Annotated in this window: 46 protein-coding genes and 2 pseudogenes; 20 read left to right on the top strand and 28 right to left on the bottom strand. The window is 37.8% G+C overall.

Going from position 1 to position 50,310, the window contains the following annotated elements; all coding sequences use genetic code 11:
* Positions 1-135 precede the first annotated feature (135 nt).
* From C9J37_RS22260 to C9J37_RS22240, 5 genes are all read right to left on the bottom strand, one after another.
* The gene (locus C9J37_RS22260) at positions 136-945 is read right to left on the bottom strand and encodes a hypothetical protein (RefSeq protein ID WP_107897129.1); all 810 of its coding nucleotides are present in this window, start codon (positions 943-945) and stop codon (positions 136-138) included.
* Positions 942-2,033, bottom strand: coding sequence for an MBL fold metallo-hydrolase (locus tag C9J37_RS22255; RefSeq protein ID WP_107897128.1), 1,092 nt, complete (start codon positions 2,031-2,033; stop codon positions 942-944). The genes C9J37_RS22260 and C9J37_RS22255 overlap by 4 nt, the downstream gene beginning before the upstream one ends.
* Positions 2,026-3,687 carry an ABC transporter permease gene (locus C9J37_RS22250; protein ID WP_107897127.1) on the bottom strand — a complete coding sequence of 554 codons (1,662 nt, stop codon included), beginning with the start codon at positions 3,685-3,687 and terminating at the stop codon, positions 2,026-2,028. The genes C9J37_RS22255 and C9J37_RS22250 overlap by 8 nt, the downstream gene beginning before the upstream one ends.
* Before the next feature lie 131 nt (positions 3,688-3,818).
* Positions 3,819-4,850 (bottom strand): ABC transporter substrate-binding protein, encoded by a 1,032-nt coding sequence (locus C9J37_RS22245; RefSeq protein ID WP_107897126.1) that lies wholly within the window; start codon positions 4,848-4,850, stop codon positions 3,819-3,821.
* On the bottom strand, positions 4,847-5,812 hold the full coding sequence (locus C9J37_RS22240) for an ABC transporter ATP-binding protein (RefSeq protein ID WP_107897125.1): 966 nt from the start codon (positions 5,810-5,812) through the stop codon (positions 4,847-4,849). The genes C9J37_RS22245 and C9J37_RS22240 overlap by 4 nt, the downstream gene beginning before the upstream one ends.
* A gap of 137 nt (positions 5,813-5,949) precedes the next feature.
* Between C9J37_RS22240 and C9J37_RS22235 the strand changes: the two genes are divergently transcribed.
* From C9J37_RS22235 to modB, 6 genes are all read left to right on the top strand, one after another.
* Positions 5,950-6,846, top strand: a complete 897-nt coding sequence (locus C9J37_RS22235) for a LysR family transcriptional regulator (protein ID WP_107897124.1) — start codon at positions 5,950-5,952, stop codon at positions 6,844-6,846.
* A gap of 214 nt (positions 6,847-7,060) precedes the next feature.
* Positions 7,061-7,516, top strand: coding sequence for a PTS sugar transporter subunit IIA (locus tag C9J37_RS22230; RefSeq protein ID WP_107897123.1), 456 nt, complete (start codon positions 7,061-7,063; stop codon positions 7,514-7,516).
* A complete protein-coding gene (locus C9J37_RS22225; RefSeq protein ID WP_107897122.1) occupies positions 7,517-7,780 on the top strand; it encodes a PTS sugar transporter subunit IIB in 264 nt (87 codons plus the stop codon).
* Between the two features lie 67 nt (positions 7,781-7,847).
* A complete protein-coding gene (locus C9J37_RS22220) occupies positions 7,848-9,116 on the top strand; it encodes a PTS ascorbate transporter subunit IIC (protein WP_107897121.1) in 1,269 nt (422 codons plus the stop codon).
* A 157-nt stretch (positions 9,117-9,273) separates the two neighbouring features.
* On the top strand, positions 9,274-10,059 hold the full coding sequence (gene modA, locus C9J37_RS22215) for a molybdate ABC transporter substrate-binding protein (RefSeq protein WP_107897120.1): 786 nt from the start codon (positions 9,274-9,276) through the stop codon (positions 10,057-10,059).
* On the top strand, positions 10,060-10,716 hold the full coding sequence (modB, locus tag C9J37_RS22210; RefSeq protein WP_107897119.1) for a molybdate ABC transporter permease subunit: 657 nt from the start codon (positions 10,060-10,062) through the stop codon (positions 10,714-10,716).
* 258 nt (positions 10,717-10,974) lie between these two features.
* Here modB and moaD read toward each other — a convergent pair whose 3' ends face one another.
* Genes moaD through C9J37_RS22185 form a run of 5 tightly spaced genes read right to left on the bottom strand, consistent with a single transcriptional unit; the run spans position 10,975 to position 14,488 of the window.
* Entirely contained in the window at positions 10,975-11,208 is a 234-nt protein-coding gene (gene moaD / locus C9J37_RS22205; protein WP_107897118.1) for a molybdopterin converting factor subunit 1, read from the bottom strand.
* Positions 11,205-11,684: a molybdenum cofactor biosynthesis protein MoaE gene (locus C9J37_RS22200; protein WP_107897117.1), complete on the bottom strand. Its 480-nt coding sequence runs from the start codon at positions 11,682-11,684 to the stop codon at positions 11,205-11,207. Before C9J37_RS22200 ends, moaD begins: the two co-directional genes overlap by 4 nt.
* Positions 11,681-12,199 carry a molybdopterin-guanine dinucleotide biosynthesis protein B gene (gene mobB / locus C9J37_RS22195; protein ID WP_107897116.1) on the bottom strand — a complete coding sequence of 173 codons (519 nt, stop codon included), beginning with the start codon at positions 12,197-12,199 and terminating at the stop codon, positions 11,681-11,683. The genes C9J37_RS22200 and mobB overlap by 4 nt, the downstream gene beginning before the upstream one ends.
* Positions 12,169-13,458 (bottom strand): molybdopterin molybdotransferase MoeA, encoded by a 1,290-nt coding sequence (locus C9J37_RS22190; protein ID WP_107897115.1) that lies wholly within the window; start codon positions 13,456-13,458, stop codon positions 12,169-12,171. Before C9J37_RS22190 ends, mobB begins: the two co-directional genes overlap by 31 nt.
* A 13-nt stretch (positions 13,459-13,471) precedes the next feature.
* Entirely contained in the window at positions 13,472-14,488 is a 1,017-nt protein-coding gene (locus tag C9J37_RS22185; RefSeq protein WP_107897114.1) for a thiazole biosynthesis adenylyltransferase ThiF, read from the bottom strand.
* A 101-nt stretch (positions 14,489-14,589) separates the two neighbouring features.
* Between C9J37_RS22185 and C9J37_RS22180 the strand changes: the two genes are divergently transcribed.
* The 3 genes from C9J37_RS22180 to moaC are packed head-to-tail and all read left to right on the top strand — an operon-like array spanning position 14,590 to position 16,146.
* The gene (locus tag C9J37_RS22180; protein WP_024362395.1) at positions 14,590-15,084 is read left to right on the top strand and encodes a MogA/MoaB family molybdenum cofactor biosynthesis protein; all 495 of its coding nucleotides are present in this window, start codon (positions 14,590-14,592) and stop codon (positions 15,082-15,084) included.
* Entirely contained in the window at positions 15,081-15,671 is a 591-nt protein-coding gene (gene mobA / locus C9J37_RS22175; RefSeq protein WP_107897113.1) for a molybdenum cofactor guanylyltransferase, read from the top strand. The genes C9J37_RS22180 and mobA overlap by 4 nt, the downstream gene beginning before the upstream one ends.
* The gene (gene moaC, locus C9J37_RS22170; RefSeq protein WP_024362397.1) at positions 15,664-16,146 is read left to right on the top strand and encodes a cyclic pyranopterin monophosphate synthase MoaC; all 483 of its coding nucleotides are present in this window, start codon (positions 15,664-15,666) and stop codon (positions 16,144-16,146) included. The genes mobA and moaC overlap by 8 nt, the downstream gene beginning before the upstream one ends.
* Before the next feature lie 48 nt (positions 16,147-16,194).
* Here moaC and moaA read toward each other — a convergent pair whose 3' ends face one another.
* Genes moaA through C9J37_RS22155 form a run of 3 tightly spaced genes read right to left on the bottom strand, consistent with a single transcriptional unit; the run spans position 16,195 to position 18,390 of the window.
* Positions 16,195-17,211 carry a GTP 3',8-cyclase MoaA gene (gene moaA / locus C9J37_RS22165; protein WP_107897112.1) on the bottom strand — a complete coding sequence of 339 codons (1,017 nt, stop codon included), beginning with the start codon at positions 17,209-17,211 and terminating at the stop codon, positions 16,195-16,197.
* On the bottom strand, positions 17,212-18,030 hold the full coding sequence (gene fdhD / locus C9J37_RS22160; RefSeq protein ID WP_107897111.1) for a formate dehydrogenase accessory sulfurtransferase FdhD: 819 nt from the start codon (positions 18,028-18,030) through the stop codon (positions 17,212-17,214).
* 12 nt (positions 18,031-18,042) lie between these two features.
* Complete coding sequence (locus tag C9J37_RS22155) at positions 18,043-18,390, bottom strand: Na-translocating system protein MpsC family protein (protein ID WP_025219003.1); 348 nt, start codon at positions 18,388-18,390, stop codon at positions 18,043-18,045.
* A 572-nt stretch (positions 18,391-18,962) separates the two neighbouring features.
* On the opposite strand from C9J37_RS22155, the gene fdhF reads away from it, so the two are divergent.
* The 3 genes from fdhF to C9J37_RS22140 are packed head-to-tail and all read left to right on the top strand — an operon-like array spanning position 18,963 to position 23,442.
* Positions 18,963-21,899 carry a formate dehydrogenase subunit alpha gene (fdhF, locus tag C9J37_RS22150; RefSeq protein ID WP_107897110.1) on the top strand — a complete coding sequence of 979 codons (2,937 nt, stop codon included), beginning with the start codon at positions 18,963-18,965 and terminating at the stop codon, positions 21,897-21,899.
* Positions 21,900-21,903: 4 nt separating this feature from the next.
* Entirely contained in the window at positions 21,904-22,383 is a 480-nt protein-coding gene (locus C9J37_RS22145; RefSeq protein ID WP_024362402.1) for a helical membrane plugin domain-containing protein, read from the top strand.
* Between the two features lie 12 nt (positions 22,384-22,395).
* Positions 22,396-23,442, top strand: coding sequence for an Mrp/NBP35 family ATP-binding protein (locus C9J37_RS22140; protein ID WP_107897109.1), 1,047 nt, complete (start codon positions 22,396-22,398; stop codon positions 23,440-23,442).
* Between the two features lie 329 nt (positions 23,443-23,771).
* Here the strand turns inward: C9J37_RS22140 and C9J37_RS22135 are convergent, their stop codons facing one another.
* From C9J37_RS22135 to C9J37_RS22125, 3 genes are all read right to left on the bottom strand, one after another.
* Positions 23,772-24,062 (bottom strand): hypothetical protein, encoded by a 291-nt coding sequence (locus C9J37_RS22135; protein ID WP_107897108.1) that lies wholly within the window; start codon positions 24,060-24,062, stop codon positions 23,772-23,774.
* Positions 24,063-24,164: 102 nt separating this feature from the next.
* Entirely contained in the window at positions 24,165-25,295 is a 1,131-nt protein-coding gene (locus tag C9J37_RS22130; RefSeq protein WP_107897131.1) for a CamS family sex pheromone protein, read from the bottom strand.
* Positions 25,296-25,488: 193 nt separating this feature from the next.
* Positions 25,489-25,701 (bottom strand): DUF3955 domain-containing protein, encoded by a 213-nt coding sequence (locus C9J37_RS22125; RefSeq protein ID WP_107897107.1) that lies wholly within the window; start codon positions 25,699-25,701, stop codon positions 25,489-25,491.
* Positions 25,702-25,928: 227 nt separating this feature from the next.
* Between C9J37_RS22125 and C9J37_RS22120 the strand changes: the two genes are divergently transcribed.
* The 5 genes from C9J37_RS22120 to C9J37_RS22100 all read left to right on the top strand — a co-directional run bounded on the left by C9J37_RS22120 (position 25,929) and on the right by C9J37_RS22100 (position 30,685).
* Positions 25,929-26,378: a hypothetical protein gene (locus C9J37_RS22120; protein WP_107897106.1), complete on the top strand. Its 450-nt coding sequence runs from the start codon at positions 25,929-25,931 to the stop codon at positions 26,376-26,378.
* A 154-nt stretch (positions 26,379-26,532) separates the two neighbouring features.
* Entirely contained in the window at positions 26,533-28,056 is a 1,524-nt protein-coding gene (locus C9J37_RS22115) for a spore germination protein (RefSeq protein WP_107897105.1), read from the top strand.
* 28 nt (positions 28,057-28,084) lie between these two features.
* Positions 28,085-29,272 (top strand): Ger(x)C family spore germination protein, encoded by a 1,188-nt coding sequence (locus tag C9J37_RS22110; protein WP_107897104.1) that lies wholly within the window; start codon positions 28,085-28,087, stop codon positions 29,270-29,272.
* An 8-nt stretch (positions 29,273-29,280) separates the two neighbouring features.
* Entirely contained in the window at positions 29,281-29,520 is a 240-nt protein-coding gene (locus tag C9J37_RS22105) for a hypothetical protein (protein ID WP_107897103.1), read from the top strand.
* A gap of 16 nt (positions 29,521-29,536) precedes the next feature.
* Positions 29,537-30,685 carry a GerAB/ArcD/ProY family transporter gene (locus C9J37_RS22100; RefSeq protein WP_107897102.1) on the top strand — a complete coding sequence of 383 codons (1,149 nt, stop codon included), beginning with the start codon at positions 29,537-29,539 and terminating at the stop codon, positions 30,683-30,685.
* Between the two features lie 85 nt (positions 30,686-30,770).
* On the opposite strand, the pseudogene C9J37_RS22095 reads toward C9J37_RS22100, so the two are convergent.
* From C9J37_RS22095 to C9J37_RS22075, 5 genes and pseudogenes are all read right to left on the bottom strand, one after another.
* Positions 30,771-31,105: pseudogene (locus C9J37_RS22095) on the bottom strand (ABC transporter substrate-binding protein); the annotation flags it as partial.
* A 197-nt stretch (positions 31,106-31,302) separates the two neighbouring features.
* The gene (locus C9J37_RS22090) at positions 31,303-32,223 is read right to left on the bottom strand and encodes a ferrochelatase (protein ID WP_167397395.1); all 921 of its coding nucleotides are present in this window, start codon (positions 32,221-32,223) and stop codon (positions 31,303-31,305) included.
* A gap of 158 nt (positions 32,224-32,381) precedes the next feature.
* The gene (locus C9J37_RS22085; RefSeq protein ID WP_107897100.1) at positions 32,382-33,170 is read right to left on the bottom strand and encodes an ABC transporter ATP-binding protein; all 789 of its coding nucleotides are present in this window, start codon (positions 33,168-33,170) and stop codon (positions 32,382-32,384) included.
* A complete protein-coding gene (locus C9J37_RS22080; protein WP_107897099.1) occupies positions 33,157-34,185 on the bottom strand; it encodes a FecCD family ABC transporter permease in 1,029 nt (342 codons plus the stop codon). The genes C9J37_RS22085 and C9J37_RS22080 overlap by 14 nt, the downstream gene beginning before the upstream one ends.
* Positions 34,186-34,208: 23 nt before the next feature.
* Positions 34,209-35,180 carry an ABC transporter substrate-binding protein gene (locus C9J37_RS22075; RefSeq protein ID WP_107897098.1) on the bottom strand — a complete coding sequence of 324 codons (972 nt, stop codon included), beginning with the start codon at positions 35,178-35,180 and terminating at the stop codon, positions 34,209-34,211.
* A 207-nt stretch (positions 35,181-35,387) separates the two neighbouring features.
* Between C9J37_RS22075 and C9J37_RS22070 the strand changes: the two genes are divergently transcribed.
* Complete coding sequence (locus C9J37_RS22070; RefSeq protein ID WP_107897097.1) at positions 35,388-35,714, top strand: antibiotic biosynthesis monooxygenase; 327 nt, start codon at positions 35,388-35,390, stop codon at positions 35,712-35,714.
* A 194-nt stretch (positions 35,715-35,908) separates the two neighbouring features.
* Here the strand turns inward: C9J37_RS22070 and C9J37_RS22065 are convergent, their stop codons facing one another.
* The 4 genes from C9J37_RS22065 to isdC all read right to left on the bottom strand — a co-directional run bounded on the left by C9J37_RS22065 (position 35,909) and on the right by isdC (position 42,213).
* Entirely contained in the window at positions 35,909-39,283 is a 3,375-nt protein-coding gene (locus C9J37_RS22065) for an NEAT domain-containing protein (RefSeq protein ID WP_107897096.1), read from the bottom strand.
* A 307-nt stretch (positions 39,284-39,590) separates the two neighbouring features.
* Complete coding sequence (locus C9J37_RS22060; RefSeq protein WP_107897095.1) at positions 39,591-40,559, bottom strand: FecCD family ABC transporter permease; 969 nt, start codon at positions 40,557-40,559, stop codon at positions 39,591-39,593.
* Between the two features lie 21 nt (positions 40,560-40,580).
* Positions 40,581-41,480, bottom strand: a complete 900-nt coding sequence (gene isdE / locus C9J37_RS22055; protein ID WP_107897130.1) for a heme ABC transporter substrate-binding protein IsdE — start codon at positions 41,478-41,480, stop codon at positions 40,581-40,583.
* A gap of 106 nt (positions 41,481-41,586) precedes the next feature.
* Complete coding sequence (gene isdC / locus C9J37_RS22050) at positions 41,587-42,213, bottom strand: heme uptake protein IsdC (RefSeq protein ID WP_107897094.1); 627 nt, start codon at positions 42,211-42,213, stop codon at positions 41,587-41,589.
* Between the two features lie 372 nt (positions 42,214-42,585).
* Here isdC and C9J37_RS29760 point away from each other — a divergent pair, with 372 nt between their 5' ends.
* Both C9J37_RS29760 and C9J37_RS28485 read left to right on the top strand, forming a co-directional pair.
* Positions 42,586-42,720: a helix-turn-helix domain-containing protein gene (locus C9J37_RS29760; RefSeq protein ID WP_107897093.1), complete on the top strand. Its 135-nt coding sequence runs from the start codon at positions 42,586-42,588 to the stop codon at positions 42,718-42,720.
* A gap of 194 nt (positions 42,721-42,914) precedes the next feature.
* Positions 42,915-43,070, top strand: a pseudogene (locus C9J37_RS28485) (IS3 family transposase); the annotation flags it as partial.
* Positions 43,071-43,270: 200 nt separating this feature from the next.
* Here C9J37_RS28485 and C9J37_RS22040 read toward each other — a convergent pair.
* The 3 genes from C9J37_RS22040 to C9J37_RS22030 form a co-directional block, all read right to left on the bottom strand.
* Complete coding sequence (locus C9J37_RS22040; RefSeq protein WP_107897092.1) at positions 43,271-44,965, bottom strand: FAD-dependent oxidoreductase; 1,695 nt, start codon at positions 44,963-44,965, stop codon at positions 43,271-43,273.
* Between the two features lie 306 nt (positions 44,966-45,271).
* Positions 45,272-48,709 carry a cadherin-like beta sandwich domain-containing protein gene (locus C9J37_RS22035; RefSeq protein WP_167397393.1) on the bottom strand — a complete coding sequence of 1,146 codons (3,438 nt, stop codon included), beginning with the start codon at positions 48,707-48,709 and terminating at the stop codon, positions 45,272-45,274.
* 283 nt (positions 48,710-48,992) lie between these two features.
* On the bottom strand, positions 48,993-50,310 hold a 1,318-nt coding region (locus C9J37_RS22030), incomplete at its 5' end, for an InlB B-repeat-containing protein (RefSeq protein WP_107897090.1).

Raw genomic sequence — 50,310 nt, 5'->3', positions numbered from 1 at the left:
TCGCGGGTATTTCACCTTGTTCCGCGGGTAAAACCTCTTTCTTCGCGGGTATTTCACTTTGTTCCGCGGGTAAAACCTCTCATTTCGCGGGTATTTCGTTTTATTCCGCGGGTAAAACCTCTCGCTTCGCGGGTATTATTTTTGCTCCATTACAAAGGCTGTTTTTCCTCGCTGATCCGCACTAAGATATCCAGCTGCTACTAGCTGATTATGCCATACTTGCTCAATTACTGCAGCTTTTGTGGCGTCGTCTTCTTTAGTAGATAGTTCTATCATAACATCCCCTTGATAATGCCAAACCTCGATATCAGCCTCATAGCCTGCATAACTTCCTTTATAGGTTGTTGCATTGGCAGGCCCATACACGATGGCTTGCGATAACGTGTTGTTATACCATGTTGCCGAATCCCAATTTAAAATTTTCTTTGGAACATGATCTAAAATCATTTTTTTCGCAGCATTCACATCCACAGCATCGAAAGAAACTTTAGTCGTTGCCTTTAACGATTCTTTGCGACTAATTGTAAATGTACGATTTCCCCCTTTAATATCCATTTCAAACTTATAGTTAGATTCATCCCCTGTAAAGCCTTGGCTTTTGGTGATTGCTAGTGCTTCGTCAAGCGGTGTATTCAGAAATCTCTTTTTATACGTAATATCGATTTTCGTGCTATCTTTATAGACACGTAAACGGTTGTTATAGTCTGCATTTAAAAATTCTTGATTATTTGTATCGAAATAGTAAATCTTTACCTCATCTTTTTTCGTTGCTGCAAAAAGTCTTAAAATGACTGATTCATTAAAAAGATCCGTTCGCAAATTATATTTAATCTCATGACTAGGCACCATTGCCGCTTTCGCTTGTACTGTATTCAATAGGCCAAGCGTCCCCAGTACCATGGCCATTACGACCAATTTCAGTGCAACTCTTTTAAAATGATTCATCCTATATCCGCCTCTTTTCCGATTAAAGTTAAAAGTGTCGTTTCTTCATTTGTAAAATGGCTGTGAAAATAAATGGTTTTCTCAGCATTTATGTGCTTGGACAAGGCAATGATATCCTCATAATCCGGATGTGTTTTGTAAAAAAACTGTTTTACTTGATGGGGTGCTAATGGTTGAATATAACAAGCTTTATTAAAATATCCTGTAAAGATAACAATTGCTGATGGACAATTTTTGAGTAGTTGCGATATGGTTGCTTCATCTCGCTCTGGAACAAAATAAATAGCATTTTCCTCAACAGTCGTCTCTTGTAAGCATTCCCTTCTGAACAACGGCAAAATCGGAGTAGGTACCACATTTTCAGGTGCGTCATAGTAATCTTCAAACAAGGGAAAAAACTGATGATCAATACACACTTTTCTTGTACTATGCGCAAAAAGATAAATCGCAATATCAGCCGTTTTGCCTGAAAAGGAAGAAGGGAAAATAATCGGTCTACTATCGTTCGTACAAATAAACTTCACTATTTGTTGCAATACTTCTTCATTCTTAATGGTCTTTTCAACATGCCCACTATCGATAAACGCGACGTTATACTTCCCACAATCCTCATACGGAAGATTCGCCTTTAATAGATAGGAATCTAAAACATAGTCTCCCGAAAAAAATATCACCTCCCCCAAAAATCGAATGCTGTACCAAACACTTCCTATTAGATGCCCACTAAAGCCCCATTGAAAAGAAAGATGCTGGTTAATATGTAACCAATAACCAATCGATTCTGGTGAAAAGGTTTGAATGTTTGGATAAGCGTGTTTTAATTGTTTTGCTGTCATCTCACTCATAATTAGTTGACCATTGTAACCCCACTGTTCCAGTAAAGGAAGCGCGCCGACATGATCAATATGCGAATGAGAAATAAACACAGCATCAAGTTTTGCCACATGAGCGGGAGTTAAGGTTGGCATCGTTTTTTCCCGATTATTCATGACACCACAATCAAGTAATATCGCTCGTCCATCCTTTTTGAGATAAAAGCAATTACGTCCGTACTCTCCAACCCCTCCTAAAATCTCTACATTAAGCACGCACATGTCCTCCCCATCTTTGAAGCCAATTTAATAGGAACATAAAAACAACGGTCATCGCGACTGTAATAACTGCAACAGCCATTCCTATCCCAACATTGCCTTGTTCAAATTGGCTGTAAATAAACGTTGCGCCTGTCTCAACTGAAGGAGGCAAAATAAGCAGACCCGCGACTAGTTCGCGCATTGAAATAATAAATGTCATCATCATACCAGCAAGTATTCCTTGCATTAGCAGGGGGATGATGATAGCTCGATACACGTCCCAACTATTGCGTCCAAAAATCGCAGCTGATTGAAAAATAGATTGATCTAACTGTGATAGTGAGGATTTTGTATATTGCACAGCGTACGGTAAGAACAGCACACAATAAGTCACAACGACCATCGCCTTTGTATTGTAAATGGTTGCTGGTAACCAAGGGGCATTCCAAAACATAATTAAGCCGACAACAAAGACGATACCAGGAATAATATTCGGCATTAGACTAAAGAAATCTAATAGTTGTTGCTTTTTCGTTTCTCCCTTTTTAATGTAAAGGGCAATAAATAAACCAATTATCGCTGTAATAACTGCTGTAAATATTGAAAAAACAACGCTATTTATAAATGCCGTTAAGCCAGCGCTACCACTAGTAAAGACAGCCTGATAAGACGCTAATGTGAAATTGCCTGCACGTAAACCGTCTCCCCTTACTTTTTGTAGCGAGGTTACAATTATTGAAAAGTAAGGAATACCGATTGCAAACAATAATACAAAACCTACATAAAACCATGATCCCAATTGGATAAACCATTTATCTTTTATTTCACGTGCAGCGGGCGTTTTTCCTGAAAGTACGCTATATGTAAACTTTCGTCCGATAAGATTTTGAAAATACCAGATAATAAGACATACGGAAAGCAAGAAAACAGAAAGCGATGTAGCCATTCGAATATCTACTGGCCACCTTGAAAGATAAGCGTGAATTTCTGTCGTAAAAACTTGAAAACCGATACGGCTTCCAAACGTAGCAGGCGTCCCGAATTCCGCTAGCGTTTTAATGAAAATTAACAATATCCCAAGAACATAACTAGAAATAAGTAACGGCAGTATTACTTGTAGCCAGTTGCGCAAAGAACTACGTCCAAAAATAAGTGCAGCATCCAAAAAGGAACCATTTATTCTAAGCAACGTATTTTTCAGCATTAAATATAAAAAAGGAAAAAGATGTAGACTCATAACCATGACCATGCCAAATAAAGAAAAAAAGGCATCAGACAACCAAGCTGTGCCAGGCACTAGTTGCTGTAAAAATCCATTATTTTGCATAAATAATATCCATCCCATGGAACCAATATAAGGGGGTGTCATAAAAGGAATCGTTAGGACAATATCGAGCCAATCATATTTTTGTAAAGTTGTTTTCGTGCGAATGAATGCCATAGGCAATGCTAATATCGTCGTACCTAAAATAACCAATACACCTAATAATAAAGAGTTGCCCAATGTCTGCCATAATCTTTCATTAGCAAACATTCTACTAAATTGTGAAACATCAAATATTCCATCATGGACAAATGTATAATACACAATGGCTATTAATGGTGCGATCGCAAACGTTGCGACAATCGTCAATAACAAGCCAAAACTTCGTCTGCTTTCCATTATCATGTTGCATCATTCCTTTCACAAAACTACTTTTTTAAAAAATTCGCAATAGTCAGTATTAGATAGTTGTGACTGACCAATAGCGAATTTTTTCTCAGACAGGATGATGGCAAATAATACCCTCAGCTTACAACTTAACGAAAAATATCGTTGAACTTCGTTAAAATATCAAGTTGCTTTGCTTCTGAACCTTTCCAGCTCACATTTAACTGTGGGATTTCATCCAATGCTGCGCGATCTTTTACAGCTATATCATGATTGCCAGGTAGTAGATACGCCTCTGTCACTAGTTTTTGTCCTTCATCTGAAAGCAAGAAATTAACATATGCTTGCGCACCTTCCACATTTTTAGCATCTTTCATAATGCCTACTGCTCGTGGACTAACAACCGTTCCGCTCTTCGGATAAACAATTTCTACTGGCTCCCCACTCGCTTTCGCTTTATACGCCATATAGTCAACACCTGAAATCGTTGCATTTTTATCACCTGTAATAACAGCATCCAATGCTTCCTTATTGGCTCCATTCACTTGTAGTCCATTGTTTTTCCATGCTTGGATTGTATCCCATGCCGATTTTTCCGCTTCTGTATAACCGTAAATAAAATCAACAGCAGATCCAGACAAACTTGGATCAGGAATATTTATTTTACCTTGCCACTGTGCTTTAGCTAAATCTGTCCATTCACTTGGAATGTCTTTCGTATTTTTCGTATTGTAGGCAATGCCTAATGCCGATGCGCTATAGCCATAGTAATAGCCTTCTGCATCTGACCAATCGGGGTTCATTTTACTAGCATTTTCAGCTTCTTTGTAACTTTGTAATTGGTTGGCTTCCTTTAATCCATCCATTGATGCAATAGAAGCTAACACAACGACATCTGCGACAGGATTGTTTTTCTCTGCTTCTAAACGAGATAAAATTTTACCTGTTGTTCCTTGGAACATCTCTACTTTCATGCCCGTTTTTTCTTCAAAAGCTTGTTGAATATTTGCTGCCAAGCCATCAGGACCAGCAGAATAGACGGTTAGTGTTTGCACTTCATTTGGCTTTGCACTGGCTGCATCATTCTTCACACTGTCAGTCGACTTAGTAGCGTTGCACCCTGCTAATGTTAATGCCACAAGAAAGCTCGCTGTTGCTAATAATTTGAAACGTTTTTTCACTGTAAACCCTCCAATTGATAGATTTGTTTAGTATCCACAAAAACTTCCAGTTGCTGTCCGTGTTCAAGCGGTACAGCTTCATAAAAGCTCCATTGCTTCCCTTCAACTTGCGCATGAACTAAATAGCGATCACCAACAAAAGTACTTTTCACAATCATTGCCTGTTTCGCAATGCTTCCAGGATAGTGTTGTCTCGATACTCCCTCTGGACGTACAATTCGATTCCCTTTACCGAACCAATTGACCTTCCCTATAAAATCCGCTACATAAGGTGTCGCCGGCGTATGATAAATTTCCTCAGGTGATCCAACCTGCGCAATTTTACCTGATTCCATCACAATTATTTGATCCGACATCGTCATAGCTTCTGTTTGATCATGTGTTACAAAAATAGCTTGGCAATCCAGTTCATGAATAATATGCATAATTTCATCCTGCATTTTTTCTCTAAGTACGGCATCTAACGCTGATAATGGTTCATCAAATAAAATTAACTTTGGATTCGTTGCCAATGCCCTTGCCAATGCAACTCGTTGTTGCTGGCCTCCCGATAATTGTCCCGGCTTACGATTTTCATATCCTTCCATCTTCACTAACCGCATCACATATGCTACTCGCTCTGGTATTTCTTCTTTTGGCATCATTCCTTTTAAGCCAAATGCGATGTTTTGGAAAATGGTCATATGAGGCCATAATGCGAAATCTTGAAAGACCATGGCAATATTTCGTTTATTTGGTTTAACATTTTTGCGAAGCTTAGACGAATAAATGATTGTGTCATCGAATGCAATTTCACCATTTGTTGGCTTTTCAAGACCAGCTAGTATTTTCAATAATGTCGTTTTACCACAGCCCGATTGTCCTAAAATTGTAATGAACTTACTGTCTAATTCCACATTAATAGGCCATAACGCTTGTGCCTGTCCATATTTTTTCTCTAAGTTCGTTATTGAGATTTTCATGGTATCCTCCTCGTCTATCTCTACTATAGTTTCCAGATATTTAGAAAATATTAACCTACTATTAATATGTCGTTAAAAAAAATCTAATAAACTTAAGGAAATGCAATACTTTTTCGAATTTCCTTTAGGAGGCTAAAATGAATCATCTGAAATTACAGGCATTTTGTTTACTCGTCGATTTTAAAAAATTAGCTCCTGTCGCTAAAGAGCTAGGTATTACGCCGCCTACGGTATCCTTTCATATTCGCTCGATTGAAGAAGAGTACGGGGTACGTTTGTTTCGCACAAATGCGGGTGGCTATCGTTTAACAGAAGCTGGAGAGGGGCTCTATCACTACGCAAGACAAATCGTCCAACTACAAAACGATATGAATCGTTTCATTGAAAATCTATTAGCAGGCAATATTGGCTCCATTCGATTAGGTGCAAGTGCCCTACCTGCGCATATTTATATGCCTGAAATTATTAATCAAATTTCCACTGCATATCCTGACATCCGCATATCCTTAGAGGTAAAAACAGCACCTGAAATTGAAAAAATGGTAGCCCTGCAAGAACTAGATTTTGGTTTAATCATGGAAACAAAGCAAGAAAACAAAGCATTAATCTATGAAACAATTGGTGAAGATTCGCTCGTTTTAGCTCTAAGCCCTCGTCACGAGCTGGCAGCAAAAAAGGACATCTCGCAATCCGATGTCCTTAAAAACAAAGTATTATTACATACTTCCTCTAGTTCAACCAATCATTTTATCGAAAAATGGTTAGACCCTTTCCAACCAGCATTTAATACCATTGAACTCGATTCTGTAAGTACGATAAAAAAAATGCTGACGTTTGGTAAAACCATTGCTTTTCTTTCCGTTTCCCTTATTGAGGACGAACTGCAATCTGGCTTATTAATCAAAAAAGATTTAAATGATATTACGCTAAAGCGGAAAATCCAACTAGTTTACCCGCAATCTAGACTAGACAATCAAATTGATGTATTTGTCAAAAAAGCGATTTACGATTTAGCACAAAAAATCAAAACATAATCCGCTACAACCTATGAGTCTCACAGCTTCAACCAACTGTGAGCTCTGCCTCATCTATCTGCACAAAATGACTTCCAATCCATCCCAATAATCACTTACTCCCTTTTTCAACATATTTACTAAAAAAATTCAGTAATCTGACATCATTACATAGCAAGCATTCATAACATGGATAGAAGACATGTTGTGCTCTAACGAAAGGAGGAATGACAAGTTGCTTACCGAATTGCTTCATAGTGAGACTATCCAAATCACAAACGAAGTAGCCAACTGGCAGGATGCTATACGCATTGCTGCATCACCACTCTTACAGCAAAACAAAATAGAAAAGCGCTATATCCAAGCCATGATCGATTCCATCGAACAACACGGTCCCTATGTTGTACTTACACCTAAAGTAGCAATTCCACATGCGCGGCCATCCGATGGCGTAAACGAATTATCGATGAGTTTATTAGTTTTACAAAAACCTGTATATTTCGGACCCGATAAACCTGTGTATGTAATCATTATTTTAGCAGCGACAGATCATACAACACATTTACAGGCATTAGTAGATTTAACACAAGTCTTACAAGAACCTAGCCAAATCGATAACATTATCGGATGTAAGCGTGCAAAATGCGTCATGGATAAAATAAAACAATATGCAACAAAGGAGCAATTATAAATGAAAATTTTAGTCGTTTGTGGAAATGGCTTAGGCAGTAGCTTCATGATGGAACTGACTATCAAAAAAGCATTGCTAGAACTCAGCAAAGAAGCAGAGGTAACGCATACTGATTTAACATCTGTAACTTCTGAAAAGGCTGATATTTATATTGGTGCAGGAGATATCGTCGACCAACTAGATAATGGTGTGCGAAAAATTGTGCGAGTCGTCAATATGATGAGTATCCCAGAAATCAAAGGAAAGCTTGCCCCACTATTGTAATGGACAATATGATGTGCAGTTGTAACGCTTACGTTGCTTTTAAAATTGGATAAGATGAGGTGTTGGTATGTTAGATGTTATGATGAATGACATTTTAGGTACACCAGCAATACTAGTCGGCCTATTTGCTCTTGTCGGCTTATTAATCCAAAAAAAATCTGCTTCAACTGTTCTTTCAGGGACGTTAAAAACTATTATGGGCTTTGTCATTTTAGGTGCCGGTGCAGCTGTTTTAATTGGTTCTTTAACTCACTTTAGCAAAATGTTCGATCATGCCTTTCAGGTACAAGGGGTTATCCCAAATAATGAAGCCATTGTTGCTGCGGCACAAACGACATTTGGCACATCCACAGCCTTGATTATGGTATTCGGGATGGTAATGAATCTTTTGCTAGCGCGATTTACGCCTTTAAAATATATTTTTTTAACTGGTCATCATACATTATTTATGGCGTGTTTAATCGCAGCTTCCCTCTCTGTTGGGGGGATGAGTGGCGCTCCTCTCATTATTTTCGGTTCTATATTGTTAGGTTTATGTATGGTGATTTTCCCTGCCATTTTACAACCTACAGTGCGTCAAATAACAGGAAATAATGACTTTGCAGTTGGACATTTTGGCAGCATTGGCTACTATGTATCTGCTAAAATTGGTCAACTATTTGGCAACAAAGCCAAATCGACTGAAGCAATAGCAGTGCCTAAATCACTTGGATTTTTAAGAGATACATCCGTTGCCATTTCCTTAACAATGAGCCTATTTTTCATTGTTGTCGCTTTATTCGCAGGTCGTTCTTATATTGAAGCGCAATTATCCGGGGGATCGAACTTCATTGTTTTCGCGATTATCCAAGCGATTACCTTTGCGGCGGGGGTCTATATTATCCTTGCAGGTGTACGCATGCTGATTGCAGAAATTATTCCTGCATTTAAAGGGATTGCTGATAAACTCGTACCAAACGCTAAACCTGCTTTGGATTGCCCGACAATTTTCCCATTCGCACCTAATGCCGTTATTATCGGTTTCCTCTTTAGTTTTTTAGCTGGCTTATTGTCCATGTTTGCCCTGCCACTGATTGGGCTTAAAGTTATTGTTCCTGGCCTAGTGCCACATTTCTTTACAGGTGCTGCGGCAGGTGTTTTCGGTAATGCAACGGGTGGTCGTATTGGCTCCATGGCAGGTGCATTTGCTAACGGGATAATCATTAGCTTTATCCCAGCTATCCTGCTTATCTTTATGGGGGATATCGGCTACGAAGGAACAACATTTGGTGATTCTGACTTTGGCATCGTAGGCATTATTATTATTAATATTTTAAAATTATTTGGTGCGGTGTAAGCATATCACTTCATATTTAAAAACTCGTTCTGACATGCAGAACGAGTTTTTAAATTGTCAGAATTGTTTGGGTGACTGGCACGACTATCTTTTTTACTTGGCACTTATTATAATTAGTTATGTCTTGTTATAACGAGTTATAAAAGGAGTAAAATCAGTGAAAAACTTTTATCGTTTATTTGCGGCACTAGCTCTACTAGTGGGTCTACTAGTAGCTTGTGGTAACCAAGAAAAAGAAGGGACTGCAAACGAACCTGTTGAATTAACGATTTCTGCGGCAGCTAGTTTACAGGATGCCTTAGAAGAACTTAAAACAACTTATGAAAAAGAACACGATTCGGTCAATATCCTCTATAACTTTGGCGGCTCTGGTGCATTGCAACAACAAATTTTACAAGGTGCACCGGTGGATTTATTCTTTTCAGCAGCGAAAGATAAATTCGACGCCCTAGTAGAAAAAGAAATGATTGAACAACAGCAAGGAACAGATCTTTTAGCTAATGAGTTAGTATTAATCGTTCCTAAAAACAATGAAAAACAAATCCATTCCTTTGAAGATTTACATCAAGCAGGAAAAATTGCTCTCGGCACACCCGAAACGGTTCCTGCTGGGCAATATGGCGTCGATACATTAAAGCATTTGCAACTTTGGGATTCACTTGAAGCTAAAGTAGTGTATACAAAAGATGTACGTCAAGTACTTACTTATACTGAAAGCGAAAATGTAGATGCTGGCATCGTGTATAAAACAGATGCCCTCGTCTCCGATAAAGTCGATGTCGTTGCGACTGCCGATGATGCGACCCATGCACCGATTATTTATCCTGTAGGCGTCCTAAAAGCGAGTAAGCATGGACAAGAGGCAAAAGATTTTTATCAATTTTTACAAAGTGATGAGGCAATGAATGTTTTCAAAAAGTATGGCTTTAAAGGAGCTCAATAAATGGGTACCGATTTTTGGTCTCCTCTTAGGCTTTCCATTGAAATTGCCTTTGTTGCTGGAATTACTGCTATTATAGTTGGGATTTTAATGGGTAAATGGATGGCAACCCGCCATTTTAAAGGCAAACTCTTGTTAGAAACGGTGTTGCTTTTACCCTTAGTATTACCTCCTACTGTAGTTGGTTTTCTGCTCATCGTTATTTTTGGAAAAAATAGTGTATTAGGAAATCTAATTATGTGGCTTTTCGATCAACCAATCATGTTCACATGGTGGGCTGCCGTTATCGCTTCTACAATTGTAGCCTTTCCTTTAATGTATCAATCTGCTAAAACAGGCTTTGTCTCTGTTGATAAAGATATTGAAAATGCAGCACGTGTTGATGGGGCGAATGAATGGCAAGTCTTTGTTTGTGTATCTATTCCGCTCGCATTAAAGGCACTTGTATCTGGTGGAATTTTAAGCTTTACACGTGCATTAGGGGAGTTTGGGGCGACCCTGATGTTTGCGGGGAATATTCCCGGAAAAACACAAACAACACCGCTAGCGATTTATATGGCACTTGATTCGGGTAACATGACGCTTGCTTGGACATGGGTTTTGTGCATGATCGCTATTTCCTTTCTAATGCTTCTTTGTATCCATTTACTAAAAGTATAAAAGAGAAAAAGTGTTAGATTGATTGCAGTCAATCTAACACTTTTTTGCTCTATCGTTAATGTCTGCTACGGGTGGTCTCCTTCCACTCGGAACAGGAGTCGCCTCTCACCGCTCTCATCAACTAGTTTTAACTTCTAACCAAAAATTTTTAAACCGCTTTCCTCTGTTCCTTAAATTTTTTTGTTTTGTCCCAGCTTTTTTGATAGCTGTTAACTACGGCTGATGCTCTCGTAGCGCTACTTACCACATAGTCTTTCATCATCCCCCGCTAATAGGTGGGATAAAGGCGATGGTATCACCCGATTTAACAATTGTCGTATCGGTTGCAAATTCCTCATTGACTGCTGTCATTATTTGTTGTAATGATAGCTGCGGATAGTGCTTTTCCAACCACTCTTTTAACTGAGCAACCGTGACATCTGACAGCTCTACCTTGAGTTGTGATTCACCAACTAGTTCCTGTAAGTGAGCAAATAATAAGATGTTAATCACGCTTTCCCTTCCTCCTCCTGAATAACTGGTTTTCCTTGTGGATAGGGGATATTTTCTAATTGGTCACCAATCCATTCCGTCCCGTCCTCCCAATGCTCTTTTTTCCATATTGGAACAATTTGTTTGATGCGATCAATCGCATATTCATTTGCCATATAAGCCACTTTACGATGTGGCGATGATACAGCAATAACAACAGCAATGTCTGAAATATTCAAGCGACCTACTCGATGGGTAATAGCCACTATCGCTTCTGGCCACTGCTCTTGAATTTCCTTTGCAATCTGTTCAAACATTTTTATCGCCATCGTGGGATAGGCTTGATATTCCAAATGCAATGTTTTTTTACCATTTGTAATTTCGCGTACGGTGCCGATAAATAGTGTAACGGCACCAGCATTTCGATTTAATACTTTTTGTCTTACTTGCTCGACATCAATCGGTTGGTCGATAATTTCAAACAACGCTACCGTCATGGTCTGTCCCTCATTTCTTTCAACAAAAATTCTATATATTTTCTTTCTTCATAAATTGAATACGCTGGGATTGTTAAGGACGGATTGAAAGGATAGCTCGGCCAATAAATGACACAAATAATATTGGTTACTTGCTGCAATAGCACTTGATCCTGTGCTGTTCGGAGTAGTACCACTTTTGGATAATGTTCCTGTTTATATCCTTCAATCAGCACGACATCCATCGAAAAGGAAGCATAGATTGCTAGAATTTCAGCCAATTGCCAGCTATTTTGGTGAATACTCATACGTAAAGTACCCTCCCCTTCCACAGCAGTAACAATCGCACCTGCCTGCTCATGCCGACTACTATCTTTGGACGTTTCGATCATTGGCACACCACCATGTCCGTGATGCTTGATCGATCCTACTCGTAGCCCTTCCAGTGAAGCTTGTTTAATTAATTGCTCCATCAATGTTGTCTTTCCACTATTTTGATAGCCAACTATCTGTAAGATTTTTCGAGCTTGTCCCAAGGCCACTCACTTCCTTGCAAATCTTCCAACAATAAGACTGCTACGGACATGCCTTTTTCATAACCTCTTGAACCACCTGGTAAAACGATAAAAGCATTAGCTGTCGCCAACGAAGAAACGGCACTCGATTTATCAAAACCAGATGGCACAGCGACTAGCTGCCCTGTTTCATAATAAGCTGTCGCGCGCACAAAACGTGTAAAGGGATTCGGCTTTGTAAAATCCGCTCCTAATCTAGCTTGCTCTCTACGTAAGTGAGGTTGCGGATGACAATAGGCAGTGCGTATAATTGGGCGTACAAATAGTTCAAAACCAACATAGCAGGCTGAAGGATTACCAGAAAGGCCGAATAACAATTTATCATTGCAAGCAGCGACAGTTGTTACACTGCCTGGACGCATTGCTACTTTATTAAATAATACCTTTGCATCCATCGCCTGATAAATGGCTGGTAAATAATCATAATCACCTACGGAAACGCCCCCCGTTGTAATTAAAATATCTACTTCCTGTAATGCTTTTTCAACGATTTTAATACATAACTCTAAATCATCGCTAAACTTGCCAAAATATTTGACTTCTGCGCCAGCACGTTCAATTTGTGCCATCATCATATAGGCATTACTATTTCGAATTTTGCCTGGCTGTAAACATTCACCTGGCTCTAGTAATTCGCTACCCGTGGCTATCACACCAATGACCATTTTACGATAAACCGCTACTTGCTCGTAGCCAAACGTAGCGAGTAAAGCCATCACACCGGGGTTAATATATTGACCTTTGTCAATAAGGATTGTACCCTGCTGTACATCTTCCCCCTTATAGGAAATATTAGTCCCCGCTTCAATAGAGCGTTTAATCGACATATACTTTTGTTGATTTTCTTCAAAAGTATGGGTTATTTCTAGCATAACCACCGCATCACAGCCTTGTGGTATCGGTGCCCCTGTCATAATGCGAACAGCTTGACCTTTCTCCACTACACTGTCATAGACATAGCCTGCGCCAATTTCCCCAACGACCTGAAATCGAACTGGCTGCTGTGAACAAGCGCCTTGACTATCAATGGAACGAATAGCATAGCCATCATACGGTGAACGATCAAAAGCCGGTACATCTTGATCAGCTCGAATTGCATCTGCTATAAAGCGACCATGGGCTTGTGTTAATGGCACGAGCTCATTTTTTGCTTGAAAGGCATAATCCATTACACGATGAACAGCTTCTGCCACAGGAATTGGTTGTCTTTTTTCTAGCATTTAGCACACTCCTTTAACCTAATAACCGATAGTAAATCGTTTTAGCTTTTTGTATATCTTGTATACCATGAATCACAACTCGCCCATCTTGGAAAATAACGATTCGGTAATCGTCCGCTTGGCAAGAAAGCAAATATGGATTCATCTGAATTTCACCATAGGAACGAAGCTGATGTGCCAACTGCTCAAACTGGTAGTGAATGGGCTTTGGTGGTCGAATTTGTACAGCGTCCCGTCCACAAAGTATCTGTAATTTCGTTTGATTTTCATAGGATAAATAAGGATATGTTGGCGCATTGCCACAAGATGGACAATCAGCCTGTCTCATTTTAGCGACATTGATTTCAAAGTGTTGATTTTGCCAAACATCAAATGTTAAGTAGCTTTTTCGTAGCGCTTTGTCATCTCCAACAAGCAATTTTAACACTTCAGCCACTTGATATGCGGCAACGATTTGGACCGTTGGGCTAATAATACCTACCGTATCACAAGTCATCCCTGTTTGGGGTATTGCTTTTAATAAGCAATGCAAACAAGGTGTTTTACCTGGCACAATTGTATACGTCGCACCATAACTACCGACACAAGAGCCGTACACCCAAGGAACTCGATACTTTTGTGCAAGGTCATTCATTAGAAAGCGCACATCAAAATTATCTGTCGCATCAACCATTACATCTACATCTTTTAGCAATGGTAGCAAAGTCTCTATACATGCATCCATAATGGCAACATTGATTTCAACCTCTGTGTTAATTTCTTGCAGACGTTTTTTAGCTGCGATAACTTTTGGCATTTTTTCTTGGGCATCTTGCTCTGTATATAATTGTTGTCTTTGTAAATTACTCCACTCTACATAATCACGATCAATCAGTGTTAACTTGCCGATACCAGCACGCACAAGCGCTTCTGCACTAGCACTACCCAATGCACCCACACCTATTAAAAGGGCATGTTTTTGTTGGATCGATACTTGCCCAGATTGTCCGATAGGGGTAAATAATTGTTGTCTCGAATATCTATTTTGCATACGTATAGAGCCTTTCTTTCTACGAATTTCGTTTGACCTTTTTATTTATAGCATTATAATAAAAGCAATGTTTTTTAGTAATTTTGAAGGAGGTCTTTACTGTGCATCCCACACATCATCAGCAACCCATTCAAGTTGCTCTTTTAACTGTCAGTGACACACGCACAAAGGCAAATGATCACGCTGGACAGCGTATTCAAACTTTACTTCAAGAAGCAACATTCGAAGTAGTGGACTACCAACTCACAAAGGATGAACCACGGGATATCGCTCGTTATGTGAAACAGTGGTCCAGTGATCCATCCATCAATACCATTATCGTAACGGGCGGAACAGGCTTTACACCAAGAGACCAAACTTACGATACCATTTTGCCTCTTTTCGAAAAGGAAATGATGGGATTTGGTGAGTTATTTCGAACACTTAGCTATGACGAAATTGGCCCAAGGGCAATGTTTAGTCGTGCCACTGCTGGGACTATTCAACAAACAGCCATCTATGTTTTACCTGGTTCCACAAATGCGGTATCACTAGCTATGACGAAACTTATAGTACCCACTGTTCAACATTTTGTTGGTGAGTTGAATCGCCTATGAACATTGCTGGTATTATATTAGCAGGTGGTCAATCCTCTCGATATGGTAAACCTAAAATGTTCGAGCTGTTTGCTGGGCAGCCTTTATACAAGCATAGTCTCATCGCTTTACAAAAAAATCAGCTATCCCCTATTATTATTGCTACAAACGCGCAGTTACAACATCAGTTTGAGCAGGAAAACGTCCAATGGGTCATCGAAAAACAGCTACATCAAGGACCACTCTTTGCTTTACATCATATCATGACAGCCTACCCTGATGTGGCATGGTTTTTTGTCGTGGCTAGCGATATGCCTTATATGAATGCTGATTTTATCAAAAAAATGGTCGGTCGAATAAACGACGATTATGATGCAATCGTTCCTATGCAGGCGCAAAGACATCAGCCATTAGCTGCATTGTTTCGGCGTACAGCTTTACCTAAAGCACAACAATTAACGAAACAAAACAAACGAAGTATGAAAGTACTGTTAGAGCAACTGCGAGTTTGTTACGTCCCTTTTGATGACGATGACACAACATTTACCAATATTAATGCACAACAAGACTGGTCTCAAACAAGGAAAAAGGAGTCTAATAATGAATAATTTTACACACTGGAACGCAGAAGGTCGTCCTAAAATGGTTGATATTTCAGAAAAAGAAATCACAACACGTACAGCCATTGCGCGTAGTACAATCACGTTATCCGATGCTGTCTATGAAGCCATCCAACAAGGTGGCATTAAAAAAGGCGATCCTACACAAGTTGCCCAAATTGCAGGGATTATGGGGGCTAAAAAGACCGCTGATCTTATTCCCATGTGCCATCCCATCATGCTACAAGGAACGGACTTCCAATTTAACTATGACAAAGTAGAGAAGGGCTATGAGCTTCATATCCAAGCTACGGTCAAATGTAGTGGGAAAACTGGTGTTGAAATGGAAGCCCTCACAGCTGTGACGATCGCTGCCTTAACTTTTTATGATATGTGTAAAGCAGTTGATAAAACGATGGTCATTAAAGACACCTATCTTGTTGAAAAAACGGGTGGGAAAAGTGGCACTTTTGTGCATAAATAAACAGAAAAATTCGGCATCACTTTGCCGATTTTTTCTGTTTTTTTCGCACTACCCCCCAATATGAGACATTTCAATTTTGGCATTTTTCCTTGTTGTCATCGTTTGTTCATTGCGTTCATCTGAGTAACGATCGTCCCTTGTTTCCCATACCTTTGATACACATTCACGGATAGCGGCATCATCTTGTCCTGTTCGTAACAGCTCTCTTAAATCTGTTCCCTCTGTTGCAAATAAACAAGTATATAAGGTCCCTTCTGCTGAGAGACGAGCACGTGAACAATCGGAACAGAAGGAATCTGTAACGGATGAAATCACACCTATTTCCCCTTGTGCATCTTGATATTGATAACGTGATGCCACTTCCCCTTTGTAATTAGGCGCTACTTGTTGTAGCGGAGAAAACTGATGGACTCGCTCAATAATATCCTGCTTCGACACAACATCCTGTAAGTTCCAACCATTCGAATTGCCTACATCCATATATTCAATAAAACGTAAAATATGCTGTTTTTCTTTAAAATATTGTGCCATTGTAACAATATCTTGGTCATTCTTTCCTTTTTGCACAACCATATTAATTTTCACTTGTAAACCTGCTTCCACAGCCTTTTCTATGCCTTCTAACACCGTTAATACCTTACCTCGATGTCCATTCATCTCCAAAAACCGTTCATCATTCAATGAATCTAGACTAACAGAAACGCGAGTTAAGCCTGCTTGAGCCAATGCTTGTGCATATTTTTTTAATAAAGTGCCATTTGTTGTTAAAGCAATATCTTCTACACCTTCAATGCGGTGAATGCGTGCAATTAATGCTGGTAAATCACGACGAAGCAAGGGCTCTCCACCTGTAATTCGTATTTTTTTCACATTCAACGACACAAATATTTTTACTAATCGTTCAATCTCATCAAAATTTAATATTTTATTAGACGGTAAAAATGCATAATCTGGACCAAATACTTCAGCTGGCATACAATAGCGGCAACGAAAATTACAGCGATCTGTTACAGATATTCTTAAATCTCTTAAAGGTCTATTGAATTGGTCTTGTAGATCTGGCATTTAATCTCCTTCTTTCAGTGCATTCTGGGCTGGTAATAGGATGCGTCGTGGTTGTGTATAAATATTCAAAGCTTGTTGTCGGATAAAACCTACCGTTGTAATGCCGAGCTGCTCGGCTAATTGTAATGCCAATTCCGTTGGTGCTGATTTAGATAGCACGATTTCACAGCCTATTTTGGAGACCTTTAGTAAAATTTCTGACGATAGTCGTCCGCTAAAGACGATAATTTTATCTTGCATACTGATATTGTTGCGCAGACAATAGCCGTAAATTTTATCTAACGCATTATGACGTCCAATATCCATGCGACTTAAGACAATGCCATTGACATTACATAGTGCAGCATTGTGCACACCACCCGTTTGCTTAAAAATGTCTGCACCTTCCTGCATATCATGCATTAAACGGAAGCAATCCTCGGTTGTGATTTGCACATGCACATCGTCCATTTTTTTCGCCACTAATGCATCATTCGTAAAAACAAATCCTTGTCGACTCATGCCACAACAAGAGGTAATATAGCGTTTGTTTTGCGTCTGCTGGTAATAGGGATTAACATGTTTTGTTTTAATATGCACAAAGCCTTCTTTCTCTTGGTGCCAAATTTCCTCAATATCATCAAAGCTACGAATAACTCGTTCAGAAGCTAAATAGCCAATAACCATATCTTCCACATACTCTGGTGAACATACCATCGTGACAAATTCTTGCTGATTGATTTTTACAGTTACAGCGTATTCTGTGACGATTACATCATCCATTTCTTTTACTTGCTGTCCTTCAACGCGCGTAATTTTCCTTGTGATTGCTCGTTCCATAAGGCATCCCCTTTAGACACTGATATTCTTTTCAAAAACAAAGACGGAAATCGCAAAATCCTCTTCAATTTTAATATCTGAAAATAAGTGGAGCAATTTGCTGCCCATCAATTCTTCCATACCCTCTGGCGGTGATTGTGCATATAAATCTTGAATCATAGTTGTCCTTGCAGCATGCACCATTTTTAGCCCTTCTGGTGTACTGGCAATAAACTTCTCAGTTGGTGTTATATTTCCATACAAAGTAGATACAGCCATATTCTCGACAAAAACTGTATGAATACGCTCTGGACCTTTACCAAATACTTCTTTTCTTAATTTACGTATCATATCATTAAATTCATGTATTTTTTTAGACATAGCAACGATTCTCCCATCGTAATAAAACTTTTTTAGTCAATTTAATATGACGGTCACCCTTACAGTTTGTTAATGATATAGCAACTTGAAAAAAATTAAAAGAGAAAATACTTTTTGATAACTATTATCATCTAATAATTTTTTATGATAAATATTGTTCATTTTGTAGAAAAAGGCTATAATTATTGTTATTCCAAATGGAGTTTATCTATTTTGATCCCTTTCTCACGATGTTGGAAAGTGGTTTTAATAGTTACATTCTATTGTTATTTAACATAAAAGTAGATTGAGTTTTTAGCAAGACCTGCTAAGAATTTTATCCACCATGAATGATTAGCATGTCTTGGACATGTAATTTCATGGTGGATTTTTTTATTTTCATGAACCAAGACATGGAGTACTTGTTATGAACTAGACATTTAACTATTTCTAGGTAGATTAAAGACGAAGTGGGAATTACAATAATAACAAGACAATCAATTCAATCACCAACTCAATTCGTCATTCCCTTTTTGTCTTAAGCTTTAACAAGTTGTTTCCATGAGTCTCAACGTGCAAAAGGAGGAAGTATCTTGACTCAAATTCTTATTAATGGGGTACCGTATGATGTCAAAGAAGGAGCTACAATACTTGACACCATTAATCAACATGACATTCCTCATCCACAGATTTGTCATGTACCAGCTGTAGACCCAATCGAAACATGTGATACATGTATCGTGGAGGTAAATGGCCAATTAGTTCGTTCTTGCTCCACAAAGGCAGTAGATGGCATGAATGTGTTATTAGCTTCTGACAAAGCTAAAGCGGCACAAACAGAAGCGATGGACCGTTTACTCGAAAACCATTTACTGTACTGTACAGTGTGTGATAATAACAACGGAAATTGCACATTACACAATACAGCCGAATTAATGGAAATCGAACATCAAAAATATCCGTACAAACCAAAAGTTGATCCACATGAAGTAGACATGTCACACCCATTTTACCGATATGATCCGAACCAATGCATTGCATGCGGACAATGCGTAGAAGTTTGTCAAAATTTACAGGTAAACGAAACATTATCCCTCGATTGGGAGGCAGAAAGACCACGTGTAATTTGGGATAAAGGTGCTGCCATTAATGATTCTTCCTGTGTAAGCTGCGGACAATGTGTAACCGTTTGTCCTTGTAATGCTTTAATGGAAAAATCCATGCTTGGAGAGGCTGGATTTATGACGGGTTTAAAACAAGATATGTTAGATCCCATGATTCATTTGATTAAAGAAGTTGAACCAGGGTATAGCGGTATTTTTGCTGTTTCTGAAGTGGAAGCTGCCATGCGTAGTAAGCGCACGAAAAAAACAAAAACAGTTTGTACTTTCTGTGGTGTAGGTTGTTCATTCGAAGTTTGGACAAAAGACCGAAAAATTTTAAAAGTACAACCTTCTGATGGTCCGGTCAATGCCATTTCTACATGTGTAAAAGGAAAATTCGGTTGGGATTTCATCAATTCGGAAGAACGCATTACAAAACCACTTATTCGGAAAAATAATGAGTTTGTTGAATCTTCTTGGGATGAAGCGTTAGATTTAATCGCCACAAAACTTGGTGGTATTCAACAACAATATGGTCCAGGTTCTGTCGGTTTTATCTCTTCTTCTAAAATTACAAATGAAGAAAACTACTTAATACAAAAAATGGCGCGTCAATTGTTTGCAACAAATGACGTCGATAATTGCTCTCGTTATTGTCAGTCTCCCGCTACGGACGGTTTATTACGTACAGTAGGTTTAGGCGGTGACGCTGGTACGATTCAAGATATTGCCAAAGCAGGCCTTGTCATTATTGTTGGTGCTAACCCAGCTGAAGGCCATCCTGTTTTAGCAACACGTGTGAAACGTGCCCACAAATTACATGGTCAAAAATTAATCGTTGCCGATATTCGTAAACATGAAATGGCTGAGCGTTCAGACATCTTTATGCGTCCAAAACAAGGTACTGACCAAGTGTGGATTATGGCGGTTACCAAATATATCATCGATCAAGGATGGCATGATGAAGCCTTTATTCAAGACAATGTCCTGCATTTTGAAGATTTTAAACAAGTGCTTGCAACCTATACACTTGATTACGCTCAAAATATGACCGGTATTAGCAAGGAAACATTGATTGAAGTGGCTGAAATGATTCGTGATGCAGATGGCACTTGTGTTCTTTGGGGTATGGGTGTCACGCAAAATACGGGAGGTTCTTATACATCAGCCGCGATTTCGAATTTACTATTAGCAACTGGTAACTATCGTCGTCCTGGGGCTGGGGCTTATCCGCTACGCGGTCACAATAATGTTCAAGGTGCCTGTGATATGGGGACATTGCCAAATCTATTGCCTGGCTACCAAAAAGTGACCGATGATGAAGCACGAGCAAAATTCGAAAAAGCTTATGGTGTCCCTATTCAATCTCAACCAGGTCGAAATAATATGCAAATGTTAGATGCTATTATGGAAGGTAAAATGAAAGCGATGTATTTAGTGGGCGAGGATATGGCACTTGTTGACTGTAATGCCAACCATGTAGATGAGGTTCTTTCACAAATAGAATTTTTTGTTGTCCAAGATTGCTTCCTATCACGTACTGCCCAATATGCAGATGTGATTTTACCAGCAGCCCCTTCGCTTGAAAAAGAAGGCACATTCACGAATACAGAACGTCGCGTTCAGCGTCTCTATCAAGTTTTGCCAACACTCGGTGAGTCAAAAGCAGATTGGGAAATCCTTCAAGCAGTCGCACGTCGATTAGGAGCAGATTGGCAGTATAATCATCCAAGCGACATTTTCGATGAAATGGCGAGTCTATCTCCGCTATTCTCACAAGCCAACTATGATGTCTTAGCAGGCTGGGGTAGCTTCTGTTGGGGTAGTCATGATGGAAAAGATACACCGTTATTATATGAAGACGGATTTAACTTCCCTGATAAAAAAGCACGTTTTGCTTTACATGATTGGGTGCAACCAGTTGAATTTGAGGCACAATACGATTGTCATATTAATAACGGTCGTATGCTTGAGCACTTCCACGAAGGAAATCTAACAAATAAATCGAAAGGTATTCAATCAAAGGTACCTGAAATTTTTGTTGAAGTTTCACCACAATTGGCGAAAGAACGAGGCATTGAAGATGGCGCCCTACTCCGTTTAGTATCTCCATATGGCGCATTAAAGCTCAATGCATTAGTAACAGATCGCGTGCAAGGGAATGAATTATTTTTACCAATGAACTCTGTTAGCAAAGATTCAGCTATCAACTTCTTAACTGGTCCTGCAGCAGATATTAATACATCAACACCAGCCTACAAACAAACAAAAGTTCGAGTAGAAGTGCTAAAAGCAAAAGGCAAGACGCCTTTGCCACGCACTAACCCGCGCTATAAAAAGCGTCATCCTCAAAATGGTGTAGAGGTACAACGAAAATGGAATCGTCCTGGCTACGTTCACTTAACAACCCTAAACGAAAGAGAGTGAGAACATGGCTGAACCCATTACAAGCATAAAAAAACAACAAGTAACAGACGAACAGCTCAAGGAACAAAAATTAGATAATCTTAAACAACTGCTTTCTGAGCAGGAAGAAGCGGTCAATCAAGTATTGCTTATTATGGCTGAATTAAATCATATCGGTGCACTAGAAGCCGCAATGAAACTACTAGAAGCCAAAGAAGAAGTGGCCCATATTGCGCTTGGACAACTAACACGAAAGCCTGTAACCAATATGATTAATAATTTAATGGGGGTTGCAGGAGCTTTGACAGAGCTCAAGCCAGAAACAACAGCGAAGCTTATTGAAGGCTTAAATTCAGGGGTAGAAGAAGCTAACAAAGCACTTGAATCCGATGACAAAGTTAGCGCCTTTAAACTTGTCAAAATGTTAAATGATCCAGATGTCAATCGCGCACTCAATTTTGGTGTTCATTTCTTAAAGGGACTTGGCAAAGGGTTAAAAGAATAGGGTGGTTCTAATATGTTAGTACAAGAAGATGTTATCAACGCATTACAACAAGTTCAAGATCCTGAGCTTCATCAGAGTATCGTCACATTGAATATGGTACGCAATATTCACATAAGCGGCACCCATCTATCACTGGATATTATGTTAACCATACCAGGCTGTCCGTTAAAAGCGAAAATCCAGCAAGATGTGGAGGAGGCACTACAAGCGATTGGTGCCTCCAGTGTTGCCATTACCTTTGGTGTTATGACTGAACAGGAACGTCGGGCACTATCGACCTCTCTACAAGCGAAGAATGCCAACGAACAAGGAATGCCAAACATGTTGCAGCCTCATTCAGGTGTGCAGTTTATTGCCATCACAAGTGGTAAAGGCGGCGTTGGGAAGTCGACTGTGACAATTAATTTAGCGGTCGCCCTTGCTCGTCTTGGCAAACGTGTAGGCATACTGGATGCTGATATTTATGGCTTTAGTATCCCTACTATGATGAACATTGAGCAAAAACCTACCATGCTTGACCAAACCGCGATTCCAGTTGAAAGTCATGGGGTTAAATTGATGTCAATGGGCTTTTTCACCAATGGGAACCAGCCTGTTATGTGGCGTGGACCAATGCTCAACAAATGGATTCGCAATTTCCTTGTCAACACGGTATGGGGAGATTTGGATTTTCTGCTGATTGATTTACCACCAGGAACTGGGGATGTGGCGATTGATATGGCAGCGATGATCCCACAAGCACAAGAAATTATCGTAACGACACCACATCTAGCCGCTTCTCACGTCGCATCCCGTGCAGGCTTAATGGCTCAACATACGAAACATTCCATTCTGGGTGTAGTTGAAAACATGGCTTATTTTGAAGGGGCAGATGGTCAAAAAAACTATCTATTCGGACAAGGTGGAGCCGAACATTTGGCAAAATCACTCCAAACTGAAGTGATTGCGCATATTCCTTTCGCCCAGCCTGAAGAAAATACAGGCTCCTCCATATACGATGAAGAAACAGTGATTGGCGAAATATTTACTCATCTAGCAGAAGATTTACTATATCAATAAAACAACAAGTGGCTGAGACAAAAGTAAAAAAGTGTTAGATTGACTGCAATCAATCTAACACTTTTTTACTAAGCCGTTGTTGTCCGCTACGGCGGTGCTTTCCGCTCAGCACAGTAAGCCGCAACCCTCGCTAACGCGCGGAATGCCCGCGTCTTACATTGTGTGCTGTTCCCGCAGGGGTCACCGCCTTCGCTACCAACAACTAGTGACCACTTCTAATTTTTTTTGCAAAAGCAAGAATAGCTAAGTTCTCCATATAGCAAAAAATTATGAACACCTTTCGTCTGTTTCTTAAATTTTTTTAGTTATGTCCCAGCCCTTTTTTCTTGCTACAAATAACCCGCTTTTTTTAACACTTGAATGAAATAAAAACGATACGTATTTTGGACAAATGTATCTAAAGGTAACCCTACATGCACCTGATACTTTGTAAAAATAAAATAAAAGCGTTTATCCCATTTTAAACGTAATAACTCCCCTGCCTCTTCACCGTATTTCGCTGTAAATTCTCCAATCAAAGGCTCAATTATGTTGTAACAATAGCTTTTTAAATTAGCTAATGCTTCAATATCTTTATCCCTTTGAAAGCGTATAATCCAATCCACTAATTGCTCATTCATGTTGTCTAAATGCCATCCTTCAATATAGAGTTTCTTCCTATTTAAATAACTACTACTTTTCGACACGAATTATCAGAATTGTTTGGGTGCCTGTCACTAAAACTAAATCGGGGTAGCAAATATTTGTTTTTCTTTTGGATCCCATAGAACAATGCCAACATCTTGTTTTTGATCGATAATACGAATCGTCACGGGCACATAGTCAAATAAAATAGTATTTAGTTTTGTCCCTATAAACTGTAAAAGCCCAATCAATTCGGTATCGTTTATTAAAGGGGCATGTACCTCTACTTTTATATCTGCTAGCTTGCCATTTTCATATCGCAACTTTCCAATTATTTTAGGATTTAAATGTTTGAAATTCTGTTGAATATCTTCCTTAAACTTTAATAATTGATTATATGTATCTTGATCTAAACTATATAGGGCATCAGAAGGAAACGTATAGTCTTTTTTATCAATGTCATTCCATTTTTCTATTTTCTCCTTCCCCTCAGCAATATAAGTATCAGCTAAAAAAACACCTGGAATAATATCGTTTTTATTGGACTCTTGATACAACGTTAAATAGATTGGAACATTAGGTATTGTTGCATTTTTCCTTATATCTTTTATGATTCTTTCAGCCACTTCTTTGCCATACTTAGCAACATCATTCACATCATCATCATTATTATCTACTTTCACTTGACCTGTATAAATCAAGCCTTTATCATCGGATACGCGAATATCATAAAATTCATTTAACGATATAGCTAAAGAAATTCCTTCGATTTTCCCACTTTTTTTGTTAATAAAATTTTGCTCTAACACATGTGATAAGATGAGCGGATTCTCTTTTTCATCCTCTAAAACATTGCCTGTACTATTTTCGATAGCTGGATTTAACCCTAAACCTTCTTCAGTTTTTCTAGCTAACCATTGATTTATAATATTTTTATCTAAATATTGTCCTTCTTGCATATAAAAACTCTTTGGAGAAAAATGGTCAACTGATAAATTCATGAGCCCTTTTTCAATTTCATTGATATTTATTGAATTGTTCATGTGACTAACAATTAGCCCTCTTGAAACGTTCGATTTGGCAGGCTGTTGAATTTCATAAATTTCCTTCTTTTGAATTGAGGAAATATACATTTTTTCTTCTTTCGTATTTACATCGTCATTATCACTACAAGCAGCTAAAAAAAACAAGGGGGATAGCCAAATGAGCGCACTCTTTTTTATATTCATTTCTTTTTGCTCCTTAATCATTGTCATTTCAGGCAATTCTCTACAAATACGTCTATACCTAATATTACCATAAACTGTACGTAGATAGGTTAACGCCATAAATAACCTTTTGTTGATTAATTGCCCTCTTATTTTATTTTTCACGCCATACAAAAAACCCTGCAAATAAACAGGGTTTTTAATGTATTAATAATCAAGCATGTCTTGTTTTTTGGATTAACGACAACAATACTACCCCTACTACACAAATACAACCAATAAATAACAACAAAAATCCTATTGGAATTAAAAAGAACGGTTCCTCTAATGTACCATCAGGTGCAACACTACTCCCCTTTATCATAAAGATTAAAAAACTGATGACTCCTAAAACAATTGGTGTTGAAGCTAACACATATTTCTTCATTTCTTTGTCCCTCCATATAAATAATTTTTGATTCAGTGTTTTAATTTAGCCACCAAATCCCTTGCTATCCTGTTGCTATCATAAACTAATCATTTAACCTAAGTCAATTATTTTTTATTGTAAAACGATAAATTTTTATTCTTTAGTACGTGCTTTTATTTTTGACTTTTAAAATTTAATATTATAAAATAACCAAAAATCTTATATAAATATGGAAGGGTGTTTTTATGAACTATGAGGATTTAATGCAGCGAGAAGGTTATTTATTTTTAGATAAGATAACAGAGCCTGGAACAAACTCCCTAAGGATTTCGATTAATAGAGCTTCCATCAGTTCAAAAAGCGAGGATGTCAACATTCATGAATATCAATTACATGATGTCTATCCCATTGAAATTGATAAGACATTACCACAAATACATATCGAATTCGATTCGTATGTAGCTTACTCTGTTTTTGACGAGTCATTCCACTTTGTCAATAACGAAGATGAATTTCGAGGACATGCCATACGCATTTTTACAAAATCCGCCTATTTAGATTTTGTATGTAAAACAACGATTGCACAGGAAATATATTCTTATAAAGAATTAATCCACTATCAGATTGTTTGTCTAGACCATATAGTAGATATTGTCTCCTTCGATCAACCTAGCATTTGGACAAGCGAAAAATAGATTTTCAAACAGACATTGATAAAGTGTCTGTTTTTTTATTTCTATTCATTTCATTTATTTTAGATAATTTATAAAACAGCAATTCTATTATTTGGTATAAACACACTATCATTTGCATATTCTATTAAATAGAAAACTAAAGGAGGACACTGTAGTGAGTAATGCCGAAAATGATAATCTCTTAGAAAATAAAACGATTACATCTCTTTCTACATCTCTCCTAGAAAATATTAAGACCATTCAAAACTCACTAGGTAATAGCAATGATATTATTATCCGTGAATTTTTGGTTGGCAAACCGATGGAGATACCAATCGCTATTATTTATACGGATGGTCTAGCAGATAATACCTCGATTAACGACTTTGTTTTAGAATCTATTATGTCTAATTTTGAAGTGACATCTGAAACTACTTTACAAGAGATTGCGATTCGATTAAAAGCTTATTGCATAACCGTTGGAAGTATAAAAGATATTGCGGACTTCTCATCATTGTTAAATGCTATTTTAAGTGGCGAAACTATTTTATTAATAGATGGGCTTGCTATCGGTATTTCAACAAGTACCAAACATTTCAAAGATAGAGCGATAACCGAACCCGTTACAGAAGCTGTTATTAGGGGGCCTAGAGAATCATTCACCGAAACTTTACGAACGAATACAGCTTTGATTCGACGGAAAATCAAAAGCCCTAATCTATGGATAAAATCAAGAGTGATCGGTGAGGTTACACAAACCGAAATCGCCGTTATGTATATAAACGGCATAGCCAATGAAAAAATAGTGAAGGAAGTACTGCATCGATTAGATCAGATTGATATTGATGGTATTTTAGAGAGTGGTTACATTGAACAATTAATTCAGGATTCAAAATTTACTTTATTTCCTACTATCTACAATTCCGAAAGACCAGATGTTATAGCTGGAGAATTATTAGAAGGAAAGATTGCTATTCTAGTAGATGGTACACCTTTTGTTTTAATTGTACCTGCCTTATTCACTTCCTTTTTGCAATCTGCAGAAGATTATTATCAGAGCGCATTTATTAGTTCGTTCATCCGTCTTATCCGATTTATAGGGATTAGTTTGGCATTGGTTGCTCCATCTCTTTATATTTCTTTAACAACCTTTCATCAAGAAATGCTGCCAACATCGCTCCTCATTAGTATATATGCGCAGCGAGAAGGCGTTCCATTTCCTGCTTTTGTTGAAGCTTTAATTATGGAAATCGCCTTTGAAGTTTTAAGAGAAGCTGGTTTGAGGATGCCGAGAATGATTGGATCAGCAATTTCGATAGTTGGCACACTTATTATTGGACAAGCAGCCGTTGAGGCAGGCATTGTGTCCGCAGCAATGGTCATTATTGTTGCTTTAACAGCCATTTGTAGTTTTCTTTTTCCCGCATATGGGCTTTCCAATTCAATTCGTATTTTACGCTTCCCATTAATGGGGTTGGCAGCGATGTTCGGGCTGTTTGGCATATTTGTTGGAATTATGCTATTAATTATTCATTTATGTAGCTTACGTTCTTTTGGCGTTCCATATATGAGCCCATATGCCCCTTTAATACCGAAGGATCAAAAAGATGCTTTAATTGTTTTACCGCGTGGTTCTTTACTAACACGTCCGCGACTAATTAGTCAAATTAACAATGTAAGAGGGCGCAAAAATCGCTAATCACTATTTGGTTAAATGAGGGTACCTAATGAAGAAGACCATACTAATGATTTCATTAATCTTTCTAATTTCAATTCTTAGTGGTTGTTGGAGTAAACGTGAATTAAATGACTTGGCACTTGTTGCTGCTCTAGGTATAGACTTAATTGATGATGAATATGCCATTTCTGTACAAGTAATTGATCCTAGTCAAATCTCTTCCAAGCAGACGGCATCTAGACAAGCACCAGTCGTTACTTATCACGCGAAAGGAAAAACTGTCTTTGAAGCCATTCGAAAAATATTAGCCTTATCTCCAAGAAAATTATATTTTGCGCATGTACAATTAGTTGTACTTGGAGAGGACTTAGCTGTAGACGGTATACGAGATTCTATTGATTTTCTAGCAAGAGATCAGGAGATACGAAACGATTTTACGATTATCGTTTCCCAGCAAGCAACGGCCAAAGATATTTTAAATGTCTTAACGCCGATAGAAAAAATACCAGCAAAAAAAATGTTAAATTCGCTTACCGTTACGCAAGATGCATGGGGCTCTACTTCAGAAGTCGATGTTGAAGACTTAGTAACAAAATTAGGAGTAAAAAATCAATATTTTGTTCTATCAGCTATTGAAATTCAAGGGGATAAAAGTTTAGGCATTGACCAAACAAACGTAGAAAGAATTGAAACACCTGTAACACTTAACTTTACTGGTCTTGCCATTTTCAAAGAAGATAAATTAATCGGTTATCTGGATGAGTACGACAGTAAAAGTTTTAATTACTTAAACGATAATATAAAATCAACTATTGAAATTATCGCATGCCCTTCTGACGGTGTGTTAACAACTGAAATTACGCAATCCAAAACAACAACAAAGGGATCAATAAAGAACGGTTCACCTACCATCAACGTTAGTATCGACATTGTCCAAAATGTTGCAGAAGTTAAATGTGACATCAATTTAACAGAATTGACCACGATTGATTGGATTAATCGTCAAACCGAGTTATCTATCAAAAAGAATATTGATGAATCGCTGCATGTTCTCCAACAAAAATATAACGCAGATGTTCTCGGTTTTGGAGAAGCGATTCATCGTGCTGACCCTAAAGAATGGAAAAAAATCAAAGAAGATTGGCATACCATTTATCCTAATGTTGAAGTAAATGTCAAGGTAAACGTCAATACACAAGGTTCAGGAACGATGCAAAATTCAAAATTAAAGGAGTAAAAAACACTATGTTCATTGCGCTAGGCATATTAGTGATTTCACTTGCTATTGTTTTGGTCGAACGTCCTAAATTAAAAAAGGAAGGAAAAAAACTAGTTTGGACATTTTCCATTTTTTTAGTCATAGGGACATCCTTAAACATTGCTATCAGTTTGCAAACTTTTATTCCTAGCCCCCTGGACGCAATTATGTATATTTTTCATCCAATTAGTGATTTTCTAAAAGAAGCATTACTAAATAAAAAATAACAAATAAGAGGCTATTATGAAAAAACAATTGATCAGCTCCCGTCAATTCACAATCATTGTTATCCTTTATACAGCTGGAACAGGAGTACTAATAATACCTGCAAGTATTGCCTTAGAAGTACAGCAAGATGCTTGGATTGTAGCAATCATCGGCACTCTATTAAGTTTGCTTTTAATAAAGCTATTTATTATGTTATCAAATAAAATGGCGGATCTTTCTCTTGTAGAAGTAACTGAAAAGTTTCTAGGAAAATTTATCGGGAAAGTTGTTTCCATCGGATTTGTACTGTTAGCACTTTTTTCATCCGGTGAGTTACTATATTTCATTGGTAATTTTCTACAAACAGAGGTAATGCCTGAAACACCTCCAGTCGTATTTGCTATACTTTTTTGCTGTATTATTTTATTTGCTGCATATCAAGGGATTGAAGTATTTGCACGTACTTTAGAGATTCTGTTTCCTGCCTTTTTATTGGTATTTATTATTTTCTTGTTCTTTGTTTCACCCCAAATAGAAATAAAACATGTGCAACCAGTTTTTGAAGTTTCCCTTCAACCATTTATCTATAGCATTATACATTTCATGGGGCTATTTTCTTTTCCATTAATCGTACTATTAATGATTTTTCCTTCAGTAATCAACAACCTACAATCAGGTAAAAAAGGATTTTATATAGGCACATTAATTGGAGGATTTATTATTACTTCCTTTATAGCTTTATCAATACTTGTATTAGGCGTTACCAATACCACTATCAGAACATTTCCTAGTTATACATTGGCACAAAAAATTTCTGTAGGAAAATTTTTGCAACGTATTGAAATTATTATGGCATTTATGTGGATGGTCACAATATTTGTAAGAGCGTTTATGTATTATTACGCTTCTTTAATTGGGATTAGCCAAATACTGAAACTAAAGGATCATCGACCATTAATTTTGCCACTTGGCATGATCTCAATAGCACTCTCTCAAATTGTTCATGCAAATATTATTCATTCCGATAAATACAACCAACAAACATGGCCACTTGCTATCGCTGTTTTTTCTATTTTTCTACCCATCCTCTTGCTCTTTATAGCGATGTTCAAAAGATCAAAAAATAAGAAAAAAATTGACCCGGCTATGAACGATGGTGAAACGCCTCCTAATGCATCACCATAAGGCTCAATTTAACACTAAAAGAAACAAAAAAATCGGTAGCCAAGGATTTTTCCACTGGCAACCGTTTTTTTATATTCAGTATCTATTAATATCTTGCTGCTTCAGAAGAAGGATTTAAAATATCGTGTACTTGTTCTTCAGTTACATTATAATTGTAGAATTTAATGTAGTAATGTTGAATTTTTCTTCAGTCATATTATAATTGAAAATTTCTGGATGATTGTGCTGTGCCATCCATTTTAACATAAGTGGTGCATCTCCATTTGGTGGATACCAGCGATAAATACCTAGTGGCACTTTATACACTTGTTTATTTTTCACTGCTTTTAACTGACTCCAATCTTGGCCTTGAATTGTATTAGTGAACAAGTCTTTTGGCTGTGTTTCTGTAAAATTAGTAATATAGATAATATCAGGTGAAATGTCTTTTAAGATGGAATGCGATGCTGCATTATATGAATTTGGATGATAAATAAGTATCAAAGGCATTTACTCATAATCACCTAGTAGGGCTCTTTAATCACGATAATTACTTCTAAGCATTACATACTCGAGGAGGCTTAGTCCCCTAAAGCGAAATAAATGAATCGTTTACTTTCACTTCAATCCAACTGAGCTTATGAACGAAGCTGTGATTCTGTTGGTATAAATGATTCGACAATGGCTGCTAAAGCTTGAATCGTATCGTAGCTATCCCCTGGAAACTCCGCTTGGGCAAACTCCACTTGAAGTTCTTCACACACTCGTTGACATTCACTTCCGATTTCAAAATAGGACTCAATATCCGCTGATAATGAAAGAAGCTCACATGTGACGAAGCCTTGAGCTCCTTCGCCATGCAGTGTATAAATGCTATCCCTTACATTTGGACCAAGCCAGTCTCCTTTGCCATGACCGCTACGATAAGTAATATGCCAGTTATCTATTTGAGCCACTTTTGAAACAGCTTCGGCTAATTCGGTAAACTGGCGAACGTAACTTTCATTTCGTTCAGGATCAATAGGCTGACTATGCACAGTATATAAAACATGCGTCTTCGCTCGTTTTTCGGCAGGCATCCATTCGTAAGCACGTCTGATGCGATCTTGATATACAGCAAGTAATTCCGCATTTAGATGCCAATTTTTCGCAGGAATAACAGTCACATGATGCCCTTCTAATAACGATTTTACTTCATCATGAAACGCGCTAGCACCTGAAGACATAATCGGATTGACAGGTAGCGTAATGACAGTTGTGATGCCATCTTTTAGCATTGTATCAATAACATTTGGAATATAGGGTTCAGTATGTTTGTAGGCGTTATAAACTTTTACAGTCTGTGATAAGCGCTTTTGTAAAGCATGTTCCAACCCTTTTGCGATACGGCCGGTATTTGCGGCTAATGGATCTACACCACCTAATTTTTTAAATTGTGCCGTAACGTTTGCAATCACTTGTGGTGGTGGCGTTTTGCCTTTCATAATATGCGAAAAGTAAGGTGTAACATCGTCTAAAGATTTCGGTGCCCCATAAGCGTAATAAATTATACCAATCATTATGTAAACTCCTTTGTTCATTATTTTAAGTTAATCTTTATGCTTGATTTTTTTCATCTTTATTAATTAAACGTAATAGCGTTTGCTTTCATTTACTTGCAGTTGCCATTGCAAAAAAAGGGTTTTTAACAAACTTCCTGTGACCGCCGAAGCTAACATTATTTACAAGGACTTGCGCTCAATTTTATAGGGGTAAAGATTGGATTGCCACCTTGCATATAAATTTCAGCATCAATTTCAAAAATTGATTGGAACATTTCTTTACATACCACACAATGTGGAGAACCATCATAGTGTATTTTCCCTTTCTTTAGTACAATTAGACGTTCGCTATTTTGTGCAGCTTGGTTAATATCATGTAACACCATAATCACTGTCATCTTGTATTTATGATTTAACTCTTTTACGAGCTCCATCACTTCTAATTGGTGCGCAATATCAAGGTATGTTGTTGGTTCATCGAGCAACAACACTTTGGGATGCTGTGCGACAGTCATTGCAATCCAAGCGCGTTGGCGTTCTCCTCCAGACATCGATGGTAATACTCGATTTTGCAAGTGTTTCAAGCCAGTTACGTCAATTGCCCAATCGACAATTTCTATATCCTTTTTTGTCAGGACCGCTTTCCCTCCGCTATGCGGATGACGCCCAAACTCTACTAGCTCACGCACAGTTAAATCTAATTGATGACTATTCATTTGTGGAAGCATCGTTAATGTTTTAGCCACTTCTTTAGACTTCATTTCATGAATGTTTTGCTCATTTAAATATACGGTACCACTATTCGGTTTTAAAAGACGTGATATTACACGTAATAATGTTGATTTTCCCGAGCCATTTGGTCCTATTAAACTAACAACTTCCCCTTCATTGATTTTCAAGTTAATATCATCTAACTGAAAATTGGTGAACTCATGTTGATAATGAATGTGCTCAGTTCGTAGCAATGGAATTCCCCTTTCTATGAATTAAATAGAGGAAATACGGTCCTCCGATGAATGCTAGTAAAATGCCAACAGGAACCTCAATCGGATCAAATATTGTTCTCGCAATTGTATCGGCGAAGACAACTAGTAAGCCTCCAGCCAATGCTGATGCAGGTATTAAATACTTATGATCTCCACCGATGATTAAACGTAAAATATGCGGTACAACTAAGCCAACAAATCCAACTAATCCAGCAACGCTTACAGCAATCCCTGCTAATAATGTACTCAAGACAATTAAAAAAAATCGACTGCGTTCCACATTGTGTCCTAAAAGGCTTGCCATTTCATCTCCAAGACGCATGATGCGAATATGTTTGATCGCTATAATAGATAAGAAAATTGCTACAATGACGTAGTAAATAATCATCTTAAACTGTACCCAACCAACACCAATTAAACCGCCTGACAACCATGGCAATACAGATTGCACACGATCGCTATACAAAATCATCAGTGCATTTGTCCCCGCACCACATAGTGCATTAATGGCTACCCCTACTAAAATAATACGCATCGGGGATGTACCACCTTTTTTCACCGATAATGAATAGACTATCATTGCGGCTACAAATGCACCTACAAAAGCGGCAATAGGTAAATAGATAATATAGCCTGGAAAGACAACCATAATTGCTACTGCCATAATGCCAGCGCCAGAAGTAATACCAATAACTCCTGGATCAGCTAATGGATTTTGCATGACACCTTGTAAAATCGAACCTGCAATAGCTAAACAAACGCCAATAATAATACCCGTCAGTATACGTGGCATCCGAATTTCCCATACGATTCGTCGTGCCATTGTATCTTCTGAACTAAAAATCCCACTAAACACTTCACTTACTGAAAACGAAACTTGGCCTAACATAAGACTACCGACACTTACGATAACTAACAATATCGGTAACACCATCAGCACCATTCTTCGTTTTCTAGCAAGAGGGTGTGCATATTTTTCCTCTTCTACTATCATAGTAATTTCCCCACTATAAAAGATTATTTAACCGCTTCTTCAGCTGTCTTTAAAACACCACGCATATAATCAATGGCTTCTACGACTTCTGTGCCAGGGTTGTCAAATACTTCTGATGGTAAAATGATGATTTGATTATTCTTTACTGCATCTAAATTTTTCCACGCTGCATTTTCTTTTAATTGTTTTTCAAAACCTTCTTTTACTGAAGCAGGATTCGCGTGTGTAATCAGCATGATTACTTTTGGATTACGCTCCACGATTTTCTCAACACTTAAATTCGCGTAACTAGGATATTTATCTGTCGCTGGCAAATCAGCTGCGATATTTTTTCCACCCGCTTTATTTAAAATGTCACCATATAACGAATTATCAAGCGCGGCTAAATATGTACCTGGTGCTCCATAAACGATAAGAGCATCTAACTTTGATTGTGCAGCGCTTTCTGCAATTTTCTCATCAATTTGAGCAACTAATTTTTCTGCTGCTGCTGTGTTATTAAATAACATTCCATACTTTTCAATCGTATTTTTTATATCATCAACCGAATTCATCGTTGAGTAGACAACTTTCGTACCTGTTGCTTCTACCGTTGTAGCAAACTGCTGAAAGCTTGGTGGTACAATAAGCACCTCCGCATTCAATGCAGCAATTTGCTCAAACGACGGTTCATGCGGGTTGCCTATTTCTTGTATAGCTGCTACATCTGCTCCTATATCATAAGAAATCGTTGGTCGACCCGTAACATTTGCTCCTAACGCTAACAAAATATCCATTACTCCGCTATGTAACGTTGCAACCGAATTAGGCGTTGCTTCAAACTCATGCTTATTTCCTAAGTCATCAATTAATGTTATCGCTCCTGACGATTGTACTTGTTGCTCAGTTTCTACTTTGTCTGCTGAAGCATTAACATCCTCTGTTTTGCTTTTCTCACCACATGCTGCTAATGATAAAGCTAACGCACAAATTAATAAAAATGTAAACTTTTTCATTTTACTATCATCCTTTCTTTTATTTTTAAACGTAATTGATAATCATTCTCATGTGATTGTTAATGATTCTATTTTAAATAATAATAATTGTCAACAAACGTTTTTATGGTTTTTTTTTAATTTTTAATTGCATATCCAATTAATGCATGTTTTAATTGATAATGAGAATCGATATCAATTAAAAATAACATAAAGGAGTCAATAAATATGATTACAGTTACTAACCGTTTTTTAGTAAAAAAAGGTTTTGCTCATAAAATGGCACCACTATTTACAACTGATAAAACTTTATTGAACTGGGAAGGATTTCATAAAGTTGAAGTGAACATATGCTCAGAACCAGAAGATCACGATGAAATGAATGTAATGATGTTTTGGGATACAATCGAGCAATTTGAAGCATGGCGCGAATCTGATGACTTTATAAAATTACACCGCCGTGAAAGGATTGGTAACAAAGAAAACAGCGAGTCATCTCCAATCATAAGTAACCGAGTTGTTATTTCCGAAATTGCTGCTTCTTTAGTAAAATAAACTTTTGAAGATGTTCCAACGAATCATTAAAAAGTGTAAAAAAATGCAATTCGAATTTAACTTGAATTGCATTTTTTTCACTTTTGGATGAGGCAACAGGTTTGTCGGAATGACTCGAGCTATCACCTCATCCACTTTTAATCAGCGTTTAAGGGATAGTATTAGCAACTTACTTTATTTTTGAATGAATTAAATTAAATTAAATTTACTAATTGTAATGATCGTTTCAAAATCTCCGCCATTTGAGCACGTGTTAAATTGCTTTGTGGGTATAAGTAGCCTTTCGATCCTGTCATAATGTCCTGTGCTTGTAATTCTGATACGGCTTGCTTTGCATAGTCAAATACTTCATTAGCATCCTTAAATGATAAAGCATTTGCAGCAACTGTTGCTTTATAGCCTTTGTATTCAAGCATACGCATGATCATTACCGCCGCTTGCTGACGGGTAATGCTTGCATTTGGATTAAATGTTGTTGCATTAACACCTTTCACAATGCCGACCTCTGCAAGTGCTTGTACTTCTTTTTGATACCACTTACCTTTAACATCTGTAAAGGCAGTTTCTTTATTTGAGTGAAGTTTAAGCGCTCGGGCCATCATCACTGCTAATTGAGCACGCGTTATATTTCGATTTGGACTAAATGTTGTAGCTGTTGTTCCAGTTGTAATACCAGCAGCGTATAAAGCTAATATTTCATCCTTACTAAAGACAGTTTCGATATCTGTAAAAGGATTTTTAACAACGTTATTAGCGTTATTTTTATCTTCTTCTTCGATTTTTGTTTCTTCGTCTACAGCTGGTACATTAAACGTAAAGAATAATGTATATGCCCCATAACCTAAGCTGCCTGAATCAACAAATATTTTTGTAACGCCATTGCTATCTTGAACGAATGGTAGACGTATAACGCGTACTTGATCTAATTTTTCACCTTTAGAACTAATTATCTCAATATTTTGTTTCTTACCATCTGCATCAATATAAGCAATGGTTTCAAAGCCATACGCCTTACCGATTAGTGTCATTTCAATATAACGTTTACCGTCAATTGTAACTAATTCTGCCTTCGTAAAGTATGGTGCTAAATAGTTTGTAATAAAATCAGGTATTTTACCATTTGGATCAGCTTCCATTTTATACGTAATTGGCTGACGAGTAATCTTTTCATTTGTTGTCGGTGTAGGTGTAGTCGTAGTAGCTGTTACATTTGTAGAAATGGTCTTATCAGTCGTTACTGCTTCAAAAACAAGATTATCTAGTGTTTCAACTTCAAACGAAAGTGCTGCTGTTTTTACCTGTGCAACAGATGCTAAAGTTGCAACTGTGTTAGACCATTTGGCAATTTCTTTATCATTTTGTTTCACAATAAATTGCCGTAAATTTTTCCCAGCATTTAATGAAAGCGTAACTTTATATTTGTTATCTTCAAATACTGTCTTTGCTTTTTGAAGGAATGCAGCGATCTCTTTTGCATTCTGCGCAAATTCAAAACGTACTGCTCCCTCTTGCATAAATTCCCCTTTAGTTCCTTCATTCTTCGTTCCCTTATTCGGTACTTCTTTATTCGGTGTTTTGCCGCTATTAATAGGGCCATCTGTAATCGGGAATGTTGTACTATCACTTATTTTAGACAATGAAGCTTCATTAAATTGTAAAAAAATATTATAGTCATGATGATAGTTGATATCGTCAATATCTACTTTTACCCATGCATTATGACGCTCAGCTAAACTTGGTATTGAAAATTGAACGACTCGCTCATCATTGACGTCGCTAATCGTAGTTGGTGTTACACCGTTTACTGTAAACCCAGTAATCCATGAACTATTTTTTAAAGTTAATTGAACTTGGTAGGAAGAACCATCTCTCACGACATACGCCGGTTTAATTACATACTGGTCCATCATTGAAGTACCAGAACCTTCCCCCCTAATAAACGTATAGTCCACTGTATACAGCCCACTTGTTGATTGCGTTGGACCACCACTCGTACCTCCACCAGTAATCGGCAATAATGAAATATCAGTAGTTTTCGATACAGGTGTTCCATCTTTCGTTGTTGCAATTACATTTGCCGAAATTGTTTTTTCAGTCGTTACCGCTTCAAAAACAAGGTAATCTAGCGTTTCAGCATCAAATGATAGAGATGCTGTTTTTTGCATTGCTACAGGTGCTAGTGACGCCATTTTGTTAGACCATTTCGCAAGTTCTTTTCCATTTTGTTTTACCGTAAATTCTTGTAATTTATTTTGTGTATTTAACGAAAGGGTAATTTTATATTTGCTATTTTCAAATACTGTATTAGCTGAATGTAGAAATGTCGTTATTTCTTGTGCATTTTGCGAAAACACAAATTGAACTAATCCTTCTTGTTTAAAGTTTGCTATTGTTCCGTCAACCATTGTGCCGCTATTAGTTGATTGTTCAGCTTTTTCAGTGTTAGAATTGTTATTGCCAGCGGTATTTGATTGATTATTGTTCTGCCCAGAACCTGATTCATTGCCGTTGGTATTTCCTTTTGAATTCCCTTTTTCTTGATTAGCCATTCCACCCTTGTCTTCTACTGCTGTACCACCAGTGGATGGAACTTTTCCTGTCTTCTCTTCATCTTTATTTTGTTCTTGTGTTTCTGGTTTCTTTGGGGCTTCTTCACAAACGCGTTTAGTCTCTGTAACATTCGAGAATTCTAGGTAAACAGTATACTTTTTATTATTGTAATTGAAAGCCGGAACGTGAACATGAACCCACGCCTCTATTGTTTCATCGTATCGATCAATGACGAATGTGTATATTTCATTGCCCGCCTTGTCTTTCGTTGTTTCAATTGCATCTTTTAATGCGCCACCTGACTTCACTTTAAAACCTTTATACCATTCTACAAAGTTTTTCGGCACCGTAATTGCAACCCTATATGGATCATCTTTTTGTTGTTGAATCGTAACTTCCTTTAAAATATAGCCATTCATTACTGAATCTTTTGTTTGAGTTTCATCCCGAACATTAAGACTCGCTGAATAGTCAATTGTACAGCTAGCATCGGTACTCTCCTTTGCCTGTACTTCTGGTTTCTTTGGTGCTTCTTCACAAACACGCTTAGTCTCTGTAACATTCGAGAATTCTAGGTAAACAGTATACTTTTTATTATTGTAGTTGAAAGCCGGAACGTGAACATGAACCCACGCCTCTATTGTTTCATCGTATCGATCAATGACGAATGTGTATATTTCATTGCCCGCCTTGTCTTTCGTTGTTTCAATTGCATCTTTTAATGCGCCACCTGACTTCACTTTAAAACCTTTATACCATTCTACAAAGTTTTTCGGCACCGTAATTGCAACCCTATATGGATCATCTTTTTGTTGTTGAATCGTAACTTCCTTTAAAATATAGCCATTCATTACTGAATCTTTTGTTTGAGTTTCATCCCGAACATTAAGACTCGCTGAATAGTCAATTGTACAGCTAGCATCGGTACTCTCCTTTGCCTGTACTTCCATGCCAAAGCTCGGTAATATGGCACCTAGCATCAGCACTACCATTGCTACATATTGTAAAAATTTCTTCATTACTCTGACCTCCTGAAAATTTAATTCGTTTAAATGACAAGAAATTCAGAATCTCCAAATAGCTGTTACTACCCCCTTTTACTATTAAAAGCTTTCACTAATACTATCCTTAAACTTTAAATGACAATCATTCTCAATTGCAATCGAAAGAAAACATCTATTTATGACATGGATGTTTTTAAGTAACTAACTCCCTATAATTGATAATGATTCTCATTCATCTTTAATTATATCCCTCCCATTATTATTGTCAAGAAAGTTAAAATACGTTGTGAGAAACTAAAAAATGTTGTTAACTCACCTCTATTTACTTATCTTTGCGAATTAAGAAGATTAAGAAAGGCCCACCGATAATCGCCATTATTGTTGATGCTGGAATTTCTAATGGCGCAACTAAAATTCTACCTAGCGTATCGGCTGTCAAAATCAGCAAGGCACCCGCTAGTGCTGAAAATGGAATTAACCATTTATGGTCTGAGCCTACTAATCTTCTTGAAATATGCGGTATCAATAACCCAACAAATGCAATTACGCCTGCTGTAGCAGTTGAAATCGCTGCTAGTAATACGGCTGTTGCTGCAATAATTAGTCGTGCACGTGTTACATTAAAACCTAAGCTTTTTGCCGTTTTGTCTTGCAAAGTCAATAAATTGCACCACGAAGCTAAGAGGAAAGAAATAATTAAACCGATTGCACCGTAAAATGTTATTAGACTTACATTACTCCAAGTACGCATGGACAAATTAGAGCCCCCTACACCACCGACCATAATATTCATATAGCTACATAGTGTAACAAATGCTTCGGTTAGACCAGTAAACATCGCATTAATTGCAATACCTACTAAAATAATTTTCAAAGGATTTAAGCCCGACTTCCATGACAACGTAAATACTAAAAAACAAGCAAATGCTCCTCCCAAAAAAGCCAATAATGGCGTAAAGAAAAACAGCATTGGAAATAATGTAATGACTAATAATTGGACAAATGATGCGCCTGCTGAAATGCCAATTACACCGGCATCCGCTAATGGATTACGCATAACCGCCTGTAATAATACGCCTGCAACTGATAATGCCGCACCTGCAAATAATGCGACGATGATTCTTGGGAAGCGTAAATCTTTAATAACTGTGTAATCTGGATTTTCTTCACCCAAAAAAGCTCTAATAAAATCCAGCATATTCATTTTAATAGAGCCTGTAATCGCCGAATAGATAATCACACCTAAAAGTAAAATACTTACAACTATAAAACTACTAATTTTTTTATTCATCTGAGCACTCTACATTTCCCATTATGGATACATAATGTCAATAAGTTCTTCTAGTGCTTGAGGCACTGCAAGCGTTGCAGTTGTTCCAAATACAGGCTCTTCTAAATCATACACTCTGCCATTTTTCACAGCGTCAAAATGCTTCCAAATATCATTCGTTGCAAATTCCTCATTAAACATTTCCACTACTTGGTCGGGTATCCCATGTGCCAGACGTAAAATAATATCTGGATTGCTTTGTTGTAAAAATTCCGTATTGGATGGTAAAAACTCGGGCTCTTGACCACTCATGACATTTTGACCCCCAGCCATTCGCACTAAGTCCCCAATATAAGAATTTTCTGTTGCTACCAAATAGCTCCCTGGTATTCCTAGCAAAATTAAAACTTTAGGTGATTCGTTTAATTCTACTTTCATTCGAAGGGCTGAAATCTTTCCTTCAAGCTCCGACACTAGCTTAGTTGCTTCTGCAGTACGGTCATATTTTTCACCAATTTCTAAAATAGCCGCTTTCATATTATCAATACTTTGTAAATTGACATATGAAGCATTAATACCGACTTCCTCAAATGTATTTTTTAAATCTGCTTCCAATGTTGTTACAGAAAATACCTCTGTTGGATTCAGAGATTTTACAATTTCCATATCCGGCGACATCGGATTACCGATTTCCGGTAAACCCTCGTATCGTTCTGGCAAATCATACATAGTTGTAGGAACCGCAATTGCCTCAAGATTCAGAGCATCTAATATATGTGTGACTGCAACTGTCATTGGAATAATTCGATTTTGATTTTCTTCTTGAACGACTGTATTGCTTTCATTATTCACTTCTTCGGCTTGATTTTTCTTTTCCGTAGTTGAAGTACTACATGCTGAAAGAATGATTATCATACTAAAAAGCCCTACTATATATAGCATTCGATGAAATGCTTTCGTATTTTTTATCTTCGCCATGTCCACTCACTCCTTTTAAAAAGCACCCTACCCTACTTAAAATGAGTAGAGTAGGGTGCTTTGCAATACATCAAATGATTTTTTCTTCCTTCGATCGTTTCCTTAAATTAAATAATAGAATTCCACTTAAACAGAACAACAATAGTATGCTAAATGGAAAAATATCATTTGTTTGAGGATTTGTCACCCTTTCTTGAGATGACGAAGTATTTATGACACCACTATTATTTGTTGTATCCTTGTTGTTACTATTTTGTACCACAGCACTTGCCACCGCACTACCATCTTCGTTTTTCAATGAAGATGCATCCCATACAAAATCTACTGTGTATTCATGATGATAATTTAAGTCATCAATATCGACCTTCATCGTAATAGGCGTCGGCGTTGTATAGGAAGGAAGTGCAAATTCAACGATACGTGTATCCTCTGCCTTATTTTCGCTAATTACTTTATTACCGCCTGTACTAGATTCAAATTTCGTTATCCACGAACTTTTTTTCATCTTCAGCTGTAATACCTGAGAGCCATTTTTCACAATAAGTGTACCAGGCTTCAAAAAATAATCATTTGCGATGGAAGCAGATGAAGAATTCGGTTTATTCACTTGATAGTTGATTGTGTATTTCCCATCTACAAGTGCAGCAGATACATCGTTAGTTGGTGTAATTAAAATTCCAAACAAGGCTACCAACATGGACACTAAAAATAACTTTTTGATAGTAAAACCCCCTTGTAATTAGTAATTATCAACACCTTGTGAATAAAAAGGGATATTAAAAAATACCCCTTTATTATTCTGCGTGTTCGATATACCTAAACAACAATGATAATGATAATCATTATCATTGTTGTTATGTCTAAATGATATTATGCATAAATTAACTTGTCAATATAAAAATACTTTGCTTTTTCATACCTCTAAATTGCAAGCTGGATTTCCGCTCAATGCAATTGTAAGTAATATAGAATAAAACGGTTGCCAAGAAAGTTCTCCTCTGGCTACCGTTTCTATTTTAATGCACTATTTTCTTGTAAAATATACAGCTACTTGTAGAACAATCAGTGGTTGTGTATAAAGGACATTTGTATACACTTAGGGATTGCACGATCTACCTACTATCGTTGGAAACAGGCATTCTACAGTTGCAAATTCGCGTCAAGCAACAGAGAGACGTATTGGAGAACTTTATTGTGCCCATAAATTTCGCTATGGCTACCGAAAAATCACAGCTCTCTTACGTTAAGAAATGCGGGTCAATCATAAAGTCATTCAGCGTATCATTCCAAAATATGGTTTGCAATGTCGCTGAAAATGAAAAAATGGTAATGAACAGGACAACCTTACGCTACCGCAGCGAATATATTCAATCGTAATTTTTAAGCAACCACAAAGCAAAAGGCATTACCATGAGCATATCCCGTAAAGGAACGCCCGCTGATAATGCCCCAATCGAATCGTTTCATTCTGTATTAAAGTCTGAAACGTTCTACTTAGACAATTTGCGAAATACTACGACAGCCATCGTAGAACAAACCGTCAAAGACTATATAAGTTATTAAACTATAACCGAATCCAAACGAAACAACCAGCCGCCGGTTCAATGCCGACAACTGGTTGGGTGATGATTTTTTGATTGCTGTCTTATATACAGGGGTCAGTCCCGATAGTAAGTAGTTCTTTTTTATCCAGCTGCACAATCAAAGTGTCGTCCAATGTTTCGCAAAGCCCTATGTCTTACTTGTACAATCTGCTATTTAAAATTATATTGTGTAACAATTGGCTCACGGTTTAGTTGTTGATCTTTAAAATACTCATACAAGCTAATTCCTAAAAATGAGCCCGAGATATTGTAAACTTGATTATAACCATTATGCTCTAGCACCATTACCGCATTGTAACTACGTTGTGCAGAACGACAATGGACATAGACAGGTACGTCCTTTGGAATTTCATGCATACGCTCACGTAATTGACTTAATGGAATATTTTTTGCACCCTTGATTGCACCATTTGCAAATTCATTAGGCTCGCGTACATCAATTATGACTGCGCCTGACTCGACTAATTGGCGTACTTCACTGACACGCACTTGCTTAAAACGACCTGCCATAATATTTGTTGCGACAAGAGCCGCTAAATTGACCACATCTTTCGCGGTTGAAAACATTGGTGAATATGAAAGCTCTAGCTCCTTTAAATCCTCAATTGTCCCATTCATTGTCATTAATGTCGCAATGACATCGATTCGTTTATCTGCATTCCCCTTACCAATCGCCTGTGCGCCAACAATTCGTCCGGTTGGTACTTCATAAATTAATTTAAAATGAAGTGGATTACTTGTAGGCATCAGTCCAACTTTATCTGGCGCAATGATATACACGGCATCAACTGGTAACCCCATTTGCTTTGCTGTACGCTCATTTAATCCTGTTGCAGCTGCTGCATAATCAAAAACTTGAATACTCGATGAGCCTATAACACCTTTATTAGCCGAAGTTATCCCATATATATGATCCGCAGCTGCACGAGCTTGCTTTTGTGCAGGCCCAGCTAATGCTAAACGAGTCGCTTTATTCATCAAGCGATGATACACTTCTATGGCATCTCCAATAGCATAAATGCTCGGGTCATTCGTTTGAAAATTTTGATTTACTTTAATGGCACCAGTTGCACCAATCTCTAGTCCTGCCTCTACTGCTAATGTTGTTTCTGGACGAACGCCAATCGCTAAAACAACAATGTCAGCATCCATTGTTTTTCCTGAATTTAATGTAATGGAGTCTGTCGTAATTTCTGCTAAGCCATCCCCTACAATCAAGTTCACACCATGATCTAATAACTCTTTGTGTAAAATTTGAACCATATCTTCATCAAATGGTGTTAAAATTTGTGGGGCAAATTCCACTAAAGTAACACCGCGTCCAGCTAAGCGGAGGTTTTCAGCTACCTCTACACCAATAAATCCGCCACCAATAACTGCGATATTTTGAGCATCTTTTTTAACAATTGCTTGTTGTAATTGTTCAATATCTACTACATTTCGCACAGTGAACACATGTGGTAAATCCGTACCTTGAAGATTTGGAACAATCGGGCTAGCTCCTGGTGATAAAATTAACTCATCATATACTTCTGTTGATAGCTCTCCTGTTTGTGTACTTCTAATCGTTACTGACTTTTCATGACGATTAATGGCAATCACTTCACTATTTACACGTGCATCAATTTTATATTTTGATTCAAAGGACTCTGGTGTCATCATTAATAAACGCTTACTATCTTCCACAACACCGCTTAAATAAAATGGTAAAGAACAATTTGAAAACGATACATGTGGCCCTTTTTCAAACATGACAATTTCAGCTTGCTCGTCTAAACGTCTAATTCTCGCCGCAGCAGAAGCGCCTCCAGCAACTCCACCAATAATAATAATCTTCTTCATCAAAATCCCCTCCCAAAAATATGTAGAATACAATAATACATGTAATTGATTAGCACTTTCACAATACACTATATACCCACAGGGGTATATAGTCAACTAAAAATTTACCAAATTAAAGGAGCATTAGAAAAACTTTCGATTTTGCTTCACAAAAGCAACATCACTAATTTCATCATGCAAGTCATATAAAGTGACAATAAGTTGCTTCTTTACATACTTTAAAACGCTAAACTTATCGCTAGCCCCTCCCACAAACAGAAATACTCAAAGGGCGTAAAGCACTGGAAATGCTTCACGCCCTTAAAAAATCTATTGCTGCATCGCTCGATATAAAAAAGCTGCTAATTGTGCTCTTGTCACAGAAGCTTCTAGTCGGAACTCACCATTATCTCCCAATGCAATTCCTGCTCGTTCCAGTGCCCCGATATACTCCGCACTCCAATGACTGCTATCTACATCCGTAAATGAACTTGTAGTTTGTGGTTGGAGCTGTAATGTATTCGCTAATATTTTCGCCAATTGGGCACGTGTAAGTTGATCAGTTGGATGAAAGGCCCCGTCTACCCCGTCTATAATACCCGCCTGCTGTAAGATCGTAATCTCATGATAATACGGATGATGTGGTGCTACATCTGTGAAAGCTATTGTTGGACGACTCGCCTCAAATGTAAACGCACGTGTCAAGAGAACAGCTACATGCTGGCGGCTTATCGTCTCATTTGGACGGAAAGTACCATCCTTATAACCTGTAATTATCCCTTGCGTTGCCAATGCCTCAATTATTTCCTGTGCCCAATGGTTTTCAATATCTTGGAAAGTCACGATTGGCGGCAATGGCTGTGGTGTTTTGGGTGCCTGTGAATCTTTTGGCGCTTCTGCTTCTTCCACTGGTAAGGCTGTCCATTTCGCATAGAGTGTGAAACTTTCTTTCACCAGCATCCCTTTATCCCACGGTTTCGTTAATTCCTTATCTTGATACCAACCAGCAAAACGGTAACCTTCTCTTGTCGGTATAGGTAAATTACTTAGTTTAGTGTTATAAATTACCTCCATAGGTTCTATGACTGTTCCTCCATTTGTATGAAATATAATATTCACAGGTGTTGATGGAGAATAATCATTGTCGTTTACTGGCTCTTGTATAGGTGCTGAACTCGGTGTTGGTTCATTACTATATACAACCTGCTCAACCGTGATTTGAGCTGTTGCTGTCCTACTACCGTCTATTGTTGTTACTATAATATCTGCTACTCCTGCCGATTTTGGTGTGACCATTCCATTTTGATCTACAGTAGCAACAGTTGGGTTATTACTTCTCCAACTCACATTCTGATTACCTGCATTTGCTGGAAATATCGTTGCAGTCAATGCTACTGGGCTACCACCTAACTGTAATTGTAAATTTGTTGGCTGTACTATTACACTTGTAACCGGGATAGAAGGTTCTTGTACAAGCAATGTATAGACACCCTGTTCACCGTTTTGAGCTGTAACAATAATGGGAATAGTCATTGTCTCTCCGGCTATTATAGTAATTGTATCAGTTGTAGTGGTTTTCCCATTAATCATCACACTTGCATCAACATTCGTTGGTAGTGCAGTCACTTGTATAGTTGAAGTAGCAAGATCTGGCTGAATTGTATATCTATTTATAGTTGGCTGGAAGCTTGGATTTAATATGCCTTGATCTACTGTTAAGGTTTGCAATGTCACATCGCTAGATGGTGCGCGTGCTACTGTCAGAGTATATGTTTTTTGGGTTTTACCGTCTGGGGCTGTGACGACAATGGATACCGTTTTTGCTTGCCCTACTAACAGTTCTATTGAATCCAATGCTGTATGTTTGCCATTAATGGTCACACTTGCTTCGCTATTTGTAGTAACGGCTTCCACATCAAGCATTGTCACATTATGTTCTACTTGTAATGTATAATTTTCTTCGTCGGCTTTAAAGACAGGACTTAGAATACCCTCGCTTACAGATAATTTCTGTAATGTCGCATCCTCTGACAATGCTCTCGTAACCGTCAATGTATATGTTTTTTGTGTTTTGCCATCTTGTGCTGTCACCACTATTGGAATTGTTGTTGGTTGTCCTGCCACCAATGCTATTGTTTCGGATGTTGTAACATTACCATTAATGGTCATACTTGCTTGGCTGTCCGTCGTACTAGCGGCAATATCTAGTGTTGTAACATCATTCCCTACTTGTACCATGTAGTTTTCTTCGTTTGCTGAGAAGGCAGGATTTAATGTACCTTCGCTTACAGTTAAATTCTTTAATGTCGCATCCTCTGACAATACTCTTGTAACCGTCAATGTGTATGTTTTTTGTGTTTTGCCATCTTGTGCTGTCACCACTATTGGAATTGTTGTTTCTCCCACAACTAGCTCTACTGTTTCTGATGATGTTTTATTATTCACCGCTACCTTCGCTCCATCGTTTGTTGGAGAAGCTGTAATTTGAATTGATGAAACAGCATGTTCTACCTGTACTGTATACATTTCTTGATTTGCCGAAAATGCTGGACTTAATGTACCATGATTTATAGTCAAGGCTTTTAAGCTAGCATCGGTCGATGTTAATCTTACTACAGTAAGTGTGTATGTTTTTTTAGTACGACCATCTTGAGCTGTTACAACAATTGGAATTATATTACTACCAACATCAAGATTGGTCTGATAACTCAAAGTGCCAGTAGATGATAGTTTTCCTTCTATATTAATTGCGGCCAGGGGATCTAAAGCTGTCGCTGTGATAGTTAACATAGAAACATCATTACCTACAGTTACTTGATTGTTCGATGAAAGTGGGATTGTAAATGTACCTATCTTTAGACTACTTAAATTTGCATCGGAGGGTAAAGGAGTCATTTTTTGTACACGTTGATTTAACGCTTCCCCCTCTATGACGTATAAATTCCCTGCTGTATCTATTGCTAATTGGCTAGGAAATATAAATTTACCATCTAATGAACTTTCAGCACCCCATTGAGCTAGATACTCTCCATCTGATGTAAACTTTTGTATTCTCCCATTATTCTTATCAGCAACATAAATATTCCCATTAGGATCTACTGCTATTCCTTCAGGTAAATTAAAGTTATTTTTCCACCCATAAGATAAATCTGTGCCATCCGAACGTAGCTTTTTAACACTATAGGGAAATGTATTCGTAATATACATATTTCCTGCCTTATCAAGTGCAATGTCAGCAGGATAACCCATTTGCCCAAACTGAGTTATATATGTTCCATCTGCAGCAAATTTTTGTATACGATTGTTTACAGAGTCCGCTACATAGACATTCCCCGTATCATCTATCGCAATGCCTCGCGGATATTTAAATTGTCCATTACCAGTGCCCTCGCTCCCCCACTGTTTTATCAATGTGCCACCTGAGTTCAATTTGTAAATGATATGTTCTATTCTACTTGATACATAGATATTACCAGAGGCATCTACTGCAATTCCTCCTAGTTGTTTGCCTGGATCACCAGTACAAAAACTTATAAGCTTTGTTCCATCCGCTTTAAATTTTCTTACACAAGTACTACCCGAATCTAAAACATAAATATTTCCATACTTATCTACTTCTATTCCCCCAGATATTCGAAGACCAGAAGTTTGTAATGTTAGTGGTTTAAACTTTCCAAGCTCCGAAGCCTCTACAGAAGATAAGGTTATTAGGAAAAAGTGTATAGCTATATATAGAAGTGCGAAAAATCTCAATTTTTTGAAACTCACCCTCATCAGCTCCTGAATTTTATTATTTAAAAATATATAATCTAAATTATTCATCGATGCTCGCAAAACCTAAAGAAAAGCTGACAATGAATAGTTATTTATGATTCATCCTTGTCAGCTTTTCAGAGTAACCCTTCTCGTGTTAGCTCTATAATGTTCTTTAGAAATAATATCACTATCTATTTTTCCTTATATTATTTGAAAGTAATATTAATCTATAAAAATCTTACTCTATTCCGTTATAACCGAATGAAGCTATTCTTTTGCTTACGTCCTAGAAGATCTATTGCTGCATCGCTCGATATAAAAAAGCTGCTAATTGTGCTCTTGTCACAGAAGCTTCTGGTCGGAACTCACCATTATCTCCCAATGCAATTCCTGCTCGTTCCAGTGCCCCTATATACCCCGCACTCCAATGACTGCTATCTACATCCGTAAATGAACTTGTAGTTTGTGGTTGGAGCTGTAATGTATTCGCTAATATTTTCGCCAATTGGGCACGTGTAAGATGGTCAGTTGGATGAAAGGCCCCGTCTACCCCGTCTATAATACCCGCCTGCTGTAAGATCGTAATCTCATGATAATACGGATGATGCGGTGCTACATCTGTGAAAGCTATTGTTGGACGACTTGGCTCAAATGTAAACGCACGTGTCAAGAGAACAGCTACATGTTGGCGGCTTATCGTCTCATTTGGACGGAAAGTACCATCCTTATAACCTGTAATTATCCCTTGCGTTGCCAATGCCTCAATTATTTCCTGTGCCCAATGGTTTTCAATATCTAGGAAAGTCACGATTGGCGGCAATGGCTGAGGTGTTTTGGGTGGCTGTGAATCTATCGCTTCTTCCTCTGGTAAGGCTGTCCATTTCGCATAGAGTGTGAAACTTTCTTTCACCTGCATCCCTTTATCCCACAGTTTCGTTAATTCCTTATCTTGATACCAACCAGCAAAACGGTAACCTTCTCTTGTCGGTATAGGTAAGTCGCTGACTGTTGTATTATAGGCAATCTCTATGTCCTTTAAAGATAACCCTCCATTTGTCTCGAGGGATATTTGAATGAATCTTGATGGATTAGCTTGAATAGTCCCTTCCGATGCGGATGGACCCGTGACATTACCTTCACTTGGTGTAGATGGATTCGATGCCCACTGAGCATACAATATGACATCAACTTTCCCCATTTGGAAGATTGCATTTGCGGCATAGGATATTCCTTTTCCATCTGCTTGTGTATTCCAACCTGCAAATATATAGCCCGTTCTTACTAGCTGTCCACTATTTCCTTGAACTGTTACTGTTTTATTTTCTTCATACTGGGTACTATCCTGTGGTACAGTGCCACTTGTTGCGCCGTTTGCATGATAGGTTACGGTATACGTTGGCGTATTAGGTTTCGTCCATTGTGCATATAGAATCACATCTGCTGTACCTATTTGGAAAGTTTCATTTGCATTATACGCCGTGCCTTGTCCATCTGCTTGTGTATTCCAACCTGCAAATATATAGCCCGTTCTTACTAGCTGTCCACTATTTCCTTGAACTGTTACTGTTTTATTTTCTTCATACTGGGTACTATCCTGTGGTACAGTGCCACTT

It is taken from the genome of Lysinibacillus mangiferihumi, from assembly GCF_003049665.1.
GTDB lineage: Bacteria > Bacillota > Bacilli > Bacillales_A > Planococcaceae > Lysinibacillus > Lysinibacillus mangiferihumi.
Note: the sequence above shows the minus strand (reverse complement) of the source record. Positions and strands in the feature narration are given on the sequence as shown.

Bases quoted from the DNA above. Each gene is read 5' to 3' on its own strand.
- C9J37_RS22225 (WP_107897122.1), top strand. From the start codon at position 7,517: ATGAAAATTTTAGTCGTTTGTGGAAATGGCTTAGGCAGTAGCTTCATG.
- C9J37_RS22185 (WP_107897114.1), bottom strand. From the start codon at position 14,488: ATGCAAAATAGATATTCGAGACAACAATTATTTACCCCTATCGGACAA.
- C9J37_RS22190 (WP_107897115.1), bottom strand. From the start codon at position 13,458: ATGCTAGAAAAAAGACAACCAATTCCTGTGGCAGAAGCTGTTCATCGT.
- C9J37_RS22065 (WP_107897096.1), bottom strand. From the start codon at position 39,283: ATGAAGAAATTTTTACAATATGTAGCAATGGTAGTGCTGATGCTAGGT.
- isdC (WP_107897094.1), bottom strand. From the start codon at position 42,213: ATGTTGGTAGCCTTGTTTGGAATTTTAATTACACCAACTAACGATGTA.
- mobA (WP_107897113.1), top strand. From the start codon at position 15,081: ATGAACATTGCTGGTATTATATTAGCAGGTGGTCAATCCTCTCGATAT.
- C9J37_RS22070 (WP_107897097.1), top strand. From the start codon at position 35,388: ATGATTACAGTTACTAACCGTTTTTTAGTAAAAAAAGGTTTTGCTCAT.
- C9J37_RS22200 (WP_107897117.1), bottom strand. From the start codon at position 11,684: ATGACGGTAGCGTTGTTTGAAATTATCGACCAACCGATTGATGTCGAG.
- C9J37_RS22250 (WP_107897127.1), bottom strand. From the start codon at position 3,687: ATGATAATGGAAAGCAGACGAAGTTTTGGCTTGTTATTGACGATTGTC.
- C9J37_RS22080 (WP_107897099.1), bottom strand. From the start codon at position 34,185: ATGATAGTAGAAGAGGAAAAATATGCACACCCTCTTGCTAGAAAACGA.
- C9J37_RS22060 (WP_107897095.1), bottom strand. From the start codon at position 40,559: ATGAATAAAAAAATTAGTAGTTTTATAGTTGTAAGTATTTTACTTTTA.
- C9J37_RS22130 (WP_107897131.1), bottom strand. From the start codon at position 25,295: ATGAATATAAAAAAGAGTGCGCTCATTTGGCTATCCCCCTTGTTTTTT.
- isdE (WP_107897130.1), bottom strand. From the start codon at position 41,480: ATGCTATATATAGTAGGGCTTTTTAGTATGATAATCATTCTTTCAGCA.
- C9J37_RS22075 (WP_107897098.1), bottom strand. From the start codon at position 35,180: ATGAAAAAGTTTACATTTTTATTAATTTGTGCGTTAGCTTTATCATTA.
- modB (WP_107897119.1), top strand. From the start codon at position 10,060: ATGGGTACCGATTTTTGGTCTCCTCTTAGGCTTTCCATTGAAATTGCC.
- C9J37_RS22240 (WP_107897125.1), bottom strand. From the start codon at position 5,812: ATGAAAATCTCAATAACGAACTTAGAGAAAAAATATGGACAGGCACAA.
- C9J37_RS22155 (WP_025219003.1), bottom strand. From the start codon at position 18,390: ATGTCTAAAAAAATACATGAATTTAATGATATGATACGTAAATTAAGA.
- C9J37_RS22260 (WP_107897129.1), bottom strand. From the start codon at position 945: ATGAATCATTTTAAAAGAGTTGCACTGAAATTGGTCGTAATGGCCATG.
- C9J37_RS22105 (WP_107897103.1), top strand. From the start codon at position 29,281: ATGTTCATTGCGCTAGGCATATTAGTGATTTCACTTGCTATTGTTTTG.
- C9J37_RS22145 (WP_024362402.1), top strand. From the start codon at position 21,904: ATGGCTGAACCCATTACAAGCATAAAAAAACAACAAGTAACAGACGAA.
- C9J37_RS22235 (WP_107897124.1), top strand. From the start codon at position 5,950: ATGAATCATCTGAAATTACAGGCATTTTGTTTACTCGTCGATTTTAAA.
- C9J37_RS22220 (WP_107897121.1), top strand. From the start codon at position 7,848: ATGTTAGATGTTATGATGAATGACATTTTAGGTACACCAGCAATACTA.
- C9J37_RS22090 (WP_167397395.1), bottom strand. From the start codon at position 32,223: ATGATTGGTATAATTTATTACGCTTATGGGGCACCGAAATCTTTAGAC.
- C9J37_RS22100 (WP_107897102.1), top strand. From the start codon at position 29,537: ATGAAAAAACAATTGATCAGCTCCCGTCAATTCACAATCATTGTTATC.
- moaC (WP_024362397.1), top strand. From the start codon at position 15,664: ATGAATAATTTTACACACTGGAACGCAGAAGGTCGTCCTAAAATGGTT.
- C9J37_RS22120 (WP_107897106.1), top strand. From the start codon at position 25,929: ATGAACTATGAGGATTTAATGCAGCGAGAAGGTTATTTATTTTTAGAT.
- C9J37_RS22135 (WP_107897108.1), bottom strand. From the start codon at position 24,062: ATGAATGAGCAATTAGTGGATTGGATTATACGCTTTCAAAGGGATAAA.
- C9J37_RS22110 (WP_107897104.1), top strand. From the start codon at position 28,085: ATGAAGAAGACCATACTAATGATTTCATTAATCTTTCTAATTTCAATT.
- C9J37_RS22125 (WP_107897107.1), bottom strand. From the start codon at position 25,701: ATGAAGAAATATGTGTTAGCTTCAACACCAATTGTTTTAGGAGTCATC.
- fdhD (WP_107897111.1), bottom strand. From the start codon at position 18,030: ATGGAACGAGCAATCACAAGGAAAATTACGCGCGTTGAAGGACAGCAA.
- C9J37_RS22140 (WP_107897109.1), top strand. From the start codon at position 22,396: ATGTTAGTACAAGAAGATGTTATCAACGCATTACAACAAGTTCAAGAT.
- moaA (WP_107897112.1), bottom strand. From the start codon at position 17,211: ATGCCAGATCTACAAGACCAATTCAATAGACCTTTAAGAGATTTAAGA.